The organism is Ruegeria sp. SATB045 (assembly GCF_059613525.1).
In genome coordinates, this window is record NZ_JBXWSR010000028.1 from 336,356 (window position 1) to 393,063 (window position 56,708).

The 56,708-nt window shown below is 59.0% G+C and carries 53 protein-coding genes and 1 tRNA gene (2 of these 54 running past the window's edge); 19 read left to right on the top strand and 35 right to left on the bottom strand.

Features of this window, described 5'->3' with window-relative positions; genetic code table 11:
- From AC2FNR_RS16890 to AC2FNR_RS16920, 7 genes are all read right to left on the bottom strand, one after another.
- Positions 1–165, bottom strand: partial view of a CE1 family esterase gene (locus tag AC2FNR_RS16890; protein ID WP_496850221.1) — the beginning only. Its footprint begins 639 nt before the window's first position; the window shows 165 of its 804 coding nt (coding positions 1–165); the start codon lies at positions 163–165; the stop codon falls past the left edge of the window.
- A gap of 280 nt (positions 166–445) precedes the next feature.
- Positions 446–784, bottom strand: a complete 339-nt coding sequence (locus AC2FNR_RS16895; RefSeq protein WP_496850223.1) for a DUF2513 domain-containing protein — start codon at positions 782–784, stop codon at positions 446–448.
- Complete coding sequence (gene pheS / locus AC2FNR_RS16900; RefSeq protein ID WP_496850225.1) at positions 781–1,854, bottom strand: phenylalanine--tRNA ligase subunit alpha; 1,074 nt, start codon at positions 1,852–1,854, stop codon at positions 781–783. The genes AC2FNR_RS16895 and pheS overlap by 4 nt, the downstream gene beginning before the upstream one ends.
- A gap of 70 nt (positions 1,855–1,924) precedes the next feature.
- Positions 1,925–3,295 (bottom strand): glutamate--cysteine ligase, encoded by a 1,371-nt coding sequence (locus tag AC2FNR_RS16905; protein ID WP_496850226.1) that lies wholly within the window; start codon positions 3,293–3,295, stop codon positions 1,925–1,927.
- Between the two features lie 64 nt (positions 3,296–3,359).
- Positions 3,360–3,887 carry a hypothetical protein gene (locus AC2FNR_RS16910; protein WP_496850228.1) on the bottom strand — a complete coding sequence of 176 codons (528 nt, stop codon included), beginning with the start codon at positions 3,885–3,887 and terminating at the stop codon, positions 3,360–3,362.
- Positions 3,884–4,732: a GNAT family N-acetyltransferase gene (locus tag AC2FNR_RS16915; RefSeq protein WP_480866753.1), complete on the bottom strand. Its 849-nt coding sequence runs from the start codon at positions 4,730–4,732 to the stop codon at positions 3,884–3,886. Before AC2FNR_RS16915 ends, AC2FNR_RS16910 begins: the two co-directional genes overlap by 4 nt.
- Complete coding sequence (locus AC2FNR_RS16920; RefSeq protein WP_480866751.1) at positions 4,729–5,454, bottom strand: 16S rRNA (uracil(1498)-N(3))-methyltransferase; 726 nt, start codon at positions 5,452–5,454, stop codon at positions 4,729–4,731. Before AC2FNR_RS16920 ends, AC2FNR_RS16915 begins: the two co-directional genes overlap by 4 nt.
- Positions 5,455–5,465: 11 nt before the next feature.
- On the opposite strand from AC2FNR_RS16920, the gene ubiA reads away from it, so the two are divergent.
- The 3 genes from ubiA to AC2FNR_RS16935 all read left to right on the top strand — a co-directional run bounded on the left by ubiA (position 5,466) and on the right by AC2FNR_RS16935 (position 8,726).
- Positions 5,466–6,428, top strand: a complete 963-nt coding sequence (ubiA, locus tag AC2FNR_RS16925) for a 4-hydroxybenzoate octaprenyltransferase (protein ID WP_480866749.1) — start codon at positions 5,466–5,468, stop codon at positions 6,426–6,428.
- 65 nt (positions 6,429–6,493) lie between these two features.
- Positions 6,494–8,404 (top strand): OmpA family protein, encoded by a 1,911-nt coding sequence (locus tag AC2FNR_RS16930; RefSeq protein ID WP_496850230.1) that lies wholly within the window; start codon positions 6,494–6,496, stop codon positions 8,402–8,404.
- 1 nt (position 8,405) lies between these two features.
- Positions 8,406–8,726, top strand: coding sequence for a hypothetical protein (locus AC2FNR_RS16935; protein ID WP_170353618.1), 321 nt, complete (start codon positions 8,406–8,408; stop codon positions 8,724–8,726).
- A 1-nt stretch (position 8,727) separates the two neighbouring features.
- Here AC2FNR_RS16935 and AC2FNR_RS16940 read toward each other — a convergent pair whose 3' ends face one another.
- The 3 genes from AC2FNR_RS16940 to pgsA are packed head-to-tail and all read right to left on the bottom strand — an operon-like array spanning position 8,728 to position 10,093.
- Entirely contained in the window at positions 8,728–9,174 is a 447-nt protein-coding gene (locus tag AC2FNR_RS16940) for a molybdenum cofactor biosynthesis protein MoaE (protein ID WP_480866745.1), read from the bottom strand.
- Between the two features lies 1 nt (position 9,175).
- Positions 9,176–9,421 carry a molybdopterin converting factor subunit 1 gene (gene moaD, locus AC2FNR_RS16945; RefSeq protein WP_170353620.1) on the bottom strand — a complete coding sequence of 82 codons (246 nt, stop codon included), beginning with the start codon at positions 9,419–9,421 and terminating at the stop codon, positions 9,176–9,178.
- A gap of 3 nt (positions 9,422–9,424) precedes the next feature.
- On the bottom strand, positions 9,425–10,093 hold the full coding sequence (gene pgsA, locus AC2FNR_RS16950; RefSeq protein ID WP_480866744.1) for a CDP-diacylglycerol--glycerol-3-phosphate 3-phosphatidyltransferase: 669 nt from the start codon (positions 10,091–10,093) through the stop codon (positions 9,425–9,427).
- A 171-nt stretch (positions 10,094–10,264) separates the two neighbouring features.
- On the opposite strand from pgsA, the gene AC2FNR_RS16955 reads away from it, so the two are divergent.
- Complete coding sequence (locus AC2FNR_RS16955) at positions 10,265–11,149, top strand: DMT family transporter (protein WP_496850234.1); 885 nt, start codon at positions 10,265–10,267, stop codon at positions 11,147–11,149.
- On the opposite strand, the gene uvrC is transcribed toward AC2FNR_RS16955, so the two are convergent.
- From uvrC to AC2FNR_RS16985, 6 genes are all read right to left on the bottom strand, one after another.
- Positions 11,146–13,020: an excinuclease ABC subunit UvrC gene (gene uvrC, locus AC2FNR_RS16960; protein WP_496850337.1), complete on the bottom strand. Its 1,875-nt coding sequence runs from the start codon at positions 13,018–13,020 to the stop codon at positions 11,146–11,148. The genes AC2FNR_RS16955 and uvrC overlap by 4 nt on opposite strands.
- A gap of 290 nt (positions 13,021–13,310) precedes the next feature.
- The gene (locus tag AC2FNR_RS16965; protein ID WP_496850235.1) at positions 13,311–14,090 is read right to left on the bottom strand and encodes an SDR family oxidoreductase; all 780 of its coding nucleotides are present in this window, start codon (positions 14,088–14,090) and stop codon (positions 13,311–13,313) included.
- An 18-nt stretch (positions 14,091–14,108) separates the two neighbouring features.
- Complete coding sequence (locus tag AC2FNR_RS16970; RefSeq protein ID WP_170751955.1) at positions 14,109–15,071, bottom strand: calcium/sodium antiporter; 963 nt, start codon at positions 15,069–15,071, stop codon at positions 14,109–14,111.
- Positions 15,072–15,239: 168 nt separating this feature from the next.
- Positions 15,240–16,037, bottom strand: coding sequence for a S49 family peptidase (locus AC2FNR_RS16975; RefSeq protein ID WP_170751957.1), 798 nt, complete (start codon positions 16,035–16,037; stop codon positions 15,240–15,242).
- 113 nt (positions 16,038–16,150) lie between these two features.
- Complete coding sequence (locus AC2FNR_RS16980; RefSeq protein ID WP_480866737.1) at positions 16,151–16,912, bottom strand: ABC transporter permease; 762 nt, start codon at positions 16,910–16,912, stop codon at positions 16,151–16,153.
- Positions 16,909–17,838, bottom strand: coding sequence for an ABC transporter ATP-binding protein (locus AC2FNR_RS16985; RefSeq protein ID WP_170353628.1), 930 nt, complete (start codon positions 17,836–17,838; stop codon positions 16,909–16,911). Before AC2FNR_RS16985 ends, AC2FNR_RS16980 begins: the two co-directional genes overlap by 4 nt.
- A 158-nt stretch (positions 17,839–17,996) precedes the next feature.
- Here AC2FNR_RS16985 and AC2FNR_RS16990 point away from each other — a divergent pair, with 158 nt between their 5' ends.
- Positions 17,997–19,085, top strand: coding sequence for a CaiB/BaiF CoA transferase family protein (locus AC2FNR_RS16990; protein WP_496850237.1), 1,089 nt, complete (start codon positions 17,997–17,999; stop codon positions 19,083–19,085).
- 82 nt (positions 19,086–19,167) lie between these two features.
- On the opposite strand, the gene hemE is transcribed toward AC2FNR_RS16990, so the two are convergent.
- The gene (hemE, locus tag AC2FNR_RS16995; protein WP_496850239.1) at positions 19,168–20,202 is read right to left on the bottom strand and encodes a uroporphyrinogen decarboxylase; all 1,035 of its coding nucleotides are present in this window, start codon (positions 20,200–20,202) and stop codon (positions 19,168–19,170) included.
- 106 nt (positions 20,203–20,308) lie between these two features.
- On the opposite strand from hemE, the gene hemC reads away from it, so the two are divergent.
- The gene (gene hemC, locus AC2FNR_RS17000; protein WP_496850241.1) at positions 20,309–21,268 is read left to right on the top strand and encodes a hydroxymethylbilane synthase; all 960 of its coding nucleotides are present in this window, start codon (positions 20,309–20,311) and stop codon (positions 21,266–21,268) included.
- A 229-nt stretch (positions 21,269–21,497) separates the two neighbouring features.
- On the opposite strand, the gene AC2FNR_RS17005 is transcribed toward hemC, so the two are convergent.
- The 7 genes from AC2FNR_RS17005 to AC2FNR_RS17035 all read right to left on the bottom strand — a co-directional run bounded on the left by AC2FNR_RS17005 (position 21,498) and on the right by AC2FNR_RS17035 (position 30,312).
- A complete protein-coding gene (locus AC2FNR_RS17005; RefSeq protein WP_496850242.1) occupies positions 21,498–22,775 on the bottom strand; it encodes an aspartate aminotransferase family protein in 1,278 nt (425 codons plus the stop codon).
- Position 22,776: 1 nt separating this feature from the next.
- Positions 22,777–23,880, bottom strand: coding sequence for a mandelate racemase/muconate lactonizing enzyme family protein (locus AC2FNR_RS17010; protein WP_496850244.1), 1,104 nt, complete (start codon positions 23,878–23,880; stop codon positions 22,777–22,779).
- 109 nt (positions 23,881–23,989) lie between these two features.
- A complete protein-coding gene (locus AC2FNR_RS17015) occupies positions 23,990–25,105 on the bottom strand; it encodes a mandelate racemase/muconate lactonizing enzyme family protein (protein WP_496850246.1) in 1,116 nt (371 codons plus the stop codon).
- The gene (locus AC2FNR_RS17020; RefSeq protein WP_496850248.1) at positions 25,102–26,208 is read right to left on the bottom strand and encodes a mandelate racemase/muconate lactonizing enzyme family protein; all 1,107 of its coding nucleotides are present in this window, start codon (positions 26,206–26,208) and stop codon (positions 25,102–25,104) included. The genes AC2FNR_RS17015 and AC2FNR_RS17020 overlap by 4 nt, the downstream gene beginning before the upstream one ends.
- Positions 26,205–26,780 carry a dimethylsulfonioproprionate lyase family protein gene (locus tag AC2FNR_RS17025; protein ID WP_496850250.1) on the bottom strand — a complete coding sequence of 192 codons (576 nt, stop codon included), beginning with the start codon at positions 26,778–26,780 and terminating at the stop codon, positions 26,205–26,207. Before AC2FNR_RS17025 ends, AC2FNR_RS17020 begins: the two co-directional genes overlap by 4 nt.
- Positions 26,777–27,859 carry an alcohol dehydrogenase family protein gene (locus AC2FNR_RS17030; RefSeq protein WP_496850252.1) on the bottom strand — a complete coding sequence of 361 codons (1,083 nt, stop codon included), beginning with the start codon at positions 27,857–27,859 and terminating at the stop codon, positions 26,777–26,779. The genes AC2FNR_RS17025 and AC2FNR_RS17030 overlap by 4 nt, the downstream gene beginning before the upstream one ends.
- Positions 27,856–30,312 (bottom strand): FAD-dependent oxidoreductase, encoded by a 2,457-nt coding sequence (locus tag AC2FNR_RS17035; RefSeq protein ID WP_496850253.1) that lies wholly within the window; start codon positions 30,310–30,312, stop codon positions 27,856–27,858. Before AC2FNR_RS17035 ends, AC2FNR_RS17030 begins: the two co-directional genes overlap by 4 nt.
- Before the next feature lie 68 nt (positions 30,313–30,380).
- Between AC2FNR_RS17035 and AC2FNR_RS17040 the strand changes: the two genes are divergently transcribed.
- The 3 genes from AC2FNR_RS17040 to AC2FNR_RS17050 all read left to right on the top strand — a co-directional run bounded on the left by AC2FNR_RS17040 (position 30,381) and on the right by AC2FNR_RS17050 (position 32,818).
- On the top strand, positions 30,381–31,268 hold the full coding sequence (locus AC2FNR_RS17040; protein ID WP_496850255.1) for a MurR/RpiR family transcriptional regulator: 888 nt from the start codon (positions 30,381–30,383) through the stop codon (positions 31,266–31,268).
- Positions 31,265–32,356, top strand: a complete 1,092-nt coding sequence (locus tag AC2FNR_RS17045) for an aromatic ring-hydroxylating oxygenase subunit alpha (protein WP_496850257.1) — start codon at positions 31,265–31,267, stop codon at positions 32,354–32,356. Before AC2FNR_RS17040 ends, AC2FNR_RS17045 begins: the two co-directional genes overlap by 4 nt.
- 78 nt (positions 32,357–32,434) lie before the next feature.
- Entirely contained in the window at positions 32,435–32,818 is a 384-nt protein-coding gene (locus AC2FNR_RS17050) for a carboxymuconolactone decarboxylase family protein (RefSeq protein ID WP_170353640.1), read from the top strand.
- Between the two features lie 232 nt (positions 32,819–33,050).
- Here the strand turns inward: AC2FNR_RS17050 and AC2FNR_RS17055 are convergent, their stop codons facing one another.
- Both AC2FNR_RS17055 and AC2FNR_RS17060 read right to left on the bottom strand, forming a co-directional pair.
- Positions 33,051–34,721 (bottom strand): pilus assembly protein TadG-related protein, encoded by a 1,671-nt coding sequence (locus AC2FNR_RS17055; protein ID WP_496850259.1) that lies wholly within the window; start codon positions 34,719–34,721, stop codon positions 33,051–33,053.
- Positions 34,722–35,724: 1,003 nt separating this feature from the next.
- The gene (locus AC2FNR_RS17060; RefSeq protein WP_496850261.1) at positions 35,725–36,756 is read right to left on the bottom strand and encodes a hypothetical protein; all 1,032 of its coding nucleotides are present in this window, start codon (positions 36,754–36,756) and stop codon (positions 35,725–35,727) included.
- A 187-nt stretch (positions 36,757–36,943) separates the two neighbouring features.
- Between AC2FNR_RS17060 and AC2FNR_RS17065 the strand changes: the two genes are divergently transcribed.
- Genes AC2FNR_RS17065 through AC2FNR_RS17075 form a run of 3 tightly spaced genes read left to right on the top strand, consistent with a single transcriptional unit; the run spans position 36,944 to position 39,710 of the window.
- The gene (locus AC2FNR_RS17065; RefSeq protein WP_496850263.1) at positions 36,944–37,663 is read left to right on the top strand and encodes a PepSY domain-containing protein; all 720 of its coding nucleotides are present in this window, start codon (positions 36,944–36,946) and stop codon (positions 37,661–37,663) included.
- 38 nt (positions 37,664–37,701) lie between these two features.
- Entirely contained in the window at positions 37,702–38,361 is a 660-nt protein-coding gene (locus AC2FNR_RS17070; RefSeq protein WP_170353643.1) for a response regulator transcription factor, read from the top strand.
- Positions 38,361–39,710 (top strand): sensor histidine kinase, encoded by a 1,350-nt coding sequence (locus AC2FNR_RS17075; RefSeq protein ID WP_496850265.1) that lies wholly within the window; start codon positions 38,361–38,363, stop codon positions 39,708–39,710. Before AC2FNR_RS17070 ends, AC2FNR_RS17075 begins: the two co-directional genes overlap by 1 nt.
- 28 nt (positions 39,711–39,738) lie before the next feature.
- Here AC2FNR_RS17075 and AC2FNR_RS17080 read toward each other — a convergent pair.
- Positions 39,739–39,828: transfer RNA gene (locus AC2FNR_RS17080), tRNA-Ser, on the bottom strand.
- A 468-nt stretch (positions 39,829–40,296) separates the two neighbouring features.
- Here AC2FNR_RS17080 and AC2FNR_RS17085 point away from each other — a divergent pair.
- Together AC2FNR_RS17085 and AC2FNR_RS17090 are read left to right on the top strand one after the other, a co-directional pair.
- On the top strand, positions 40,297–41,208 hold the full coding sequence (locus AC2FNR_RS17085) for a FecR family protein (protein ID WP_496850267.1): 912 nt from the start codon (positions 40,297–40,299) through the stop codon (positions 41,206–41,208).
- Positions 41,209–41,316: 108 nt separating this feature from the next.
- Complete coding sequence (locus AC2FNR_RS17090) at positions 41,317–43,545, top strand: CHASE2 domain-containing protein (protein ID WP_496850269.1); 2,229 nt, start codon at positions 41,317–41,319, stop codon at positions 43,543–43,545.
- A gap of 136 nt (positions 43,546–43,681) precedes the next feature.
- Here AC2FNR_RS17090 and AC2FNR_RS17095 read toward each other — a convergent pair whose 3' ends face one another.
- Positions 43,682–43,999, bottom strand: a complete 318-nt coding sequence (locus AC2FNR_RS17095) for a DUF3775 domain-containing protein (RefSeq protein WP_480868551.1) — start codon at positions 43,997–43,999, stop codon at positions 43,682–43,684.
- Positions 44,000–44,086: 87 nt separating this feature from the next.
- On the bottom strand, positions 44,087–44,860 hold the full coding sequence (locus AC2FNR_RS17100) for a DUF1365 domain-containing protein (protein WP_496850271.1): 774 nt from the start codon (positions 44,858–44,860) through the stop codon (positions 44,087–44,089).
- A gap of 147 nt (positions 44,861–45,007) precedes the next feature.
- On the opposite strand from AC2FNR_RS17100, the gene AC2FNR_RS17105 reads away from it, so the two are divergent.
- The 3 genes from AC2FNR_RS17105 to AC2FNR_RS17115 are packed head-to-tail and all read left to right on the top strand — an operon-like array spanning position 45,008 to position 46,780.
- Positions 45,008–45,664, top strand: a complete 657-nt coding sequence (locus tag AC2FNR_RS17105; protein ID WP_496850272.1) for a sigma-70 family RNA polymerase sigma factor — start codon at positions 45,008–45,010, stop codon at positions 45,662–45,664.
- 10 nt (positions 45,665–45,674) lie between these two features.
- Positions 45,675–46,325: a ChrR family anti-sigma-E factor gene (locus AC2FNR_RS17110; protein ID WP_170756004.1), complete on the top strand. Its 651-nt coding sequence runs from the start codon at positions 45,675–45,677 to the stop codon at positions 46,323–46,325.
- Positions 46,326–46,375: 50 nt separating this feature from the next.
- Positions 46,376–46,780, top strand: a complete 405-nt coding sequence (locus AC2FNR_RS17115) for a hypothetical protein (protein WP_496850274.1) — start codon at positions 46,376–46,378, stop codon at positions 46,778–46,780.
- A gap of 3 nt (positions 46,781–46,783) precedes the next feature.
- On the opposite strand, the gene AC2FNR_RS17120 is transcribed toward AC2FNR_RS17115, so the two are convergent.
- The 6 genes from AC2FNR_RS17120 to AC2FNR_RS17145 all read right to left on the bottom strand — a co-directional run bounded on the left by AC2FNR_RS17120 (position 46,784) and on the right by AC2FNR_RS17145 (position 54,061).
- Positions 46,784–48,013 (bottom strand): DNA recombination protein RmuC, encoded by a 1,230-nt coding sequence (locus tag AC2FNR_RS17120; RefSeq protein ID WP_496850276.1) that lies wholly within the window; start codon positions 48,011–48,013, stop codon positions 46,784–46,786.
- 52 nt (positions 48,014–48,065) lie between these two features.
- Entirely contained in the window at positions 48,066–49,916 is a 1,851-nt protein-coding gene (gene mutL, locus AC2FNR_RS17125; RefSeq protein ID WP_496850278.1) for a DNA mismatch repair endonuclease MutL, read from the bottom strand.
- Between the two features lie 236 nt (positions 49,917–50,152).
- The gene (locus AC2FNR_RS17130) at positions 50,153–51,094 is read right to left on the bottom strand and encodes a metal ABC transporter permease (RefSeq protein WP_496850280.1); all 942 of its coding nucleotides are present in this window, start codon (positions 51,092–51,094) and stop codon (positions 50,153–50,155) included.
- Positions 51,091–52,296, bottom strand: a complete 1,206-nt coding sequence (locus AC2FNR_RS17135) for a metal ABC transporter permease (RefSeq protein WP_496850282.1) — start codon at positions 52,294–52,296, stop codon at positions 51,091–51,093. The genes AC2FNR_RS17130 and AC2FNR_RS17135 overlap by 4 nt, the downstream gene beginning before the upstream one ends.
- A 3-nt stretch (positions 52,297–52,299) precedes the next feature.
- Entirely contained in the window at positions 52,300–53,106 is an 807-nt protein-coding gene (locus AC2FNR_RS17140; RefSeq protein WP_496850284.1) for a metal ABC transporter ATP-binding protein, read from the bottom strand.
- Position 53,107: 1 nt separating this feature from the next.
- Entirely contained in the window at positions 53,108–54,061 is a 954-nt protein-coding gene (locus tag AC2FNR_RS17145; protein ID WP_496850285.1) for a metal ABC transporter solute-binding protein, Zn/Mn family, read from the bottom strand.
- Between the two features lie 198 nt (positions 54,062–54,259).
- Here AC2FNR_RS17145 and deoC point away from each other — a divergent pair, with 198 nt between their 5' ends.
- Both deoC and AC2FNR_RS17155 read left to right on the top strand, forming a co-directional pair.
- Positions 54,260–55,258: a deoxyribose-phosphate aldolase gene (deoC, locus tag AC2FNR_RS17150; protein ID WP_496850287.1), complete on the top strand. Its 999-nt coding sequence runs from the start codon at positions 54,260–54,262 to the stop codon at positions 55,256–55,258.
- A gap of 11 nt (positions 55,259–55,269) precedes the next feature.
- Positions 55,270–56,708: the 5' portion of an aldehyde dehydrogenase family protein gene (locus AC2FNR_RS17155; RefSeq protein ID WP_496850289.1), read on the top strand. Its footprint extends 895 nt past the window's final position; the window shows 1,439 of its 2,334 coding nt (coding positions 1–1,439); the start codon lies at positions 55,270–55,272; its stop codon lies beyond the right edge, outside the window.

Sequence of the window (56,708 nt, forward strand, 5' to 3'; positions counted from 1 at the left end):
CAGAACGGGCAGAGGGGTCTCCCCGTCCCATTTCTCGGGCTCTAACACATGGTACGAGCGATCACCCAGATCACAGGCGGTGTCGCCATGGCAATCGGATTTCCAAGGCTCCATGGCGAGTGTCGGGGTTGCGGTTAGCAGCAGGAAAAGCAGTCTGTAAATCATAGGCCGGAGCCTAGCCGCCTGACGCGGACTGTCACGTCACAACCGTGTGGGAAACTGTAACACGCGCAGATTCCGGCCTTCCGGACAGAGCGCAAGCCGCGCTATCGCCAGACCGCGGGATGGCGATCTTTGGGCTGTGCTTAACACTTTATGCCTGCCATGTCCGTGTACTGTTCGAGCGGTGCGCGGACGGAGACAAATCGCCAGCCCGCGGTCTGGCGATAGCGCGGCGGCCTTTGGCCTTTGCTCCGCGCTTTACGTTTCTAGTTCTAGCAGTATTCTACAGTTTGATGCCCAGCTTTTCCGCTGCTTCTTGCTTAACATAGGCAAGCGCCAAATCTTTCATCATCCCCAGCGTCATGCCACCTACTTTCGAGGCTCCGGACTTTGTCTTTTTCCAGACAGTGTCGCTTCTGATTGCCTCGATGTAATCGTGTCCCAATGAGGTTAGCCGAAACCCATAGTCACTGACGTCGACGATTAGACCGTCATCTTTCATCAATTGGAGATGATAGTAGTCGCCTTCTGCACCTTCTTCGAAGTCATACCCAATCTGCCAGTCATCAGACGCTTCTGCTTCGAATAACAGTTTGCGAACGATGTCGGGGTCCCGTTTCACCGAGACAAACCACCATGCAGGTTCGGCATATCCAGCGCCGCGAACCCATAGTGGCGCAGCCAGCGCAGATCAGAATCAAAGAACGCCCGCAGATCCGGAATACCGTATTTCAGCATCGCCAGGCGGTCGATGCCGATCCCGAACGCAAAACCTTGATAGACCTCGGGATCAATTCCACCGGCGGCGATCACCTTCGGGTGGACCATGCCCGAGCCCAGAATCTCCATCCAGTCGTCGCCCTCGCCGATCTTCAGCTGGCCGTTGTCCCACGAACAGCGGATATCGACCTCGGCCGACGGTTCGGTGAAGGGGAAGTGCGAGGCGCGGAAGCGCAGCTCGACGTCGTCGACCTCGAAGAAGGCTTTCACGAACTCTTCCAGAACCCATTTCAGGTTCGCCATCGAGATGTCCTTGTCGATGGCCAGCCCTTCGACCTGATGGAACATCGGCGTGTGGGTCTGGTCATAGTCGGCGCGATACACACCGCCCGGACAGATCACGCGGATCGGCGCGCCCTGTTTCTCCATCGAGCGGATCTGTACCGGAGACGTATGGGTACGCAGCACATGCGGCGGACGGTCGTCACCTTCGGCGCGGTGCATGTAGAACGTGTCCATCTCGGCCCGCGCGGGGTGGTGGCCGGGGATGTTCAGGGCGTCGAAATTATACCAGTCGTCCTCGATCCGGGGCCCTTCAGCCACCGAGAAGCCCAGTTCGGCGAAGATCGCGGTCAGTTCCTCGGTCGCCTGGCTGATCGGGTGGATCGAGCCCTGACGGCGCGAACGGGTCGGCAAGGTAACGTCCAGCCATTCGGTGCGCAGACGTTCATCCAGCGCGGCATCGGCCAGCGCGGATTTTTTGGCGGCCAGCGCCGAGTTGATTTCATCCTTCAGAGCGTTCAGCGCGGGGCCTGCAACCTGGCGTTCCTCGGGCGTCATTTTGCCCAGCTCGCGCATCTTCAGCGCGACCTCGCCTTTTTTGCCCACGGCGGCGACGCGGATCGCCTCAAGCGCGTTCTCGTCGCCCGCTTCGGCGATTTGGCCCAGATATTTTGCCTTAAGATCGTCCATGACGCCCTCTGAATTTGGTCGCCAACCTGCTATCGGCCCCGCCCCGCGAATGCAAGCGGGACGGTGCTGATCAATAGCTGTATTCGGGATAAATCCGGGTCAGATCGCCATTCCAGTCGCCATTGTAGTGATCCAGCAACTCATCGGCGGGGACTTTCCCTGTGTCGATGCTTTCTTTTAGCGCGTTCAGGAAATGCGTCTCGTCCGGCACCAGACCGCCCGCACCGGGGAATGCGCGGGATTTCAGACCAGCCTCAGAGATCGCCACGACTTCGCGCGCCAAATCGTGCATGTTGATGCCGCCAACCTGCGCCTGAAGACCCTGAAAGGCAGCCTGAACGCGCAGTTCTTCGCGGGTGTCCGCGTCCCAGCCTTTGACCAGATCCCACGCCGCATCGAGCGCGCCCTGATCATAGGTAAGGCCCACCCAAAAGGCAGGCAGCGCGCACAGGCGGCGCCACGGGCCGCCATCGGCGCCGCGCATCTCCATATATTTCTTGATGCGGGCCTCGGGGAAAGCGGTGGTCAGGTGGTCGGCCCAATCAGACAGCGTCGGGGTTTCACCGGGCAGCGCGGGCAGTTTGCCCTGCAGGAAGTCGCGGAAGGACATGCCCAGCGCGTTGATATACTGCCCGTCGCGATAGACGAAATACATCGGCACATCGAGCGCGTATTGGACATAGCGTTCGAACCCAAAGCCCTCTTCGAACACAAACGGCAACATGCCCGTCCGCGCATCATCCAGATGCCGCCAGATATGGCTGCGCCAGCTTTTCTGGCCGTTGGGCTTGCCTTCGAAGAACGGCGAATTGGCAAACAGCGCCGTCGCCACCGGCTGCAGGGCCAGCGCGACACGTAGTTTCTGGACCATGTCGGCCTCGGACCCAAAGTCGATATTGACCTGAACAGTACAGGTACGCCGCATCATGGCGCGGCCCATGGTGCCGACCTTTTCCATGTAGTCGTTCATCAGCCGATAGCGGCCCTTGGGCATCAACGGCATCTCGTCATGGGTCCAGATCGGAGCCGCACCCAGACCGATGAAGCCCACGCCGATCTCATCGGCGATATCCTTCACCTCGCGCAGGTGGGTGTTCACCTCATCGCAGGTCTCGTGGATCGTCTCCAGCGGAGCACCCGATAGTTCCAGGGCACCGCCGGGTTCCAGGCTGACATTCGCGCCGTCCTTTTCCAGACCGATCAGGTTGTCGCCCTCGCGCACTTCGGCCCAGCAATGGCGGTCGCGCAGACCCTCAAGCACCGCAACAATGGAACGCGTGCCCTCGAACGGCAGCGGTTTCAGCGTGTCCTTGCAATAGCCGAACTTTTCATGCTCGGTCCCGATGCGCCAATCGGCTTTGGGCTTGCAGCCCGATTCCAGATATTCCGCTAGCTGTTCGTGGCGTTCGATCGGCCCGCCGCCGGACTGGGGGATGGACATGAACCGCTCTCCGATCCTGATGTGTCTGTCTTTGGGTCAGTCGTGGGGGGAAATGCCGCCAGTGTCAATGCAGCCGCAGATGCGCCGGGCGCATCGGGCGCTTCTCCCAGATCACCACGGGATGCACCGCGCCGCCATTCAATTCGGCCAGCATTTGCTCGGTTTTCAGCCCCGGCAGGTTCGAGAACACATCAAACAGCGCCTCTGCACCTTCGGCATTCACGGGAATGTGAAGCGTTGGCTGACCCGGCTGAGACAGCACCCAATGCGCCGGGTTCGAGGTCGGGTCCAGCGCCAGCCGTTCGATCTCGCGTGCGGCGACCATGCCGCCGTCCAGCGGACCGAGATAGGTAATCTGCCCTTCGTCGATGGTGACAACTCCGGGACCACCCGCGCCAGTGCGAAACCGCGCGCGTTGTACACCGATCACAGTCAAAGCCACAGAGACAACGACCAATACCCAGCCCATCCAGCCCAGCAATCCGCCGGGGCCGCTGATCCAGCTAAGGCCAACTAGCAGGACGGCCACGGCAACCAACACTTCGCGCCAGCGCCACAGGGCCAGTTTGGCTTCGGGTCGGATAAAGCTCATGCCGGGTCCTTTGGGTTTTTGAACAGGATCAGTGAAAACTGCCCTGCCGGTTTGAATCCAATAGCCATATAGGCACGCGCTGCGGAATCAGAAGCCGCAAACAGAACGGCACGGGACACACCACTGGCGTTTGCCTCAAGCAGATGCAACCCAACCGCCAAGCGGGCATACCCCCGCCCACGCAGTTCGGGCGGGGTATAGACCCCTCCGATCTGGACAACGTCAGGCAAGCGTGCGTTGAACCCGGTCATGGCCACGGGCTGCCCGTCGATCAGCAATATTCGATGTGAGTTACGCTGGGTATAAGCGACAAAGTCCTTACGCGCCTGTTTGCGTGCGCGGGCGGGATCGAAATCCATCGCCTCGATCAAATAGTCGGTCCGCCAGCCTTCGGCAATGTCCCCGTAAAACCCGCTTAAGGGTTCCAGCATAGCGCCCGTCGTGTCCGGCACGACAAGCTGTGTCAGGTCCAGCGTAAAGCCCGGTTCATCACTGTTGAGCGTCGCGGGTCTGCCGGCCCATCCCGCCATCTGCATGATACGCCGCGCCTGAGCCGCCTCGGCGGCGATGCCGAACAAGGGGCGCCCCCGGATCAGGTCAATCGCGGCCATAAGCTCGTCATCAGAACAGTCCGGGCACTGGGTCAGGACCATGCCCTCATTCGTGATCGCGAAGACCGCGCGCGGGCCGTCACCCAAAGTCCAGACGTTCAAAGCACGAGGGTCCGTGCCCCTCAAACCAAAATCCCGCAGATTGGCCAGAGGAAACATCGAGGTCTGAATGTGGTCGGACAAAAACCGGGTGATGCGCGGCACGTCCTCTTGTTGGGCCTGTTGCCAGCTCATGACCAATCCCCCAGTGCCAGCTGCCACATGGTCAGTGCCGCCACCGCTGCTGTATCCGCGCGCAGAATACGTGGCCCAAGGCTGACCACGTGTGCGTAGGGAAGACCAGACAAGCGGGCCCGTTCGCGATCCGAAAACCCACCCTCGGGCCCGATGAGAATGGCCCAGGGCTGGCCCGTTTCATTGGCTGCCAATCGCAGGGCCGACCCAACTTCTGCCTCGTCGCAGAACATCAGTTGTCGGTCTTCTGGCCACGCATCCAGCACGCGATCAAGCCGCTGCAGATCGGAAACCTCGGGCACGTAAGTTCCGCCGCATTGCTCAGCCGCCTCAACGGCATGCGCCTGAAGGCGGTCTTGGCGGATACGCTCGGAATTGGTGAATTCAGTCTGCACGGGCAGGATACGCGTAGCCCCCATCTCGGCTGCTTTTTCGACAATGAAATCGGTGCGCGCCTTTTTGATCGGCGCAAACAGGAACCACAGATCGGGCGGCATTTGCAGTGGTTTGGTCTGGCGGGCGCAGGACAGCACGCCGCCACGCTTGCCCGCCTCGGCCACGTCGGCAAGCCACTCGCCATCCTGGCCGTTAAACAGAGCCACCTGCCCGCCCACGGCCAGCCGCATGACGCCAAACAGGTAGTGGGCCTGATCACGCGTCAAAGGAACCGATTGCCCCGGACCCAAAGGGTGCTCTACATACAGTCTGATCTTTGCACTCATGAGACCTTAATATGCAAGGCAATGCCCCAACACCAGACGGTCAGGTCGCTGATGCCGTAAGCGGCAACTGGGTCGACACCCATGCGCCCGCCTTCACCCGCCCCTATCTGCGCCTAAGCCGCGCAGACCGGCCCATCGGTACATGGCTGTTGCTGATTCCCTGCTGGTGGGGTCTTGCGCTGGCCATCCTCAGCGATGGCACCCCGCGATGGGAAGACCTTTGGATCGCCGTTGGCTGCGCAATCGGCGCTTTTCTGATGCGCGGCGCGGGCTGCACGTGGAACGACATCACTGATCGCGAGTTCGATGCTAAGGTCGAGCGTACTCGGTCGCGTCCGATCCCATCAGGTCAGGTCACGGTACGACAAGCGGTTGTCTGGATGGGGCTGCAATGCCTGTTGGCGTTGGGTATTCTGCTGACCTTCAATCAAGCTGCGATCGCGATGGGCGTCCTCTCGCTGTTGCCTGTGACAATATATCCGTTCGCAAAACGCTTTACATGGTGGCCCCAGGTGTTTTTGGGACTGGCGTTCAACTGGGGCATTCTGCTGGCCTGGGCAGCGCATACCGGAACGGTCGGGGTGCCCGCGATCACGCTCTATCTGGCCGGAATCGCCTGGACGCTGTTCTACGACACGATCTATGCCCATCAGGACGCCGAAGATGACGAGTTGATCGGCATCAAATCCACTGCACGCCTGTTTGGTTCGGATACAGCCAGATGGCTGAAATACTTCCTCGTTGCGACCGTGTCGTTGATGGGGCTGGCGATCATCGACGCGGCAACGACTCAGGCCTCGATCATGGCGCTTTTTGTTGCGCTGGCCGGGCCTTGGGCGATGGGGTGGCACATGGCGTGGCAATTGCGCGGACTGGACACCGAGGACAACGCCAAACTGCTGCAGTTGTTCCGCGCAAATCGCGACACCGGCCTTATTCCGCTGATCTTCCTTTGCGTGGCCTTGCTGGTCTGATTGCACCTCGGGCCGGGCCTCTGTAAGAGTCCGGCTCAATCATCCGAGGAGTCTTCTGTCTGCACATGCGCCTGCCTTATCTCCTAGCTGTTGCCTTTATCTTCCTGGTTTCTGCCGGGCTGTCTCTGCTGGCCGCCAGTTACTCGGTCACCAAGGTCGAAGAGGCATCGGAATTCGCGGTGCGCCGCGCGCTTGATCTGAAAGGCCATGACTGGGCCGAGGTCGAATCTGACGGCTTGCGCGTCATACTGACTGGCACCGCTGCTGACGAAGCCGCGCGTTTCAGCGCCCTGACCGCTGCCGGCACCGAAGTCGACACCTCGCGCGTTATTGACGAGATGGAAGTCGCTCCAACAACCCAACTGGCACCACCCAAGTTTTCAGCCGAAATTCTGCGCAATGACAGCGGTATTTCGGTGATAGGTCTGGTCCCGCTCAGCCAGGACCGCGAGGCATTGATGGAGCGTTTGCATCGGCTGGACGGGGACAATGTATCGGACCTTCTTGAGACCGCCGACTATCCCAAGCCCAAAGGCTGGGATGAGGCACTAACCTACGCGATCGAAGCCCTTGTTCGGCTTCCACGCGCCAAGATTTCGGCCAGTCCGGGGTTGGTGAGGATTACCGCTATCGCCGACAGCCAGCAGGAAAAGGAACGGCTTGAACAGGATTTGACGCGTGCTGCGCCACCCAGCCTTAGGATCGGATTGTCGATCACGGCCCCGCGGCCGGTGATCACGCCGTTTACGCTGCGCTACATTGTCGATGCCGAAGGCGGTCATTTCGACGCGTGTTCGGCGCCTGATCAGGATTCCCGAAACGCCATCATTGCCACCGCCGAAGCGGCAGGGCTGACCGGACCCTACACCTGTACGATCGGGTTGGGCGTTCCATCACCCCGCTGGTCCGAGGCCGCAACGCTCAGCATCAAGGCGTTGGCTCAGATCGGTTTGGGATCTGTGACCATGTCTGACGCCGACATCACGCTGGTCGCCGAGATGGGTACGAACGCCGCCACGTTCGACCACGTGGTCGGCGAGCTTGAGAATGCGTTGCCCGAGGTCTTCGCCCTTCACGCCGTCCTGCCCGAGCCTGAAACCGACGAACCCACAGGCCCGTCCGAGTTTTCCGCCACGCGCAGCCCCGAAGGGCTGGTCCAAATGCGCGGACGCTTGGGTGATGAAACCCATAGGGACATGGTCGACAGCTATGCCCGCTCGGCGTTTGGCTCGGAACAGGTTTATACCGCAACTCGCGTTGTGCCTGACCTGCCCACCGACTGGGCCGTGCGCGTCCTGGCCGGGCTTGAGGCGCTGTCATTACTGCACAATGGTGCTTTGACTGTGACGCCGGACGATGTCATGCTGATCGGCGTCAGCCATGAACCCGACACCAAAGCGCGCATCGCTGGCCTTTTGTCCGACAAGCTAGGCGAAGCGCAGGAATACACACTTTCGATCACCTACCAGAAACCTCCGGAACCCGAAGACGCACTGCCAGACCCCGAGCAATGCGAAGACCGCATTGCCGAAGTTCAGACGTCCAGCAAGATCGCCTTCGAGCCTGGCTCGGCCACGGTGGCGGCGGATTCGCGTGATACTGTGAACCAGATCGCCGACATTCTGCGCGAATGCGGCCCAATCCGGATGGAGATCCAGGGCCACACCGACAGTCAGGGCCGGGAAGAGATGAATCAGCAACTCAGCCAGGCTCGGGCACAGTCCATCCTAAACGAGCTGCGCGGACGGCGCGTTCCCACCGCAAGCTACACTGCAGTGGGATACGGCGAAACGCAACCTATCGCCGACAATGGCTCCGAGGAAGGTCGCGAGGAAAACCGTCGGATTGAATTTCGCCTGATCCGCCCTGAACCCGTCGCCAATTCCGAGACGGGTCTGGAAGCGCTGGAACAGGACACACAGCCGTCAGAAGACGCACAAACAGACGCCGAAGAAACCGGCGCAGGGGACCAGTAAGTTGAACAGACTAGAATTCATCATCGCCACCGCCGTCATTTTGTTTGCAGCGTTTTGTATGGGGTGGTTCGCCAACTGGCTGGCCCATCGCCTGTCCCGCGTGCGCCAAAGCGACGTAGCCGATCTGGACCGCATGAGCCAGGAGTTGCATGAGGCCGAGGAAACCCGCGATCAGGCCATCACCTATCTGCAGCAGCGCGAGGCCGAACTTACCAACCAGCTGACGCAAACCGAGGCCGAGCTGTCCGCCGCAATGGATGGGTTGCGCGCCGCACGGCAAGAGGCCGAAGAGCTGCGCGGGCGCATCAACAACGCGGATTAAGTCACCAGCGCGTGAGCGCGTCCTCGTCCTCGTCCTTGGCGGCGACCCAGTCGGCGCCTGCTTTGGTGATCTCTTTCTTCCAGAATGGCGCGCGGGATTTCAGGTAATCCATCAGGTATTCTGCCGCCTCGAACGCATCTTTGCGGTGGCGCGAGGCTGTGGCCACCATCATAATCCGATCCCCCGGAGCCAGCCGCCCGTGGCGGTGAATCACCAGCACATCGCCCAGCGACCATCGCGACTGTGCTTCTTCGGCGATCTTGGTCAGGGCGCGCTCGGTCATGCCGGGATAGTGCTCGATCTCCATCACGTCCAGATCGCTTGTGGCCAAATCGCGCACAACACCAGTGAAGGTTACGATGGCCCCATTTGCGGCCTCATCCCCGGCAGCAAAGGCGTTGGCCTCGGCGCCCATGTCGAAAGGGGCTTCTTGTACGACGATCCGCATCTTAGCCACCTGTCATGGGCGGAAAGAACGCAACTTCGCGCACGCCCGACAGGGGGGCGTCAAAGTCCGACAGTTCCTGATCCAGCGCCACGCGCAGCGCCGACAGGTCGGCAAAAGCGGCGGCATAACGATCTTCGCGCGCGGTCAGTTCCGCGACCAGCTCGGATACGGTTGCGGCTTGTGTTTCGACCTTTTCCTTGGGCAGACCGATGCGTTCACGCACCCATGCGAAATACAGCACATCCATCGCTTAGCTCTCCTTCAGATGGGGCATGGCTTTACGTAGGTAGTCATAGCCGGTGATCAACGTCAGCGTCGCCGCGATCCACAGCAGCCACAGACCGACCCGGCCCGACCAGAACATACCTTCCAGATGCCAGCGGACGTGGTTTACGTCCTCAAGCTGTCCAATGAGAACCTGATCAATGGTCGCAGGGTCCATGCCAAACGTGGCCATGACAAAGTAGTGTTCAAAAATTCCCTGTGAAAACAAAACCGCAATGGCAAACATCTGTGCTGTGGTCTTCCATTTGGCCAGCTTGGTCACTTTCAAAGTTCCCGCCACATCGCCCAGATATTCCCGCAACCCCGAAACAAACACCTCGCGGAACAGAATCACGGTGGCGGGCAGCACCAGCCAAGGCGTCCAATGCTCGGTCGAATAGCCCACAAGGATCATCAACGCGATCACCACCATCGCCTTGTCAGCAATAGGGTCCAGCATCGCTCCGATCTTGGTTTCCTGTTTCCAAGCACGGGCCAGATACCCGTCGAACCAGTCGGTGATCGCCGCTGACATGAACAGGATCAGGGCAAACCAGTCGGCATAGGGCCGGGTGAAATACAAAAACATCACGGCCAGACCGGGGGCGGCCAGAAGGCGCAGCACGGTCAGGATATTGGGCAAGTTCCACTTCATGAAGAAAACTCTACATCGCCGGTTCAGGACATAAAAGATGGGCCATTGAAAATCTGACCCGTTCACAGGCAGTTGTGGCCTTCGGGGTCAAAGGGTCGCAACCCCGATCACACGGCTTGGCGCGCGCGGGCTTTGCGGTCAGATTGGCGGCTGGCCCAGACAGAGCGATACATGACCCGTCACATTCAAACCGACCCCCGATCGAACCTGATCGGCAGCGCATGGATGATCGCCGCAATGGCACTGTTCGCGCTTGAGGATGCGCTGATCAAAGCGGCCTCGGCGGCGATTCCGATCTGGCAGGTGCTGATTCTGTTCGGCGCAGGCGGCGCGGTGATCTATGCCGTGGTGGCCCTGCTGCGCGGCACACGGCTGTTTCAAGCCGATGTACTGTCGCGCCCGATGAAGGTGCGTGCGGTATTCGAAATCCTAGGGCGGTTGTTCTATGTGCTGGCCATCGCGCTTACTCCGCTGTCATCGGCCACGGTGATCCTGCAGGCTACGCCCTTGGTCGTCGTCGCCGGGGCCGCACTGGTTTTTGGCGAAACCGTCGGCTGGCGCCGGTGGAGCGCCATTCTGATCGGCCTTGTCGGCGTCGTGATCATCATCCAACCGACCGGGGACAGCTTCTCGGCCCTGTCCATCCTTGCGGTGCTGGGGATGCTGGGCTTTGCCGGGCGCGATCTGGCCAGCCGCGCCGCGCCCGCGTCACTGGGGACCGAGGTGCTGGGGTTCTACGGGTTCCTTTGCATCATAATCGCCGGTCTGGCCTATCGGTTCTGGGAGGGCACACCGATGCAGCCCCTAAGCCCGCAAGTCAGCCTGCATATGACCGGCGCAGTCATCATGGGCGTCATGGCCTATGCCGCGCTGATGAAGGCGATGCGCACGGGTGAGGTCTCATCCGTCACGCCTTTCCGCTATTCCCGGCTGCTGTTCGGGATCGGGTTGGGCGTGGTCATGTTTGGTGAGCGGCTGGACCAGACCATGTGGATCGGGTCGGCGCTGATCGTGGCCTCGGGGCTGTATATCCTGTGGCGCGGGCGGCGAGCCTAGCCCTTGTCGTGGAAGAAATCATAGACCTTCTGCGCCAACCCGGCTGAGATCCCGTCCACCGCCTTCAGGTCCGCAAGATTGGCTCGGCTGACCGCCTTGGCGCTGCCGAAATGGGTCAGCAGGGCGCGTTTGCGCGCCGCCCCCACGCCGGGGATTTCGTCCAGAGGTGTCGCCCCCACCGCTTTGGCCCGTTTGGCGCGATGGGTGCCGATGGCGAAGCGGTGCGCCTCATCCCGCAGGCGTTGAATGAAATACAGCACCGGATCGTTACGCTTCAGCGCAAAGGCGCGTTGGCCGATGCGGTGGAATTCCTCTTTGCCGTGATCGCGATCTACGCCCTTGGCGACACCGACCATCGGGATGTCTTCGACGCCATGTTCGACCATGATCTCATGCACCGCACTCACCTGCCCTGCGCCGCCGTCGATCAAAAGCAGGTCGGGCCAATGGCCCTTGTCCCGGTCTGGGTCTTCTTTCAACAGACGAGTGAAACGGCGGGTCAGGACCTCTTTCATCATGCCAAAGTCGTCGCCCGGCGTCAGGTCATCGCCCCGGATGTTGAACTTGCGATAGGCGTTTTTCATGAACCCCTCGGGGCCCGCTACGATCATCCCACCCACCGCGTTGGTGCCTTGGATATGGCTGTTATCGTAAACCTCAATCCGCTCGGGTGGCGTGTCCAGATCAAACGCCTCGGCCACGCCACGCAAAAGCTTGGCTTGCGTGGCGCTTTCCGACATGCGACGGGCCAGCGACTCACGCGCGTTGCGCAGGGCTCCGGCGACCAGTTCTTGTTTCTCACCGCGCTGCGGCACAAGGATTTCCACCTTGCGCCCGGCTTTTTCCGACAGCGCATCCTGCATCAGATCAGCGTTCTCGATCCCATCTGACAGGATCAACTGACGCGGCGGTTCCTTGTTGTCGTAGAACTGACCGAGAAACGCCTCCATCACCTCGGCAGGTGACACATCCGCCCCGACCCGAGGGTAAAAGTCCTTGTTGCCCCAGTTCTGGTTGGCCCGGATAAAGAACACCTGCACACAGGCCTGCCCACTATCCATATAGAGTCCGATCACATCCGCTTCGGCCACGCCGCGCGGGTTGATGCCTTGGCTTGTCTGCACCTGCGTCAGCGCGCGAATACGGTCGCGTAGGCTGGCGGCGCGTTCGAACTCCATCGCCTCGGACGCGGCCATCATCTGTTCGGCCAGTTCTTCTTGCACCTTGGTCGACCGGCCCGACAGGAAACGTTCTGCATCCTTGACGCTTTCGCCGTAGTCGCTTTCCGAGATCAACCCAACACACGGCCCAGAACAGCGCTTAATCTGATACAGCAGACAGGGCCGCGTCCGGCTGTCGAACATGGAATCCGAGCAGTTGCGCAGCAGGAACGCTTTTTGCAGCTGGTTCAGCGTCCGGTTAACGGCACCCGCACTGGCGAAGGGGCCAAAATAGGCGCCCTTTTCTTTCTTCGCCCCGCGATGTTTCTTGATCTGCGGAAACCCATGATCCTTGGCGACCAGAATGTTCGGAAAACTCTTATCGTCGCGCAACAGCACGTTGTACTTGGGCTTGAGCTGCTTGATCAGGTTCTGCTCCAGCAGCAGCGCTTCGGTCTCTGTCCGCGTGGTCAGAAACATCATCGAAGCCGTCGCGGCGATCATCTTCTCGATCCGCCCCGAATGTCCAGGCCGCGTATAGTTCGACACCCGCGCCTTCAGGTTTCGCGCCTTGCCGACATAAAGAACCCGACTGTCCGCATCCAACATCCGGTAAACGCCCGGAGAGCTGTCCAGCGTTTTCACATATCGCTGTATACATTCGTATCCAACGCTTTGGGTTTCGGAGTTCGATTCGTTCTGGACGGTCATGTGTCTGAAATATGATTCCCTGACCATGGCTGCAATCTTGAGCGCCTCAGATCAAGAGAAAACAAATCCACGGTTTCTGTGGATAAGTATGAAGATAAGTTTCCGGGTATCGCGATTTTCCCTTAATTCATTAAGGATTCCTTGGTTTGCACAAAAATTAGGCAATAACCTAACCAACTGTTTTTCAACGTTATTTTTTCTAAAACGAGACAAGTGCATGAAAAACAATACATTTTTGTAACGTGTTGGTAACGGAAATGAGAGCGGTGCAAAACTTATCTGAGAATTACCTATTCAACGCCCAAAACATCCGGAGTTTGCCAGCCAAGATGCTGCCCCCCATCCACACATAAAAGCTGCCCTGTGACCGCCTGTGCATCCAGAAAATACCCCAGCGCGGCAGTGATGTCCGAAGGGTTCGCGCCGCGCTCCAATACCGTGCTCCGCCGTTGCGCATTAAAGTGATCGACGCTTTGGCGGTGCCCCTGCATCGTGGGACCGGGACCGATTGCGTTGACGCGGATCGCCGGGGTCAACGCTTGCGCAGCAGTGCGGGTCAGCGCCCACAGGCCCATCTTGGCGATTGTGTAGGACATGAACTCGGGGGTCAGCTTGCGTACCCGCATGTCGACCATATTGACGATAAGACCGGTTGCGACCGGTTCGCCTGCCGCATCGGTGTCGGGCTGCAACCCTTGTTCAGCCATCGCCTGAGTCAGCACAAAAGGCGCGCGCAGGTTACTTTCGAGATGCCGGTCCCAGCTTTGCCGCGTGGCCGTTTGGATATTGTCGTATTCAAAGATCGAGGCGTTGTTGACCAGACAGGTGATCGACCCACCCAGTGCCTCGGCTGCGCGGGGCAACAGGGCGTTCACCTGCGCCTCGTCCAGCAGGTCGGTTTGTAGGGCAACAGCATTGCGACCCATTGATCGTATCTCGGCCACGACATCCGACGCCGGTTGTTCGGACGAAGCATAGTGGACAGCTACATCATATCCACGCTGCGCCAGATACAGGGCCATGGCCCGGCCAAGGCGAATACCTGCTCCGGTTACAAGGGCTCGGGTCATCGGGGACTCTCCGTCACATTACGCCAGCAATGTGACGATGTAGACCGCATAGAGCAGGGTCAACAGCAAGCCCCACACTCGCGTGATATCTTTCTTGAAAAACACGAACGGGATCAGCAGCAATGATGCGCCCAGCATGACCCACAGATCGAATTGCAGGAACTCGGGATCAACCGGAATTCGTCCGACCAATGTCGCGATACCGACAATGGCCAACAGGTTGAACATGTTTGACCCGATCACGTTACCTAGCGCAACGTCTGCCTGACGCCGCAACGCCGCCATAACAGTCGTGGCCAATTCGGGCAGAGACGTACCGACCGCCACCAAAGTCAGACCGATAATCGTTTCACTGATCCCATAGGTGCGCGCGATCACGGTTGCGTTTTCGACCAGCAGATGCGCGCCCATCGGCAATCCGATCAGACCCAGCAGCAGATAGATCGCGACCTTCCAGTACGGCATATCCGGGTCGGCCTCTTCGAGACCATCCAGTTCTTCGTCATCGTTGCAAGCCTCACCACAGGCTTTCCGATGGGCATGGGCCTCGCGGAAGGCATTCCAAAGGACCAGAGCCAGTGCAGCCAGCAGGATACCTCCGCTGACCAGATTGAATTCGCCCAAGAAAGCCAACCCAATAAACAACACTGTGGCCATGATCATGAAGACATAGTTCTTGCGGCTGTCGCACTCGCTTGTGTGCAAAGTGGCAAGCAACGCTGGAAGGCCCAGTACCAGCAGGATGTTGGCCGTGTTCGACCCGACCACGTTCCCGAGCGCAATACCCGGCGCGTTTTCCTTGATCGCACTGATAGCGATCAACAATTCAGGCGCCGAAGTGCCAAAGGCCACAATCGTCAGACTGACAATCAACGCAGGTACGCCCAGACGCAGGCTCAGGTTTACCGCACCACGCACAAGCGCATCCCCTGCCAGCAACAGGATCAGCAATCCGAGGCCGGATAACAGCCATGCCGTCATGTACGGCCTCCTTTTTTGCAGGCGCAGGGGCCTTTACCGATCCTGAACCGCCCGCAGCGCGGACACCGTGCCGATTGCAACCTTTTCTGTCCGGGAAAACGCAGCTTACCAAACATGGCCAACACGCCCATGGCGATCAGGAAGAGGGTGACAATCTTGATAATCACGTCACAACCCAAAACGCGCATAGGCCGCGCGTTCCTCAAGCCCTGCAATCGCATCTTGTGCCAAAGAAGCACCGAACCGGGACCACAAAGGTTTCCGCAACCCATAGCGACGGAATTTTACCTTGTCGCCGAACCGCTCTTGCATCTTGGGTTTCAGATGAGCAATCCCGTCGATCAATCCCAATTCCTGCGCGCGACGCGCCAGCCAAATCTCGCCGGTGAACAGGTCCTGACTCTCATCCAGTTTTCCATCACGCCGGGTTTTGACATGGGCGATGAAATTTTCGTGAATATCACCCAAAAGGCGCTCTAGCCGGGCAACGTCCTCTTTCTTTTCGGGCGAGAACGGGTCGAGCATGGATTTCGACTCTCCGGCCGTATGCACGCGCCGCTCGATCCCCTGACGTTTCAAAAGTACATGCGCACCAAAGCCGGATGAGATCACTCCGATGGACCCCAGAACCGAACTGTCGTCGGCATAAATCTCATCAGCTGCAGCTGCCAGCCAATACCCGCCCGAGGCGGCGACGTCTTCGACAAATGCTATGACAGGAACGTTTAATTCCTCAGATAACCGCCGAATACGCGCACCGATCAAAGAACTTTGCACCGGTGAGCCACCGGGCGAGTTGACCTCGAGCGCGACGGCGGCGGGTTTGCCTTTGCGAAAGGCTTTCTCAAGAACCGGGGCCAGCGACGTGTCGGACATCGACCCTCGGCCGGCCATTCCGATGGCTCCGGACAGACGCACAATGGCCACGCATGGCTGCTTTTTGACAAAGGGCAGGCTGAGTTTCATGGGAGCCGATGTAGAGTGCGCCATTGTGCTAAACAAGGGACCGTTTGAACGTTAGATGCAGCCGGATCACATTTCCCGGAGTTGATGGGCAAAAATGCAACGCCAAACGCACCCTAGCTGCGAATGCGCCAGCCGGTTTTGAAAATCCACCAGATGATGCCAAGGCAAATGCCTGTAAAGACCACGATTGCCAGCAGGCTGAAGCCTATCGGCACATCAGCCAACCCATAAAACGACCATCTGAAACCTGAAATCAGATAGACTACCGGATTGAACAATGTGATCGTTTGCCAAACCGGCGGCAGCATCGAGATCGAATAGAATGTGCCCCCCAAAAAGATCAACGGCGTTACCACCAGTTGCGGCACCAGCGACATCTGCTCGAAGTTGCCTGCCCAGATGCCAATTATGAATCCAAGCAGTGAGAAACTGAGGCAAGTCAGCACCAGAAACGCCACCATTGCCAGCGGATGTTCGATCCGTAAATCCACAAAAAACGTCGCCGTGATCAGGATCACCACCCCTACAAAAAGCGCCTTGGTCGCCGCCGCCCCCACATAGCCGACCACGATCTCGATAAAGTTCACAGGGGCCGAGAGCAGCTCGTAGATCGTGCCAAGGAATTTGGGGAAATAAATCCCGAAAGACGCGTTCGATATCGACAACGTCACCACCGACAGCATGATCAAACCCGGCACGATGAACGCGCCATAGGATACGCCCTCAACTTCTTGGATACGACTGCCGATCGCAGTACCGAAGACGACGAAATACAAAGAGGTCGACAGAACCGGAGACAAAAAGCTCTGTGCCAGCGTCCGGAAGAACCGGGCCATTTCGAACCGGTAAATAGCAGCGATTGCGGACCAGTTCATGCGGGCTCTCCCGACACCAGATTGACAAATATTTCTTCCAGGCTCGACTGGCGGGTCTGCACGTCGCGCAGAATGAGCCCGGCTTGCGCCACATCGTTCAGCAACGTGGTGATGCCGGTGCGGTCGGCATGGGTATCGTAGGTATAGATCAGGGCATCGCCATTGCCATTCAGCGTCAGGTTATGCGCTGCAAGACTGTCGGGGATCGACGCGATGGGATCGGTCAACATGACTTCGATCTGCTTCTTGCCCATTTGCGCCATCAGAGTGTTCTTGTCCTGAACCAGCAGCAATTCGCCTTTGTCGATGACACCAACGCGGTCGGCAATTGCTTCGGCCTCTTCGATGTAATGAGTGGTCAGAATGATCGTGACGCCGGCCTGTTTCAGTTCGGCCACGATCTCCCACATATCCTTGCGCAATTCGACATCAACACCGGCGGTGGGTTCATCCAGAAACAGCACGCGCGGCTCATGCGCCAACGCTTTTGCGATCAGCACCCTGCGCTTCATCCCGCCCGACAGCTCTTTGATGGCGTTGCGGCGCTTGTCCCACAGGGAAAGCTTGCGCAGGATCTCTTCGATCCGCGCGTCATCTCGACCCAAGCCAAACAGCCCACGCGACAAACGTACCGTGTTCCAGACTTTTTCGAATGGCTCCAGCGCGATCTCCTGCGGGACAAGGCCGATCATCCGGCGCGCAGCGCGAAAGTCGGACTGGATGTCATGCCCTCCGACCGTAACTGTACCCGAGCTCGGCGTGGTAATTCCGCAGATGGTTGAAATCAGAGTTGTTTTGCCCGCGCCATTCGGACCCAGCAAGGCCAGAATCTCACCCTGCCGAATGTCCAAAGTCACGCCCTTAAGCGCTTCAAACCCGTCAGCATAGGATTTTCGCAAATCCCTGATCGAAAGAATGGTGGTCATGCTGTTTCCCTGTCCTGACGGCGACCCTACCCCGGTGGGCGAGCGCAGAACAGACCCATTCCGCACCGGCCGTTACGCGGATTTTGCCGAACCCTGCTCGGGCTTGCAATTCGCCGGCATTCCCGAAACCCTGCGGCGATACTTATAGGAGCGGCAAAATGCTGAACGGTTTTCGGATCATCGAATTCGAAGGGCTGGGCCCCGCGCCCTTCGCCGCCATGTTGCTGGCAGATATGGGCGCAGATGTGATCACCATCCACCGCAAGGGAGGGGCAGGAACACCCGGAATGCCCGAGCAATCGGTGCTGGATCGCGGCAAACGGTCGATTGCGTTGGATCTGAAAGACTCGGACGATCTGGACATCACCCAACGCCTGATCGCTTCTGGAGACGCACTTATCGAAGGATTCCGCCCAGGTGTCATGGAAAAGCTGGGCCTCGGCCCGGCTCCTTGCCACACCCTGAACCCCAAACTGGTCTATGGCCGCATGACTGGTTGGGGCCAGAACAGCCCGCTGGCCAACACCGCGGGGCATGACCTGAACTATATCGCGCTGTCCGGCGCGCTCTGGTACGCGTCGCAAGCAGGTCAGCCACCACAAACTCCCGCGACTCTGGTGGGCGACATCGGCGGTGGTGCCATGTATCTGGTGGCGGGCCTCCTGGCCGGCCTGCTACATGCTCAAAAGACAGGGGAAGGCACCGTCGTCGATGCCGCCATCTACGACGGCTCGGCCCATATGATGAACCTGCTGATGAGCCTGCGGCAAACCGAAAATCTTGATGAAATCAGAGGTCAAAGCCTTCTCGACGGCCCCCATTGGAGCCGCACCTACAGCTGCGCCGACGGCGGCTTCATCACGGTGCAATGCCTGGAACCCAAATTCTACGCCACATTCCTGCAGCTACTCGGCCTGTCAGAAGACCCGGACTTTGAACAGCAGTATGACATCACGCGCTGGCCCACGCTCACCAAACGCCTTATAGCGATTTTCGCCAAACAACCGCGCGACCACTGGGCACACCTGTTCCACGGCTCAGACGCCTGCGTCGCGCCGGTCCTCAGCCCCGAACAGGCACTTGACCACCCAATGAACCAAAGCCGCCAAACTTGGACAACTCAGAACGGCACCCTGCAAGCCCACGCCGCCCCACGATTCTCTACCCATGACTGGCAACCAAAACCCAGCCCAAATCGCGATGAACACCGGGCCGAGATTCTCGCCGACCTCGACACCAAAGACTGATCCGCCCTTCATCTGGCCAAAAATATCTCGGGGGATGAATTGGCCGCAGGCCAAGAAGGGGGCTGGCCCCCTTCCACCCAGCTTAACGCGCGCGCACCGTGTCAATCATCAGCTGCACATTCTCAGGATCCGCATCCGGCGTGATCCCATGCCCCAGATTGAAAATATGCGGCCCCTTGGAAAACGCCTCAACAATCTTCCGCGTCTCATCCACCAAAGCCTGACCACCCGTCACCATATGGGACGAGGCCAAATTGCCCTGCACACAACCATCCACCTGCACATGGGCCGCCGCCCAATCCGGCGCGACCGAATTGTCCAGCGCCACACAATCCACACTAGTCGCCCTGGCAAACCCAACATAGCCCTCTCCGGCCTCGCGCGGGAAACCGATGACCGGAATTCCGGGATGACGTTCTTTGATGGCCTGAGTGATCACACGGCACGGCTCGACCGCATATTTCTGGAATGCCTCGCCCTTCAGGGACCCGGCCCAGCTGTCAAAGATCTTGACCACCTCGGCTCCGGCCTTGATCTGGGCCGACAGATATTCGATCGTCGCCAGCGTAATCCGATCCAGCAGGGCCTCGAACAACGCCACATTGCCCTCGCGCAGCGCATGGGCCGGGCCCTGATCCGGCGTGCCGCGCCCGGCGATCATATAGGTGGCCACCGTCCAGGGCGCGCCCGCGAAACCGATCAGAGTCGTCTCGGACGGCAATTCCCGCGATAGGATTCGCACGGTTTCATAGACCGGCGATAAAGTCTCGTGAATCGCATCCACGGGCTTCAGCGCGTCAAACTCGGCCTGTTGGGTTATGGTCGACAGGCGCGGGCCTTCACCGGTGACAAACCACAAATCCGCACCCAGCGCCTGCGGCACCAACAAGATATCGGCAAACAGGATCGCCGCGTCGAACCCATAGCGACGGATCGGCTGCAATGTGACTTCGGCCGCCAGCTCGGGGTTATAGCACAACGACAGGAAATCCCCCGCCTGCGCCCGCGTCGCGCGATATTCGGGCAGATACCGCCCGGCCTGGCGCATCATCCAGATCGGCGGCACATCCTGCACTTCACCTGCCAATGCGCGCAGTATCTTCTTTGTCTCGGCCATCTTTGCCCCCAATCATCTGGTTTGCGCCACGGGTCGGCCCTCAGTGGCAATTTGTCAAGCTCTGCCCCCATTGTCAGGGCAATGTGACGCGATTAAAGCTGAGGCCATGACATTGACCCTGCCCTCCCCCGCCCAACCTTTAAAGATCGGCACCCGAGGATCGCCTCTGGCGCTGGCGCAAGCCTATGAAACCCGGCAGCGGCTGGCAGCGGCGTTCGATCTGCCCGAAGAGGCGTTCGAGATCGTGGTCATCAAGACCACCGGCGACAACCGCGCCATGATCGACGCAGACCGCCCTCTGAAAGAAATCGGCAACAAGGGCCTGTTCACCAAGGAGATCGAAGAGGCGATGCTGCGCGGCGATATAGACATCGCGGTGCATTCCACCAAAGATATGCCGGTGGAGCAGCCCGCAGGTCTGGTGCTGGACACCTTCCTGCCGCGTGAAGATGTGCGCGACGCGTTCATCTCGCCCAGCCTGAAATCAATTCACGACCTGCCGCGGGGTGCCACCGTCGGCACCTCATCCCTGCGCCGCCGGGCGCAGCTGTTGAATCGTCGGCCTGACCTGAACGTAGTGGAATTCCGAGGCAACGTGCAGACGCGGCTGAAGAAACTGGCGGACGGCGTGGCCGATTGTACCTTTCTGGCCATGGCCGGCATCCGCCGCCTGAACATGGAAGACGTCCCCGCCACCGCCATTGCACCCGAGGACATGCTGCCCGCCATCGCACAGGGCACCATTGGCATCGAACGCCGTAGCGACGATTCCCGTGCTGCGGGTATGCTGGAAGCGATTCACCACATTGAAACAGGGCAGCGTTTGGCCGCCGAACGCGCATTGCTGGCCGCGTTGGACGGCTCCTGCGAAACGCCAATCGCGGGTCTGGCTGAGATCAATAGGGGTCAGCTTCACCTGAAGGGCGAGGTATTGCGCCCGGATGGGTCTGAGGCGATCACCGAAGACGTTGTAGGATCGATTGAAGACGGCGTCGACATGGGCCGCACAGTTGCTAAAACCCTGCTTACACAGGCGGGCGTCGGATTCTTCGATTGGCGAAACTAAAAAAATTCACGCAATGTGAACTACTTCACTGCCGTCGCCTGATGAGTCAGGCATAACGCTTGCATACCGGTTGTGAAGTCGGCTCGGTCTCAAATAAGTCGAAAGTTTTGTAAGTCTGTACCGTTTTAAGTGGTGTTCGAGGGGGTGAGACCCGATCCTGAGATCCGATCAGTTAGGGCCGTTGTCATTGATTTGACAGCGGCCCGTCCCTTTTTTGCGCAGCGTGCGGTCATCTATTGGCAATCAACTCGACCGCCGTATTGACCGCTTCCCTTGTCATTTCAATATCCGTGTCAGTTACCGCAAGGGAAGGGTAGAGCTTTCCGGGCGATTTAAAGATGCCACTCGCCCGTAAGCTGTTGTTGTAATCCACGTTGCGTCGGGGGTCATCGTGCCGAGAGCTGCGATAATCGCGACACTGGGCATCGGTGAAATAGATATCAAACAGAGTTTCATCGCCACAAACCTGATGCGGGATACCGGCCGCTGTCAGCGCATCAACCTGCATCTGTTGCAACGCGGACCCTGTGGCCCTCAGACGCTCATAGGTACCTTCACGGCGTAGGATTTCCATCGTTTTCAACCCTGCGGCAGAGGCAACCGGATTGCCCGACAATGTGCCCAGTTGCATCAGCCAGCCGTCTTCGCCGACCTGCGCCTTGTCGAAATGCTTCATGATCTCGGTGCTTGCGCCCAGCGCGGCCAGAGGGAAGCCACCACCGGTAATCTTGCCCAGCGTGCAGATATCGGGCGTCACGCCGTATTTCTCTTGCGCGCCGCCATAAGCGAGGCGGAAACCGGTCACGATCTCGTCAAAGATCAGCAGGACATTGTGTTTGTCGCACAGGTCGCGCAGCCCTTGCAGATATCCGGGCATTGGCGGAATGATCCGTTGCAGCGGCTCGACCATGATCGCGGCGATATCGTCATGTTCGCTCAGCAACGCCGCGACAGCGTCCAGATCGTTGAACGGTGCGATCAGCATCTGCTCGGCCACGCCCGCCGGGATGCCGGCGCTGTCGGGCACCGCCTGTGGGAAGTTCACATGGCGGCTGGGGGCGAGGCTCATCTGCGCCTCGGCGCTCATGCCGTGATAGCCGCCCTCGAACTTCAGGATCTTGTCGCGCCCGGTATAGGCGCGGGCCAAGCGGATGGCGTACATGTCGGCCTCGCCACCCGAGGCGACAAAGCGCACCTGTTCGCAACACGGCACAGCGTCGACGATCGCTTCGGCCAGCTCGATGCCCTTGGCGTTGTTGGCGAAAAAAGTCATGCCCTTGGGCAGTTGTTCCAGCACCGCCTCCATCACCTCGGGGTGGCCGTGGCCCAACAACATCGGTCCGGAGCCGATCAGATAGTCTATATATTCGGTCCCGTCCTCATCCCAGACGCGACTGCCTTCGCCACGGGCAATGATGATGCCGGGGTCGAAATTGCCAAATCCCCCGGCGGGCAATGCGGCGTTGGCGCGGGCGATCCATTCGGATTGAGTGTTGATCTTGAGCATCTCAGGCAATCTCCAATATCGGGGAACCAAGGGTTTCCAGGTCAGGCGTCACGCCCAGACCGGGGCCTTCGGGCGGGGCGATGCGACCGTCTTTGCGGCTGGGGGCATCCGGGCAGAGGCGCGGGCCAACGTATGAGGACAGATCGCAGGTGTTCATCAACGAGCCATGCGGAGTCGAAGCCGCGAAATGCAACGCGGCGGCGGTGACGATATCGGATCCCCATGTGCATTCGGCGCAGATCTCGGCCCCCAGATGCACTGTCAGATCACGGGCGCGGCGCATGGCTGACAGACCGCCGAACTTGGACAATTTCAACGCCACCGCATCCATGCAGCCCAATTCATGTGCACGCAGCAGCGAGGCGAGATCATGTGCGTTTTCGTCAATCTTCATCGGCAAGCCGGTGGCTTGCCGGACAGCGGCGCAATCCTCCAGCGTTTTGCAGGGCTGTTCCAGCATCACATCCAAATGCGCCACGGCGCGGCCCGTGCGTGTGGCCTGCAGGCGCGATGCGCCGCAGTTCCAGTCTCCGTAGACGATTGGCCCCGGCCCCACAGCTTCGCGCACTTTGGTCAGGCGTTCGGCATCGGCCTGCCAGTCGGCTTCAACCCCCAGCTTGACCTGAAACTGGCGAATACCGGTCTGATAGGCGGTCTGCGCGATGCCGGCCATCTCATCGGGGTCTATGCAGGTGATCGAGTGATAGAGCGGCATGTCCTTGCGCGTGCGCCCGCCCAGCAACGCATAGACCGGCTGGCCTGTGGCCTGGCCGAACAGGTCCCATAGGGCAAGATCGACGGCGGATTTTGCGTAGCGGTGGCCCTGTAGAAACCCGTCGAGCTTGCGCATCGGGGCATCGGCCCCGAAGGGCGACATTCCGAGGATTTCCGGGGCCATTTCGGTGATCGCCGCTGGGATGCCATCGGCATAGGCGGGCAGATAGTGGGGAATCGGGCAGATCTCGCCCCATCCTTTAAGGCCAGTATCGGTTTCAAGGCAAAGCACATGGGTTTTGACGGTGGCGCAGGTTTTGCCCTCGGCCATGTGGTAGGTTTCGTGGCTGGTGAGGTCGACGGACCAGAGGGTGATGGCGGTGATTTTCATTCAGGCCGTCCTTGGGGTGTTGATGTTGTGCAGTCAGAGGGGCCAGCCCCTCTCTTGGCCTTCGGCCAATTCACACCCCGAGATATTTCTAGCCAGATGAAGGGGCGGATCATCGCGGGGACTCGTAGGTTGCGATTGGGGGACCGAGGGTATCTTCGTCGGGGTGGGCGCCAAGGCCCGGGGTTTCCGGCAGGTGGAGGTGTCCGTTATTGTTACGGGGACCGCGACCGTTGGCGATGTCGACGGTGATCATATCCTGGCAGGCCCAGACGGCATGGCAGTTCTGATCGGGGATGGTGGCGGCCAGATGCAGGGCTTCGGTATCGGCAAGAACGGTGCCTCCGGTGGCCATGACGAACATGTCGATCCCGTGGGCCAGCGCGATATCGCGCATTCGGGCTGCCTTAGTAAGGCCGCCGACACGGTTTAGCTTGATGCCAAAGACCTCGGCCAGACCATGGCGCGCGATGCGGGTGGCGTCTTGCAGGGTGACGAGGCTTTCGTCCACTGAGACGGGTGAGGCGTGGCGACCCGAGATGGCGGCGATGTCGTCGAGGGATTCGCAGGGTTGTTCGAAGATCACCTGCAAAGGCTCGCAGGCTTTCATCACGCGCAGCGCCTGTTGGCGAGTCCAGCCCCGGTTCACGTCATAAAGAACAATCTCGCCGGGGCGGCGGAAGCTTTCAACATCTTGAACGCGGGCTATGTCGCGTTCGACGTCTCCGCCGATTTTGACCGAATGGGCGATGTAACCACGGTCGCGGTAGCGGGTCATCACCTCGCGCGTTTCTTCAGCGGTTTTGGCACCGACGGACGAGGCAATCGGGCGTGGGGTGCGGGAACCGCCGCCCATCAGATCAGCAATTGGCAGGCCCGCTGCTTGCCCGGCGATGTCCCAACAGGCCATGTCGATCGGACTTTTGGCATAGAGGTGGCCGGGCAGCGCCGTATCCATGGCGCGTTCCACATCAAGCACGCGGCGCGGATCCAGGCCCAGAATAAACATGGCCATGGTCTCGATTCCCGAACGGATACCCGGACCGTGGGCCGGCACATAGGTATGGCCCCAGGGCGTGCCCTCGCCCCAGCCGATCAAGCCAGTATCGGTTTCGATCTTAACCAGCGTTGCGTCCAGCGTTTCGAATTTCAGACGCCCGCCAGACAGCCAATAGGGATGTTCGAGCGGCAGGTCGATTTGGTAGACGGTGATGGTTTTGATCTTCATAGCGCGTACTCTGCCACGGGCGCACCGAGGCTTTTGAAATCCGGGGTGACACCCAAACCTGGCGCATCTGGCGTGTAGAGCTTGCCGTTTCGCGACACAGCCCCGCCGCATCCGGTCGAGCGGGTGTTGTAGTTCATCAGGTCTGTGGTGTTTTGCAGGTATTCCTCGGGCGTAGAGGCGGCAAAATGGGCGACGGTGGCAGTGGAGATTTCGCCGCCCCATGTATCCTCGGCCACCACGGGAATACGGTTTTCAATCAGATAGTCACGCACCCGTCGCGCCTTGCTAAGCCCGCCAAGATTGGAAAGCTTCAGGCAGCAGATCTCGGCCCCCCGATCCGCGACGATACGCTGCGCCATGTGCATTCCGGTCAGGCATTCGTCCAGCTTCATCGGCTGTTCGGCCACGCGGCGAACCTGCTGGCATTCCTCGTACGTTCTGCAGGGTTGTTCGAGGATAAAGTCCAGGTCGCGCGTCGCCCGAGCCACCCGGATCGCGTTATCCACGCGCCAGCCCTGATTGGCGTCGGCCATGGCGGTCTCACCCGGTTGCAGCAAAGGGACCGTGGCCCTGATGCGGTCGACGTCCGTGGCCCAATCTGCGCCCACCTTGATCTGGAACTGGCGGTAACCCTGATCGCGATAGGTGTTCATCTCGGCCACGGTCTCATCCACTGCCTTTTGCGGCGCCACCCGATACATCGGGGCACCATCCGTAAGCTTGCCGCCCAGCAACATCCAGATGGGCTGCGCGCAGGCTTGCCCCAGAATATCCCAACAGGCTGCATCAAACGGTGCTTTGGCATAGCCGTGCCCCTGCACCAGATGGTCCATCAGCTGTTCGATCCGCCCAACCTGCCGGGGGTCCTCACCCAGCAGAAATGGGGCCACCAGACGCGCCAGCGCTGGCACGCCTTGGGAATGCGCGACCATGTAGTTTTCGCCGCAGGGTGTGAACTCACCACAGCCCTGCAACCCAGCATCGGCGTCGATCACCACAACCGAGGCGATGGCCGACTCAATCGCATTGCCCGCACCCCAAACGTAGGCCCCGCCGACATAGGGCAGCCCGGTCTGATAGATGCGGATGCGGGTGATTTTCATGCGGCGTCCATTCGGGGCAAGGCATCCAACCCTTCGCCGCGCCACAGCACGTAGGTCAGGATGGGGCTGTCGGTGGTTGTCATGGCGTGGCTTTGCCAACTGGTGTGCAGACGAGTTTGGTTGGGTGTTAGTTCGGCGTCATTGCCAGCGACGTGAAACCTCGCACGGCCGGCGGCGATGAGGTACAGTTCTTCGGCCTGATGGCTGTGCCAATCATAGGCTAATCCCTCACCCCAAAAAGCCACGTAGCCCCGCAGCTTTGTCGAGTGGAAATGGCCCGTGGGACCAAACAGTTCATAATAGCCAAAACGGTTCAGGAAGTCGGCACCGACTTCGTCTTCGGTGTAAGTCAGCTTCCAATCGGCGAGATGCGCGGTTGCGCAGATCGCCTTCGTAAGGGATTGGGTCGGTCCCGCATCGGACTGGATCGCCTGCACGAGAGGAACCGCCGGGATCGCGTTTGGCGACACGTCAACGGCGCACAGATCATCTGGCCAATCGCCGAACGCAGCCAGATCAGGATGCGTTTGGTGCAGCTGTCGCGCGGCGTTCAGCACATCATCCAAAGTCATGGGATCACCACGATATTGCCCGTGTGCTGCTTGGCGATGAAAGCTGCTTGCGCCTCGCGCAGCTCCTCCAGAGGATAAGTCGCGGCAAGAGCCGGTTTGATCTCACCCGCCTCGATATATTTCACGAGATTCTGCATTACCTGCGGGTCGATGACGGTCGAGCCGGTGAAGGTCAGGTCGCGCAAATAGAAGGTGCGCAAGTCGAACTCAACCATCGGGCCCGCGATGGCTCCGGAGCAGGTGTACCGTCCGCCTCGCTCGAGGATGTCGATCAGGGTCGGCCAGTACGGGCCGCCAACCACATCGGCAACAACTGTGATCTTTTCGCCGCCCAGCGCGGCACGCAGGTTTTCTGGTGCGCGCGGCAGGATCATGTCAGGACCAAGCTCGGCGACGTCGGCATGTTTCGCATCGGACGCCATTGCGATAACGCGCGCGCCACGCCGTTTGGCCAGTTGCACCAAGGCGCCGCCGACACCGCCCGAGGCTCCGGGCACCAGAACCGTGTCTTTCTCGGTGACATTGGCGCGGGTCAGCATCCCTTCGGCGGTTGAGAAGGAGCAAGAAAACGTCGCCAGTTCCGCATCCGACAAATCAGAGGTAATCGGCACTGCATTCACGGCCAGAGTGGTGGCATATTCGGCAAACCCTCCGTCCCGTTCCGAGCCGTAATAGCCGGTTTTGTCCATGTTTGCCGGGTCATCCGGATCACGCAGCCAGCCGTCGGTGATTACGCGCTGACCGATACGGGCGGGGTCGACACCTGCACCCACGGCCACGATATAGCCACAGATATCCGCCCCCTGGATGCGCGGGAAGGTGATCGGGTTGCCGCCCCAGGTGGGGTCTTCCTCACCCACCTCATCAAACGCGCCGCCGGTTGTCGCGTCAGTGACTGTCTTGGAATACCAACCCGACCGCGTGTTGACGTCCGTGTTGTTCAGACCGCAGGCGGCGACCTTGATCAACACTTCCTGAGCCGCAGGTTCGGGGCGAGGCCAGTCTGGGTGCAGGACCATCTGCTCCAGCCCGCCATGACCCATCGTGACCATGGCTTTCATTGTATCAGGCAGGGTCATTGCGCGGCCTCCAGTACAGCGTCGGTTCGTGGCAGCAGGCTTTGCGGGTCATAGGCCGGTTCGCCCAGCACCCGCGCTGCACGGGATTGACCGTGGATCACGACCTGCAGGGCCGTGCCGGGCGTGGCGGCCTCGGGCTTGATGTAGGCAAAGGCGAGGATCTTGCCGACGGTATGCCCGTAGACCACCGAGGCGGTCGAGCCGACCACGCGACCATTCAGCATCACTGCCTCGCCACCATGGCCGTCAATCTCGCCATCCTGTTCGATTTCCAGATAAGCGCAAATCCACGGAAGGTCGGTGTTCAGGGTTTTGTCCTTGCCCAGATACTCCTTGTCGGCGCGCGCAAAGCGCAGCACATCCGCCTCGGCCAATGTCACTTCATTGGTTAACTCGCCCGCACCTTTGAAGCCTTTCTCCATCCGCATCACGTTCATGGCAAAGCTGCCGTAGTCGGTGATGCCATGCGGCTCACCTGCCGTCCAAAGTGCGTTGTAAACGTCGAGGCAGGCGGCGTTGGGCATATGCAATTCCCAACCCAACTCACCGGCATAGGACATGCGGAACGCCCAGACCTTGTGGCCTGCGATTGTGATTTCCTGCGCGGACAACCAGCGGAACCCCGCATTGGTCAAATCGGCATCGGTGCAGCGCGCCATTACGTCCCGCGATAGGGGGCCGTTCAGCGACAAGGCTGACCAATCGGACGAGAGGGCAGTAATCTGAACATCCTCATCCGCCCGCTGTTGCGTCAGGTGATCCAGCAAGCGCTGTTCGAAGAACGCGGCGCAAACCAGATAGAAGCGGTTTTCGGCCATGCGGACGATGGTTGTCTCCAACTCGATCCGGCCCCGGCGGTTCAGCATATGGGTCAGTGTGATCGAACCCACTTTTTGCGGCATCCGGTTGGCCGTCAGCCGATCCAGCAGGGCGTAGGCATCCGGCCCCGAAACCTCGACCTTGGTAAAGGCCGTAACGTCCATGATACCGACGCGTTCGCGGACCGCTTTGACCTCGGCCGCGACCATGTCATCGGCAGGGGTACGGCGGAAGGAATAGTGGTCGCGCTGTTCCACCCCATCGCGGGCGAACCAGCGGGGGCGCTCGAACCCATAGACTTCCTCATGCACCGCGCCCTTGGATTTCAGCAGCTCATAGAGCGGCGATGGCTTGATCGGACGCCCTTCGAGACGGTTGAAATGCGGAAAGGGGATTTCGTGGCGCAGGCAGTAATCTTCCTCGGCCTTGATCACCTGCCAGTCCTTCGTGGCATAGCTGCCGAACCGGCGCGGGTCGAATTCGCGCATCGAGATATCGGCCGCCCCATGCACCATCCAGCGTGCCAGTTCGCGGGTCAGACCCGGCCCCCAGCCAATGCCGATCTGCGTACCGCAGCAGCACCAGTAGTTCTGCACACCCGGCGCAGGCCCGATCAACGGGTTGCCGTCCGGCGGGTGCGAGATCGCGCCGTGCACGTCACGCTGAATGCCCAGTTCGGCAAAGATCGGCATACGGTTCAGGCTTTCCTCAAGCCACGGCATCACACGGTCGTAATCCGCGTCGAACAGCCAGTTTTCGTATTCCCACGGGCAGTGATCATGCCAGACCGAGTTCGGGTTCTCCTTCTCGTAAATCCCGATCAGCCCGCGCTGTTGCTCCATCCGGATATAACCCGAGACCTTGCGGTCGTCGCGGATCACCGGCAATTCCGTGTCCAGATTCTGGAACTCGGGCACCGGCTCGGTCACGAAATAATGGTGGGTCATCGAGGTCATCGGCAGTTGTAGACCGGACCATTCGCCCATCTGGCGGGCATAGGTGCCGCCTGCGTTCACCACATGCTCGCAGATGATGGTACCCATCTCAGTTTCAACCACCCACTCGCCATTCTCGGCCTGCGTGATGTTCGTCGCGCGGCAGTTGCGGAAGATTTGCACGCCCTTTTGGCGCGCGCCCGTCGCCATCGCCATGGTCACATTTGTCGGGTCCACATGCCCGTCATCCGGCGTGTGCAGCGCACCCAACACACCGTCGAGATTGTAGAACGGATGCAGTTCGGCCACCTTCTCAGGGCCCACGAGTTCGATGTTGAACCCCAGCGAGCGGCCCACCGACAAGGTGTGGCGCAGCCAGTCCATCTCATCCTCGGTATAAGCCAAGCGGAACGAGCCGCAGCCGTGCCATGTGACCGGCTGGCCGGTTTCAGCCTCCAACGCGCCGGAATAGAGACCGATATTGTAGTCCACGCATTTGCCCAGACCAAAGCTTGAGGTCGAATGCGTGATCTGGCCCGCCGCGTGCCACGTGCTGCCGCTGGTCAGCTCGGCCTTTTCCAGCAGGACGGTATCCTCGCCCCAACCTTCATGCGCCAGATGATAGGCCAGACCGACCCCCATGACGCCGCCTCCGACAATGACCACGCGAGCGTGGGTGGGCAATTTCTTCTCGGACATGACATTTCCTCTTCCCGAGTCGCTTTTCTGCTCGACAGGCTAATTCCACATTTGTACCATCGTCAATCATGAATGACACAAATGTATCATCAATCGTTCTCGACCGCCTTACGGAAGAATGGGACGCCCTGACGCCCGAGGCGCAAAAGGCCGCACGCTACGTGTTGGAAAACCCAACAGATGTTGGGGTTTCGACCGTGCGCGAGATCGCCGAGGCGGCAAAAGTAAAGCCTAACACTTTTGTCCGAATGGCGCGGCAGGTGGGGTTCGAAGGGTACGAGGATTTCCGCGCCCCGTTCCGCGATGCGATTCGGCGCGGCACCGCGTCGTTTCCGGACCGCGCGCGCTGGTTGCAGGACATTGGCAAGTCTGGCGAATTGGGCGGGCTCTATGCTGACATGATTGGCGCCGCGATCCGAAATATCGAAGACACCTTCGCCGGGATCGACGCCGAGCGCCTGCAAGCGGCGGCTGAAGATATATGGAATTGCCGCCAGATTTTCACGCTGGGCGTGGGCGTCAACAACTCGAACGCGCGCAATTTCACCTATCTGGCCTCGACGGGGATGAAGCAATTCCACGCCATCCCCCGTCCCGGATCAACTCCGGTAGACGATCTGGCCTGGGCTGATGAACAGGACGTGCTGATCGCCATCACCTGCCACCCCTACCGGACCGAGGTGATCGACGCGATCAAGCTGGCCCGGCAACAGGGCCTGACCGTCGTGGGTATCTCGGACAGCCCGGCCAGCCCGGTCATTCTGAACGCGCAGCACGGCTTTGTCGTGGCAGCCGATACACCGCAGTTCTTTCCCTCCTCCGTCTCGACCATCGCTCTGCTGGAAACGCTGCTGTCCTTTGTGGTGGCCGTCTCCAGCGACGAAATCGTCGAGCGGGTGGAGCGGTTTCATCAACGCAGACACCAACTTGGCCTCTACGCGGAGGAGCCCGAATGAACGCACCCCTGACCCATTCACTCGACGCGCGATACTATACCGACCCCGCGATTTTCGCGCAGGAGATGCAGGGGCTGCTGGCCCGAACCTGGCAATTCGCGGGCCACGTGGCGCAGGTGCGCGAACCGGGAGATTACTTCGCGTTCGAAATCGCAGGCCAGAACCTGTTCTGCATTCGGGGTCGCGACGGGGAAATCCGCACATTCTACAATGTGTGCCAACACCGCGCGCATGAGATGGTCAGTGGCGCGGGCAATACCCGCGTTGTCGTCTGCCCCTATCACTCTTGGACCTATGAACTGACGGGCCAATTGCGCGCCGGCCCGAATATCAAGTCGGTTCCCGGTTTCGACCGCAGCGCGATCTGCCTGACCTCGGTCCGGACCGAAGTTTTCAACGGTTTCATCTTCGTCAACCTCGACGATGATGCAGCCCCCATGGACGATTGGTATCCCGGCGTGCGCGAGGAAATCCGTGCGTTTGTGCCGCATATCGACGACCTGGAACCGCTGGAATGGGTGGAAATCCCGGAAAACTGCAACTGGAAGGTCAGTATCGAGAATTACTCGGAATGCTATCACTGCCCGACCAACCACCCGACTTTTGCCGAAGGCGTCGTCAAGCCCGAGACCTATGACATTCAGCCCGACGCCAGCGGCGGCTATGTCCTACGTCATACGACCGAGTGTCAGAGCCTCGACAAGATGACCTACCCCATCGACATGTCCGTGCCTCACGCGGGCGACTACCAGTCGTGGTTCCTGTGGCCGATGTTCTCGTTCCAGTGCTATCCGGGTAACGTACTGAACACTTATCACTGGCGCGCGAATGACGCCGATCACTGCACCGTCTGGCGCGGCTGGTACACCGAGGGCGGATCGGAAAGCGCCGTCATCCGCCAACTGGCCGTGCAAGACCGCGAGACAACGGTCGAAGAGGATATCCGTCTGGTCGAATCCGTCCACCGCGGCCTGAAATCCCGCGGCTATCGCCCCGGACCGCTGGTGCTGGATCCCGGCTGTGGGGTTATGTCCGAACATTCAATCGCACGGTTGCAACAATGGATGCGCGACGCCATTGATGGCTGACCTGCCTAAAGGCTAGGAAAATAGGTCGAATTTTCTTGGCCCGACGCTTAGCGTACAAACAAAACTTCAGAGGTGAAAATGTCAGACCTGTTCAACGAAGACCTGTTTCTGAAAGGCCTGGAACAACGCAAAAACACTCTTGGCGCAGAATATGTCGAAAAGAACCTCGCGGCGGCTGACGACTTCACCCGCCCATTCCAAGAAGCAATGACAGCATGGTGCTGGGGCTTTGGGTGGGGTGATGATGTCATCGACGCCAAAACACGGTCGATGATGAACTTGTCGATGATCGGCGCCCTGGGCAAAATGCATGAGTGGGAAATTCACTGCAAAGGCGCGATCAACAACGGTGTTTCACCGGAAGAGATCCGCGCCATCATCCATGTCATCGGTATCTATTGCGGCGTTCCACAGGCTCTGGAATGCTTCCGCGTTGCCCGTAAAGTTTTGGGCTATTCCTGAACGACCCCAGCCAACGCCTGACACTTCGAAATTCAGCACCGTTCGCACGTATTGGATGTCCCGAATTTTGGTTTGCCTTGCGCCAGCGTTGAGCGCGCAGTGATTTGGGACTTCGACAGATCCTCAACCGCCACACTGCTGGGCTAAAGCAAAAAAATCGCCCGGCCCTTTCGGAACCGAGCGGTAGAGGGAAAACGAAAAGGAGCACATCACGTGTGCTCCTTTAGCATGGTTACTGAATCAGCCGCAGCTTCTGGATGGAACCGGCAATCGACACGAACGAGTCGATGATCTCTTCGCCGGTAACCTCGTAGTAGTGCGAAGGCGACGAGGCGCATGCCTTAACCTCGGCCGCCGCCTGATCTGAAGTTTCAAACGCAACCGCATAGATGATCACGTTGTTCGCCTTGGCCAGTTCACACTGCTGCTTGAAAAGCTGCAGGTTGGTCAACTGCGAGGACGTGATGGTCGTGTCTTCGGACGGGCGGGAAACCAGTTCCAACAGGCCGTTTTCCTCTTCCATCTCATCGGTTGGGCGTACCTGCGGGCTGGTGCGGCCGTCGGTCATGATCACGATGTATTTCGACGTATCCTCATGATCCCAGTTCAAGGGACGGTTTGCGAATTCAGCAGGAACTTCTCCCATAGTGCTGAGATAGGCAAACGCATCACGCGAGGACGGATCAAGCAGGGCCAAAGCGTATTTCAGGCTGTAATTGGTGCCGGTCCCATCGAACAGACGCAGGTTGTCGATAAAGCTGTGCAGGGTGGCCTCGTCGTTTTGCGCGTATTTGATGCTCATTTCGTCATCGGGGCACCAACCCCAGTTCTGGGTTGTTTCGTCATAATCCCAGTTCACGAAATAAGGCACCTGCTCGGTCGACGCTGTCGGCAGCTGCGAGGTCATGAAATCAGAGTATTCCATCTCCAGGCAGGACGACTCGTGATTGGGAATTGTCTGGTAGTAGTCGTGGAAATCACTGAACTGCAGTTCCGCATCGACATTGTTGAACTGTGTCTCGCTCGTTACTAGGTCGCCTGTGACACTATAATACCACGTCTCTTGTTTACCGCCTTTGATCGAAGCACCCACCAATTCCGCATCTTTATCGAGAACCGAGTTCTCAATGGCGAAACCCTTGACGTAATAGTAGTACGTGTCGACATCGTCCTTGTCGAAACCTTCCACATCATTGTCCGGGAAACTGTCGATCTTTACAGAATAATCCGGCAAACCATCGTCACCTGTGTCAAACCAGAACACGACGTTCGAGATATCCTGTTTCCAGGTGGGAAAGTAACCTTCCTCGATGGTGGTGCCAAAACGTTCACCACCCAGATATTCGAACATGGTCGAACCCGGGTTCGTTTGACCCGCAAACGGAATGACGTTGATCGAAGTCTGCTTGTCCGCCTTGGTCCCCGTTGTGGGGTCTTCATTTCGGCTGAGGCTTTTGGTGATGAACGCCTTGGCGGCAGCTTGCATCAAGTCGACACGGTTGTTGCTGCCCATACTGCCCGAAATATCCAGCACCAATGAGATCTCGGTATGGGGCGCAGCTTCGTTGGCCGCGGCTCCGATACCCAAAGGAATAGAGTCGATACCACTCAGGCGCATGAATTTTGTATCGTATTCTGCCCCGATCGCTGCGGCGACCGTCCGGTCCTGAAACGCCTCTTGAACAGCTACTGAGCTTTGGTACTCCGACAGCCCCTGCGCCGCCAGATGCGCATTAACCACTTCCTCTGGTGGCAGTGTCTGCTCGAGGTTGGCGGCGGCAAGCACCGCATTGTCAAGAACCCACTGTAGCTTAACGCGGTCGCGCTCATAGTTGGCGACATCAACTGCGATTCCCGTCGCGGCCAACAACATGAGAAAGACGAAAAGCGCAAAAATCGTCAAAGCGCCTTCTTCGCCAGTGGCGAAACGTCCCTTTTTAGAAGGACCACTTAAAATTGAGTTCAGTTGTCTTCGAGTCCGAATTCTGGGCATTTGAATCTCCGGGGCAACGTAAATTTTTTTCACCATTGCCTGAGATTTTGTCCCCAATTTGCCACAAATCGGGTGTTTAGATTACAATAAATGAATGTGAAATGAACTGAAAATTAACGAAGATTTTCTACAGAAAAAGGCTCTAAATAGTCGTTCAATAACAAGAAGTTAAATAAATTCATACTGCGTTGAGAATCCCCCTGATCGGTTCATTTTCAATTAATACTCTGAAAAAATAGTTCGAAAATTGCGATTTTTGGGGCGGACTGGAACAATTGGAAAACTCCCGAAAACCAAAGCCTATTTGCCTACGCTGGGAACGGCTACGTCGATTCGGCGAATTAAAGTGGCGTTGTTCTCATTTTCGCAACAACTTTAACGGAAGTTGAATAATGTATTCGCACTTCATTCAATCAAGATTTGGCACAATTCGTATTAATTGAATCTGAACACCTTAATCGTCCCGAGATTCTGCAAAGGGAATAACATGACAAAGTCTGCCATATTGATTGCAACACCGTGGTCTTCGGTGGAGCGATACACATTTACGTCGGTCAGGTGCAGCAGCAGCCCTGCGGTGGGAATGCGGGGTCGTGAACGTTTTCCTCCGATCAACATTACGCTTGCGGGCATCGTCAGAGAAATGCGGTTTCAGGAAGAAAATAAACCCGCCGCGCCCAAGTGATTTCGGACCAACATTCTGGCGCTGCTCGCCCCAAAAAAGGGAAAAGCCCGCTCATAATAAGAGCGGGCTTTAATTCGCGCCTAGAGTGAGTACGGGTGCGCGATCCTTTTCGTCTTCAGTTCACATCCATTAGTCGATTACCGGGCCAGCCAATGTTTTGTAGGTGGATGATAAAGGCTGGCCCGGCTCTCGTTGCCTCCGTGAGATTCAGGGCAATGAGATCATGTCTTATTCGAGCCCGAGCATGGCTCGCACCGTCGCCTCCACTTCGTCGGTTACAGGTTTGTTCGCCGCATCTTCAAGCGCCTCACGCTCCAGGTCTGGCTGCTGTTCAACCTGCTCAGTTAGATCTTCAACTTCTGCAACCGCATTGTTGTAGTCGACAGCATCCTGCAGCTCATCCGCAATTTCCTGCTCCTCCTTTACGGCTTCCGCAAGCTCTGCTTCTGCAATGCCCAACGCCTCTTCGATTGCTTCATCCTCACCACCGGCATCCGCCAGGTCTTGTTCCAGACCGTCGACAACCTCTTGTTTCTCGTCGACATTTTGCTGCGCTTCATCAAGCGCATCTTCGATCTCATCGGTTGTACGATCGGGCTGTTCCAGGCCCGCAAGCGTTTCGATCGCTTCTTCCAGATCCTCTTCGAGGGCAAAACCTGCCAGCACGGTATCACGATAGATTGCGATCCGGCCGACACGGGAATTCGGAGAGGCATTCAACAACGCTGTCGGGCTGGCATTGGCCGCATTCAAGGCACCAAGTTCAGAAGGATGGGCCTGAAGAAGCTCGGACGCTTTGACCTTTTTGCTCCGGCCCTGTGGCCGAACAGATGTTGTCACTTCGGTCACGGCATCTTTCTGCTGAGAGCCAGAGGATACGGAACGGCTGGACTTGGACGATTTCTTGGACGACTTATTGCCTTGGAAAAAATCCTTCAAAGAGAAGCCTTTTCCCCCAAGCGACTTACTTCCCGACCCCGCGGTTTTCTTACCGCTACGGTTGAGTCCCCCTTTACCCTTTGCGCCATCATTTTTGCCTGCGCCTTGGCCGCCATTCCCTTTGCCGCTGTTACCTTTTTCTCCACCGTTACCGCCGCCATTGCCTTTACCGCCACCGTTGCCCCCGCCATTGCCTTGCCCCCCTTTGGCAAAGGCGGGTTCAGGCACCGCGACCGTCATAACAACAGCAGCAGAGCCAACTAAGGCCACGGCAACAGCAGAAGCTTTCAGGAGGTTTGTCGTCTTGATCTTCATGTTCATTTACTTTGGCCCTCGCGGATCGAAATATTCCGAACGACAGCCCCCACTTAGTCGCCAGAGGCAGAATCACCCCTTTGACTGCATTTGACATGATGCACACTGAACACACGAAAAACTGTTTGTTCATCACTAGTTCACATAGAATTAATTAATCTTTAGGGTGATCTACGCAAAGACAGTGACCGTGATGTTAAAGCTTGTAGCAGTAACGCTTTTTGCCACCCTTCTCATGACTGGTGAGGGGTTTGCTGACGCGCGCGAACTTAAGCAATCCGAGTTACGCCAGGCGACAAAGACTGGCAGTGCAATTCGGTTGAAAAGAGTTATTCGTGGCGTTGAAAAAGTGTTTGGCGGCACTCCTGTGGACGCACGCGCGTTTCAGACGGACAGGGTCTACTACCGGATTCTGGTCAAAAAACCCAACGGCAGCATTATAAGTGTTATTGTTGATGCCCAGACCGGCGTTGTCGTGTCGAATCGATCTAGTGTTGGTCGGCAAATACGAGAAGCGGCTCAGGCAAATAACGGCAAATCGGCCAATTCCAAAAGCCAAGCTGGAAACCGGGCCAACAGCGGAAACAACAATGCCGGTGGCAATGGTAATGGCAATTCCGGCGGCAACGGCAACTCCGGCGGTGGCAATTCCGGTGGTAATGGCAATTCCGGCGGTAACGGTAATGGCAATTCCGGCGGCGGTAACTCCGGCGGCGGTAACTCCGGTGGTGGCAACAGCGGCGGCGGTAACTCCGGTGGTGGCAACAGCGGTGGCGGCAACTCTGGCGGTGGCAACAGCGGTGGTGGTAACTCCGGCAGTGGCAACAGCGGTGGTGGTAACTCCGGCGGTGGCAACAGCGGCGGTGGCAACTCCGGCGGCAACGGCAACGGAAATGGCGGACGCGGAAGATAACCGATGAACATTTCGCCGAAGCATTGTAGTTTTCACCTATGAGAGTATTGCTTGCAGAGGATGAGCCGCATCTTTGCGCTCAGATCAAAAAACTTCTGAACGCCGAAGGCCGGGTTGTGGACGTAGCCCACAATGGGCTTGAGGCGCTTCATCTTGGATCAACTGAACCGTACGACGTGATCGTTTTGGACGTCGGTCTGCCGGAACGGGACGGTATCTCGGTTTTGCGGGAATGGCGCGCGAACGGCGTCAAGACCCCAGTGCTGATCCTTACTGCACGGGATGGCTGGAGCGAACGGGTCGACGGTCTGGATGCTGGCGCCGACGACTACATGACCAAACCCTTCCATATGCCCGAGCTGGCAGCCAGAGTGCGCGCGATCCTACGGCGACAAAGCGGACAGCTTAATCCCCTGATCGAGATGGGGGGTGTGTCACTGGATACCAAAAACGGACGAGTAACAGCGAAAGACGTTCCGGTTGATCTGACTGCACAGGAAATTGCTGTGCTGACCTATCTGGCGCATAACCGGGGCCGTCTGATCTCGCGCACCGAGCTTTCCGAGCATATTTACGAATATGATGGTGATCGGGATTCGAACACGATCGCTGTCTTCATCACACGTCTTCGAAAAAAGCTGGGTCCCGAACTGATCAAAACCGTACGCGGGCGCGGCTATATGATCGACAGCGCCTGATGCTGTCACTAAGGGAACGAGCCCTGCTGGGCGGCGTTGCCACGGGTGCCATCTCGGTTGCGGTGGGCACTTTGGCAGTTCTATCCTACATCAACTCAAGGGTCTCGGATCAATTTGACTCCAATCTGCGTGACCGCCACACGCAGCTCGTTGTCGGGCTAAGTGTCACGACAGACAACCCGGATGCATTGCAGGATCTGATGTTCGATCCGGCCTATGGCACACCTTATTCAGGGCGGTATTGGCAGGTAACCAACGGAAGGGATGAGGTTTTCACCTCGGCTTCTCTGTTCGATGAAACCATCGCGGAACCTGTCGTTGCCACGGCGTCCGCAACCTTCTGGAACACAACCGGCCCTGAAGGTGAGGCCCTGCGCAGTATCTATCAGGAAATCTCGTACGAGGACGGAACCGTATGGGGCGTCAGTGTAGCCGAGAGTCGCGACGAGCTCATTGCCGAGCGCCGGGCCGCGCAGCGCAGCCTGCTGCCGGTGTTTACTCTGGTGGGCCTGATTGGGGTCGCCGGATCTTTGCTTTTGATGTCTGCGATCATGGGCCCTCTTCGCAAACTTCGCACGGATGTTGCGCATCGCTGGGACACGGATGAGGGGCTCAAGCCTGACGACTATCCTGATGAGGTGTCGCCATTGGTCGACGACCTCAACAAACTTTCAAGGCGTAATCGGGATATTGTATCAGGGTCGCGTCGACAAACTGCCGACCTCGCGCATGCGCTCAAGACGCCGACAGCGATCCTTCGCAATGAATTGAGCAGCCTTGCTGAACATGGCGCCACGATCGACACCGCGCAGGAAGCACTGGACAGGATAGACGCTCAACTCAGTCGTTCATTGGCACGAATGAGGGCTATGAACACAGCCGAACTTAGCCATTCGCGCGCAGATCTGTCCAATTCGGTGGACCGGTTGTCGCGCCTGTTTTCTCGCATGGCCGAACGTGACGGCAAAGAGCTCGAAGTCATCCGACAAAAAAACCTTTGGGTACGGATGGATCCCCAGGACATCGAGGAAGTCCTGGGTAATTTGATGGACAACGCTGTCAAATGGTGTCGTCAAACTGTGCGTGTTTCGGCGATGGCCAAAAGGAACAGTATTGAAATTCATATCGAGGACGACGGACCGGGTATCCCCGAGGATGACCGGCGCGAAGCTCTTCGATCAGGCGGGCGACTAGACACCTCTGTCGCTGGAACGGGACTAGGTTTGGCGATTGCGGTCGATTTGCTCAACGCATACGGAGCCAAGCTGGATCTGGGCAGATCAAAGGTGCTGGGCGGGTTGGAATGTCGTGTTGTGATCAACTCGATCCACAAGAAACCATCAAAATAGGCGGAAGAGCACACAAATTCTGTGTTGATGGCGGAGACGAAGGGATTCGAACCCTCGAGACGGTTTCCCGCCTACTCCCTTAGCAGGGGAGCGCCTTCGACCACTCGGCCACGTCTCCGTTGGCCGGTATATCCCTGCCCGGCGACCAGTTACAAGGCGATTTTCCCAGCTGTTGTTATTTTTCTAACTTACGGCCCAAAGGTGGCATCAGAATTCGTAAAAGACACACCTAGTTAGCGTAAGTGCGCGCCGAGAAACCGTTCCAACGCATGACGCCGAGTTGGGTGTGGAAGCAGGGCGAGTCAGAAAACTTGCCAACAGGACATGGTTTAAGGCATATTTGCTTATACATATTTAAGAAACCGATAAGATTAAATTTAATGGGGGCAAAACCGGGCAGTGGGCGTTCAGCCCATTTCTAAGCTATTGGGGGTACATAAGCTTGGCCTGGTTAAAAGTATTTTGCGTTGTGTTGTCTATATTGCTTGTACCTGTGCAAGTCTGGGCCAACATAGGAAAAGTCGTCGGTGTCAAACAAGGCGCACAAATCGTCAGAAGCGGAGAATCACAGCCCTTACGGTCCGGTATGGAGGTCGAGTCTGGCGACGCCATAACAACCGACCAAAATGGATTGGTTCAATTGATATTTGTCGATGAAACCAAAATAGCGATCGGACCGAACGCCAGCATGGTGCTTGATGTGACTATGTTGCGCGGCAAGCAAAAAGCAAAGTCCTTTGCGGTTCAGGCATTGGGCGGTAGTTTTCGCTTCATCTCGGGGAAAAGTAAGAAAAGGGCATATTCCATCCAAACCCCGACAGCCACCATGGCCGTTCGGGGCACAACGTTCGACATGTGGGTTGTTCCCGGAACGCAAAGCGCAATGCTGGTTTTGGATGGCACTGTTCGAATGTGTGGCCTCGGCGGTACATGCCGCTCCACTGGGCGACAGTGCAGTCTGTTCGCGACCACTCAGCGCGGCAATGTTGGTCGACCTATAGATCAGGAACAATACGAGTTGGCGCTGAAGACCGGCTTTCCCTTCGTCCAGTCTCAAGACGAACTACTAAGCCCGCTTAAAGTCGGGATTGGTGGCTGCGCAGCTGAATCCGTTCCATTGCCACCTATTAAGTCCGACGCACCGACACCGCGACGCATCCGGCAGCAAGCAAAAATCACTGCTGCCCCCCGTGCAGACCCACCGGCAGCTGACCCCCCCGCCGCCCCTGAGCCACCTGCGCCGGAACCACCGGCACCCGAACCGCCGGCACCCGAACCGCCGGCACCGGAGCCGCCTGCACCCGAACCGCCTGCACCGGAGCCGCCAGCACCGGAGCCTTCGGACCCAAAAAGCAGGTCGGGTCAGGCTGATGGTTCTAACCCAGCGGGTCGGGGCGGGCCATCTGGTGGGGTTAACAACCCCGGACAGGGCAAGGGGCCAGGGCACGGGAAAGGTCATGGTCGCGGGAAAGGTAAGCGAGACAGGGGCGACGCTTGAGTACATGCGCCCTTTCTACGGCACAGTGACGTGCCCGCGCACGCAGACGCGTCAGCGAGCTGATAACCCAAACCGGGCAACCCTCGCCCGATGTTATCGGAGGCACAATTGACCGGGAAATCCAGAGAAAAAACGGGACGGCGGCGCGGTTTTCGCCTGGTCGGGCTGGGTTTGATACTGATCGGTTGCTTTATCAGGGTCATTGACCCTTATCCCATTCGCATGAGCCGTTTGATTTACTTCGACCTGCTGCAACGTGTTTCACCGCGCGAATACAACCCGGACTTGCCGATCCGCGTTCTGGACATTGACGAAGAAACCCTGGCGGTCTGGGGCCAATGGCCATGGCCCCGAACGCTATTGGCCCAGATGGTGCAAAACCTTGGCGAAAGCGGCGCTGCGGCAATCGCTTTTGATATGTTGTTTGTCGAGCCCGACAGGTACTCGCCTGCACGGTTGCTGAACGACCCTGCCTTGGCGGGCGTTCTGACGGTCGAACACCATGCACAGAAGATGGACTACGACGTTCTGTTCGGTCTGGAAGTAGCGAATTGGCCCGTTGTCTTGGGAACTGCTGCCCGGGTCTCGCAGGAAGGTGCCAAAATTACACCCAAGGCAGGCATTATTGAAGTCGGTGAACAACCGGCATCCGGGCTGGTCTCTGTCCCGTTCTGGACGCCAATTGCGCCGCCTCTGGGGCGCAGCGCTGCTGGCATTGGCGGTGTGAATGTCTCACCCCTTGGGGGAACGGGCGTTGTAAGGCGCGTTCCGGTTCTTTGGAACGGCCCCAGCGGTCCACTTCCCGGCCTTGGCATCGAAGCACTCAGGGTGGCAATCGGCGCACCCTTTGTGCTGGCCGAGGGATCATCCGATGAAGAGGGCATCATGCTTGCGGTGGAGCTTGGTGATTTTCGGTTGCCGACCACTGAAAACGGCGAGGTCTGGATCAGATACAGGCGCGACCAACCCGAGCTCTACCTGTCGGCCAATGACGTAATGACAAGTCCTGATGACCCAGCGCTGCAAGCTGAAATCGAAGGCCGGATCATTTTGATTGGCACATCTGCAGCAGGTTTGTTCGACATGCACCAGACACCACTTGGCGAGTCCGTCCCCGGCGTTTCCATCCACGCACAACTGCTGGAACAGATCCTGACCGGCGAAATGCTGAGCCGGTCAGATGTAACCGCTGCGCTGGAGCTGCTGTCTTTCGTGTTGCTCGGCCTGATCGTGATCGCTGTCATGTCCAGCTTTGGGGCAGTTGCATCATTTGTTGCTGGGGGTTTAGCCGCTGCTGTGGTCATCGGCACAAGTTGGCTTGCTTTTCAAAATCAGCTGATCTTGTTTGATGTGACGTTCCCTCTGGCTGGGGGAATGGCCAATTTCGGTTTGTTAGCCGGGTATCTCTTTGTCTCAACCGAGCGTGAGAAGCACGAAATCCGCAAGGTTTTTTCACATTACGTAGCACCGGAAATCCTCGACGAAATGGAGCAGTCCGGCCACCGTTTGAAACTAGGCGGCGAGACGCAGGAGATCACGGTCATGTTCTCGGACATACGGGGATTTACTCCACTCTCTGAATCTGTGTCCGCAACCGAACTGGTGACTTTGCTGAACGAGCTTTTCTCGCAGGTGGGCGACCAGATCTTGCATGAAAGAGGTACAATCGACAAATTCATAGGCGATGCAGTTATGGCGTTTTGGAATGCGCCTTTGCCGGTAGAAGACCACCCCTGTCGCGCTGCGCACGCGGCATTGTTGATGCGCAAAGCTCTGATTGCATTCAACGCGTCGAAGGTGATGCAGGACCGACCACCGATTGCCCTTGCCACGGGATGCGCCACGGGACACGCCTGCGTCGGCAATATCGGATCACGCAGCCGGTTCAACTATACGGTCATCGGTGATGTAGTGAATGTGGCGGCCCGCATTGAACAAAGCTGTCGCCATGTCGATTACGACATCGTTGTTTCGCACTCAGTCTACAACGCAGCGCATCAGGATATGGCAATGCTTGAAGCCGGATTTGTCGATCTGAAAGGCAAAACGGATCTCGAAGCGGTGTTCGTTCTTATCGGAGACAACACCGTGCTGGACAGTGCGTCGTTTGAACGGCTTTCAGAGGCACATAACGAACTTATTTCCGCAATCCGAGACCGGCAGCCGTACGATAGGATCGAGCAGTTGTGCGGGCATTGTTTGGCCATCGCGGTCGAAATCGAGCCTGGCCTGCGTCAGTTCTATCGCTCGCTTCCCGGTCGAGTGGCGGATTTCCGGACAGACGTTCAATCAGGTCAGGCAATGTTCAGTCATCGTGCCCGTGAGGTCAGGGCCTGAACGTTCTTCGATTGGCGACCTAGGCGTACTGGCTCGGCAAGTACTGTCGACCACTAAAAGAATAGGCCAAGCCATATTTCTGGACGTGCGTCGGGTCTTTCGACCCCGCTGCGGATCGCCTACGGAGCGCACGACCTTACATCAGATCGTTTTCGACGTCTTCAACCGAAATGCCCAAGGCGTCCAAACCGTTTTCTAAATGGTCAGACAGGTGCGGTGTTCCAATCAAGTAGTCCGCGCAAGGAGTCGACGCCTCGGACTTGGCGGTCGCGATAGCTTCAGCCAGATCATCCGCGAAAAAGCTTTCACGTCCGATCCACATGACGGCAACCAGCTCGGCCTGTTCGTCTTCACTCATCCGGCCAATAAAAGCGCGCAATTCGCCCTCGGCCCGGTCCAGTTCACGCCCCATCATGGCGACCTGAGCTATTTTTCTTGCCGAGATTTCCAACATGTCCCAACTCCTCGTGTTCGCGACTTACTTACTACCAGAACCATTCTCAAAGGATTGAGTCTTTGATCTTACGCAAACAGCGGCGGGTTATGACTTGCGTATCCGAGAAATCGGATGATCCGGAACGGGTGCGGTACGGAAAGGACGGAACTGGGCCTTTTTTAATTTAAGTTTCAGCGCCTGCCACACGATCAAAGTGAAGGCACGCCGCGCCCCAAACGGACGTCGTATCAAAGACCAGAGGATCGCGCGATCGGTCAAAGGTGCCCTTGGGCCGGTAAGAGTGGCAATCAGCCCCCCTGACTTGCGCCCATAATCAATCCAAACACCGACCCGGTCGGCGCGGTAGTCAAATCGAAACGTGTAAGAGCCTTCGATCTTTTGAAATGGCGATACATGCATCAGCTTGTCTGCCACTATGCGATCAGTGGGTTGGATGGGCGCGAAATTGGCATTGTGGCACAGGTAGCTGTGCCGCGTGCCATAAGTGTTCGTTACCTCAGCCACCACTGAGTAAAGGTTGTCGCAATCGTCAAAACAGAACCAGAAGCTGACCGGATTAAACACATGGCCCAGAACACGGGGTTGCGTCAGCAGCATGATGTGCGCCGGTTGCACAACGCCCAGCGCATCGAACTGTTCGCGCAACCAAGCCGCGCCGCGCCCCTTACCTGGCGCACCACCGTGGTCCCTATCTCTCCAGTTCGTAATGTTTGCGCCGTTCAAGGAAAACAGACGCGGCGTTGCGGCCTTTTTCTCGGGGTCAAACAGGATGTAGTCGACCGAATAGCGAAATGCGTTTTCGATGGCCCCTTTACGCCCATGATAGGTTTGCCCTGCAATATGGTCTATCCGGTTCATTCCACATTTTCCATTCTGCCCGCGATTTGATCAAACAGCGCTTATTTTTTGCGGCCAATTCATAGGGATACTACGACAAGACAGCTCGTTTGGATTAAAATTTTCGTGCTTAGTGATCCAAGTTGGGACAGTCCGCGTAAAAAGAGTATGTTTACCGAGATCGATACCGCGAGCTTGGGTGAACCGGTGGCTGAAAAGCCCGTTGTTATGCCCTCGCGCGGGAAACAACGAGTAAACGGACGACCGGTGAACCACGCAGACGGCAATTGCGAGACCAGAACGGAATGGGTTAACCATGTTGCCCGTATCCGCGACGCGCAGGATCAGGCGGCATTTGCCGAGCTGTTCCAGCATTTTGCGCCTCGGGTCAAAGCGTTCCTGATAAAGTCGGGGTCGGACGTGACCCTGGCCGAGGAATGTGCGCAAGAGGTGATGGCCACCTTGTGGCACAAGGCGCATCTATTCGATCCGGCCCGCGCAACGGTGGCCACTTGGGTGTTCACGATTGCTCGGAACAAGCGCATTGACGTGCTGCGCAAGCAACGCCGCCCCGAGCCCGAAGATCTGGGATGGGGACCCGAGGCCGAGCCGGACCAGCACGACATTATGGCGCTGCAACAGGAAACCGCGCAGCTGCGGGACGCGATGACCGCGTTGCCAGAGGCGCAAAGAGAATTGATCGAAAAGGCCTATTTCGGTGACCTGAGCCACCGAGAAATTGCCTCGCAAACCGGATTACCACTGGGCACGATCAAATCGCGAATTAGATTGGCGTTGGACCGCTTGCGCCATTCGATGAATTGAGACAACGACGATGAGCAAAAACATAAAACATCACCTGACGGATGACCTGCTGATGGCTTACGCCGCAGGCAATCTGCCCGAAGCGTTCGACCTCATGGTCGCTACGCATCTGTCTCTGTGCGACCACTGCCGCGCGCGGGCCGAAAGCTTTGATGCCGTCGGGGGCTGTGTTCTGGAAGATCAGGAAAGCGCCGCTCGGATGAGCGACGGATCGCTTGCGGCAACTATGGCGTTGATTGCGCAAGGTGCACCGATTGCAAAACCAGCCCAACCGGGATGTTCGGTCCTGCCTGCTCCGTTGCAGGATTACGTGGGCGGAAATGTTGAAGCGATCAAGTGGCGCTCAATCGGCATGGGTGTGAAACAGGCTATCCTGCCGACTACTAGTGAAGCAACCGCGCGATTGCTGTTTATCCCCGCTGGGGCCGCCGTACCGGACCACAGCCACAACGGGATGGAGCTGACAATGGTCTTGCAAGGGGCGTTTTCGGATGAGGTCGACCATTTCGCTCGCGGCGATGTCGAGATCGCGGATGAGGACCTGCATCACACGCCCACGGCCGATATGTCCGAGGATTGCATCTGTCTGGCCGTGACCGACGCACCGTTGAAGTTCAACAAGCTGATGCCGCGCCTGTTCCAGCCCTTTCTACGAATCTGACGGCAGAGACACGTTGTGCTAAGCTGCCGTCATTCGTCGGAGGATAGCGCATGATGAAACGCCTGATCTTTATCGCAGCAATCCTGGGTCTGGCTACTTCGGCCTCGGCCCAACGCTTAGCCGAGGTCAAATTCCAACCCGGCAATTACGGCACGATGGTCAACGGCACCATCACCGGGGACGAGTATTTCGACTACAAGCTGGGCGCTCAGGCCGGTCAAGAGCTTTTCGCCGATCTGCAGGTCAGCGATACCAATGGCAACGGCGTGATCTATTTCAACATCCTGCCACCGGGCAGCGAGGGTGAGGCGATCTATATCGGCTCGATCGACGGCAACACCGCGCGTATCGCCCTGCCCCAAAGCGGAGATTACACGATCCGCGTTTACCTGATGGGCAATGACCGCGACACCGGCAAGACTGTTGGCTACAATCTGGACCTGTCAATCCAGTAGCGGCTAGCCTTCGGTCTTGCCCAGCGGCACCACGTTGGAGTGATCGTCAGGGGCCAGTTCCTCGAAATCGAAGTTATCCAGCCGCTGCGCCCGGCGGCCAGCCTTTTCGGCGCTGATCTTGATTTCCGAGATATCCTTAGCCGCCTGTCCAAAGTGGCGGTCCAGATTGGACACCCGGTCGCCAAGGCGCTCCACATCCTTGTGTAGCATCCCCAATTCCTTGCGAATAGCGCCCGCCTGTTCCCGCATTCGCGCGTCTTTCAGTATCGCGCGCATGGTGTTCAGCGTCGCCATGCAAGTGGTGGGCGAGACGATCCAGACGCGCTTGCTGAAACTCTCCTGCACCAATTCCGGGAACTTGGCGTGCAGTTCGGCATAGACCGCCTCGGACGGCAGGAACATCAGCGCGCCATCGGCGGTTTCGCCATCCAGAATGTATTTCTCGGCAATGTCGTTGATATGCTTGCGAACTGTGCTGCGGAACATCTGCACCGCTGCTTTCAGCTCGGCATCGCTGGTCGATCCGATCAGCGCCTCATAGGCCTCCAGCGGGAATTTGCTGTCGATCACGATAGGGCCCGGTGGGTTCGGCAGGTTTATCAGGCAATCGGCGCGCCGCCCGTTCGACAAGGTCGCCTGCAGTCGGAAACTGTCCGAGGGCAGCGCCTTGGACACGATATCATTCAGCTGAATTTCCCCAAACGCGCCGCGCGTCTGCTTGTTCGACAGGATATCCTGCAGCGACAGCACATCGCCCGACAGTTTGGTGATATTGTCCTGAGCCTTGTCGATGGCGGCGAGGCGCTCCTGCAGCTGGGTCAGCGAGGTCGCGGTCTGTTTCGACGAGCCATGCAGCGATTCCTTCATCCTCTCCTGCATCTCGGCCAAAGCACGCGCGGATTTCATCGCATTATCCGCCAGCCGGTCATTCATCTGCTGCTGCACCGAGGACAGGCGCGATTCGACCGTCTGGATCACCTGTACCTGCGCATTGGCCTGCGTGTCTGAAACATGCTGCAACCCGCCACGGAGTTGCTCCTGCCCCTGTCCCAATTGCTGCACGTGCTGGCCCAGATGCGCCATCTGCCGCGCCAGAGGTTCAGCCATGCGGGCGGACTGCTGCGCCGCACGCAGCGACAGAAACAGCAGTAAAAGGATCAGCGCCACCAACCCGCCGCCGATCAGAATCACGGGGTCGTTTAGGGCGATTTGGGTGCCAGAAATCTCGATCATGTCGCCTCGGATGTTCTTGTTTTATTCCTCATACCGCACGCAGGTGGAGGGATCAACTGCGCCCGAACAGCCGTTCAATATCGGACAGTTTGAGTTCCACATAAGTTGGCCGCCCGTGGTTGCATTGGCCGGAATGGGGCGTCGCCTCCATCTCGCGCAGCAGGGCGTTCATTTCCTCGGCCCGCATCCGGCGGCCCGACCGGACCGAGCCATGACAGGCCACCCGGCTGAGGATCGCCTCAATCCGCGCCTGAACCGTCTGGCTTTCGCCCTGATCGGCCAGTTCATCAAGGATATCCAGGATCATCGCGCGGGCATCGACTTCGCCCAGAATGGCTGGGGTTTCGCGCACGGCAATAGCTCCGCCACCAAAGGGCTCCAGCGTCAGGCCAAGGCGGGTCAGGTCGTCAGCCAAGGCCATCAGGCGGGCACAATCGCTGTCAGACAGTTCCACGATCTCGGGGATCAGCAGCGCCTGCGCAGCGACGCCGTTTTCCGCCATCTGGCGTTTGAGTTTCTCATAGACCAGCCGCTCATGCGCTGCGTGCTGATCGACGATCACCATGCCATCGGCGGTTTGGGCGACGATGTAGTTCTCATGCACCTGCCCGCGCGCCGCGCCCAGCGGCAGATCCTGCGCCGGGGGTCCTTCTGCGACAACGGGTGCGGGCTCCACAATTCTACCGCTGTAATCCTGCGACAGTTCCGCAAAGCCCGGCGCCTGCGCCTGGTAGGATGCCTGCCGGGCTGCCAGCGACGGCTGGTCCATCTGATAGACCCGCGCGGGCGCAGGCTGTGCCGGTTCAGGCCGCATCGCGCCCAAAGTCGCATTGGCCACGGTCGAAGAGGCCCGATGTCCCGCCTCGGCCAGCGCGTGCCGCAGGGCAGACACGATCAGCCCCCGCGCCACGCCGGGATCGCGGAACCGGACCTCGGATTTTGCCGGATGCACATTCACGTCGACCAGCGTCGGATCACAGTCGATGAACAGCGCGGCTGCCGGATGGCGATCCCGGCTGAGGAAATCGAAATACGCCGCCCGCAGCGCTCCTGTCAGCATTTTGTCACGCACCGGGCGGCCATTGACGAACAGGTACTGCGCCACCGCCGCACCCCGCGAATAGGTCGGTAGGGCGGCGTAACCGTACAGCCTGATCCCCTCACGCGTGGCGTCGATCTGCAGGGCGTTCTCGGCAAACTCGCGACCGATCACGCGGGCCAGACGGGCGTGCAACGCATCGAACAGATCGCCATTCTCGCGGTCGGCGCGGAAGGTCACGCGCCCCTCGCCCCCGCCCGACACATCGCGCAAGGTAAAGGTGATCGCGGGCTCGGCCATGGCCAGACGTTTGACCGTGTCGCTGATCGCCTGCGCCTCGGCCCGGTCGGTGCGCATGAACTTCAGCCGGGCGGGCGTGGCGAAGAACAGATCGCGCAGCTCGACTACCGTGCCCGTGCGCAGGGCAGCGGGTTTGACCGCCCCCATCCTGCCGCCCGAGACGTTGATCTGCGCCGCCTCATCCCCGGCCACGCGACTTGTTATGGTCAGTCGACCCACCGCGCCCAGCGAGGGCAGCGCCTCGCCCCGGAAGCCGAAGGTATGAATGTTCAGCAGGTCTGACCCATCGATCTTGGAGGTCGCATGGCGCGACAGCGCCAGTGGCAGATCATCGGCCGCGATCCCGCAACCATCATCGGTGACGCGAATCAGCGTCTTACCCCCATCGGCAATGTCGATGGCGATCCGGCTGGCCCCCGCATCAATGGCGTTTTCCACCAGCTCTTTGACTGCCGAGGCCGGACGTTCGACCACTTCGCCTGCCGCGATACGGTTGATCGCAGCATCGTCCAACTGTCGTATTACGGGACGGGTATCGCTGATATTGGGGTTTGCCTGCGCCATACCCCTAGACCTAGCACATGCGTGCGCGATTCTACCACTGATTTACGCTGAACTGTTTAAGGAATGAGGGGGGCGTTCGGACAATCGTCGTGTCAGCCGTCGTGGCAACACAGAGGCAACGATTGCCCGAACGGTCCAAAGTGAGTGGTGGTCGTTCGCCTTATGTGAACATTCCGTAACACGAAACCCACATTGAGGCTTGCTAACTGTGACCATCGCGTAAATCTGGGCGGAGTTCAGCCGATACCGGGCTGTTGCCCCGGCGCTCCGGCGCGGGTCCGGCACGGCCCCCATATCGCAGCTGCGGCCAGGATCAAACCAGCGACTGCAGCAATCATACCGGCCGCACTGACTGCATCAGCCATACCCAACCAAAGCGGCCCGTAGCCTGCCAGAACATAGCCCGCAACGGCCGAAACCACTGCAAAGGCAACCGACCAAGCGATCTGACTCTCTAACCGGTTGGTCATCATCCGCGCGGCGGCGGGGGGGCAGATGAACATGGCGATCACGATGATCGACCCCACCGCGTCAAAGGCCGCCACCGCCGCAATCGCCGCAACCACCACCAGCGCCAGGCCCAGCGCCCCTGTGCGGATGCCGATAGTGCGGGCGAACCCTTCGTCGAAGGTGGAAATCTTCAACGGTCGCCAGAACAACCAGATGAATAGCGTTACACCCAGCAAAGTCGCGGCAATGCGCGGCAGTTCAGGTGGCAGCCCAGCCAACGCGGTCAGATCCAGCAATGAAGACCACCCTACCGCATCCAGCCAGATCAGGCTTTCCAGATTGCCATAGAGGGCATGTTCTACGTCCAGATGCACGGTCGAAGTATCGGTCTGTTCCAGCAACAGCACCCCGGCGGCGAACATGGTGGTAAAGACCACACCCATCGCGGCACCGGGTTCGATCTGGCCCAGCCGCCGGATCGCTTCGATCATCACAACGGCGACCACTGCGGCCCCCGCCGCACCCAGCATCATGGGCCATGTGGATATTGCTCCGGTCAGGATAAAGGCCACGACGATCCCCGGTAGCACCACATGGCTGATCGCATCGCCGATCAACGCCTGTTTACGCAGCACCAGAAAGTTGCCCGGCAGCGCGCAGGCAATGGCCGCAAAGGTGCCAATCAGCAAGGGCGTCAGGGACAGGGGGACAAATTCTTCACCGCTCATGCCATCACTCCCTGCGGGCCGCCGATCTGGCGGTCGATCTCAGCTATCTGGTCGCGGGTCAGGACGGTATCGATATCGCGCAAGCCATCATACAGCGCCGCTGTTGCCTCATGCGCCTGATCCGCGCGGACAATTTCCCAACGTTTTTCATCCCGCAGAGCCTTGGCGGCGCGGGCTTTTCCGGCCTCGGTCGCGACGCCATCAGCGCGGGCCAGACCGGCGCGCTTCAACAGACGCAGGGTCAGGGGTTCATAGATCTTTTGCCCCTGCGCCAGCGCCAGCAGGCCCTGACGGATATGCACCCGGCGCTGAAACCGCAGATGGCGCAGCACGGCGGCCAGAACGCCGCGCACCGGGGCCAGCAGCAGCGACAAGGCAAACAGGGCAAAGCTTACCAGCACGATGATCGGACCCGTCGGCAGGTTCGGGGCCGAGGCCGACAGCGCCGCGCCCACATAGCCCGAGACCCCTCCGGCAATCCCGGCCAGCAGCACCACGCGGTCGGACCGTTCGGTCCAGAACCGCGCCGTGACGGCGGGGATGATCAGCAGGGCCACGATCAGGATGAGCCCGACGATTTTCAGCCCCACCACCGTGACGGCCATCACCAGCCCCATCATCGCGAGGTCGATACGATGCACCGGCAACCCGCGCGCAGCGGCATATTCGGGGTCAAAGGCCACCATCGTCATCGGTCGGCGCAGGATCATCACCAGTACCAGCGTGGCCGCCCCGCCCAGCGCGATGACCAGTGCATCGGCCCACAGCATCCCGGCGGTCGAGCCCAGCAGGAACCCTTCAAGCCCCGCCTGACGACCCACGCCCATGGTCTGGATGACGGTCAGCAGCACTATGCCAAAGCCAAAGAACACCGACAGAACCGCACCGATCGCGGCATCCTCGGCCAGTCGCGTGTGGCGAGTCAGCCAGTTCATGCATAGCAAGCCGACCCAAGCCGACAGGGCCGAACCAGCCAGCAGTCCCAGAAGATTACGTCCGTCGCCGCCAAAGGCGACCAGCAACATGAAGGCCAGACACACACCGGGCAGCGTTGCATGGCTGATCGCGTCGCTGACCAGCGCCCGTTTGCGCAGAAACAGGAACGTGCCCGTCACCCCCGCCGACACGCCCAGCAGCGCAGCCCCGATGGCGACCAGCGAGGCGTTATAGCCCAGCTGAAGGGTCAAGGCGTCCCAAAACATGGATTATCCCAGCGCGCGCGAGATCTGGTCGATCTGGGCAGTCGCCAGACGGCCCCCATAGGCGGCTTGCAGTGTCTCGGCGGTGAAAGCCTGCTCTACCGGGCCCTCGGCCACTTTGCTGGTGTTGATCAGGAAGACATGGTCGAAATAGTCAGTGACGGTGGCCAGATCGTGATGCACGACAACCACGGTCTTCCCGGCCTCTTTCAGCGCTTTCAGCACCGCGATAATGGCCTTTTCGGTGGCCGCATCGACCCCGGCAAAAGGTTCGTCCAGCAGATACAGATCAGCCCCTTGCGCCAAAGCGCGGGCCAGAAAGACACGTTGTTGCTGACCGCCCGAAAGCTGACCGATCTGACGGTCCACGAAATCACGCATACCGACACGGTTCAGGCAATCCATCGCGCGCGCGCGATGACGACCCCGAATGCGGCCCAGCAGACCCAACTCGCGCGAGAGGCCCATCAGCACCACGTCGATCACGCGGGTCGGGAAATCCCAATCCACGCTGGCGCGCTGCGGGACATAGGCGATGCGGGCGCGCTGTTTCTCAAGCGCGTCTCCGTAAACCGTCACCTGGCCCGACAGCGCGGGCACAATCCCCAGTGCTGCCTTGAGCAACGTTGATTTGCCCGCACCATTCGGCCCGATAATGGCGGTCATCGCGCCCGGCTGAACGGTCATGTCCACCGAGAACACCGCCGGTTTCTGGCCGTAGGACACGGTCAGCCCGCGAATGGCCAGAGGGCTGCTTTCCACCCCGTTTTCCTGAACCGAAATTCCGTGATCTGCGGCCAGCTCAAGTGTCATCTCAGAACCCCGCCGACAATTTGCCGTTCATGCCACGTGCGGGCACATCCGCCCCCAGCGCACCTGCGATGACGGTGATATTGTGATCCAACATCCCGATATAGGTGCCCTCGTAAGTGCCCGGTTCGCCCATGGCGTCGGAATACAGCTCTCCGCCGACACCCACTTCATGACCTTTGGCCGCAGCGCCCTCGATCAGTGCGCGCATGGACCGGTCCGAGACCGAGCTTTCCACAAACACCGCCGTCAATTTCTGATCAACCAGCGTATCGACCAGTTCACCGATCCGGTTCAATCCGGCCTCGGATTGGGTCGAAATACCTTGAACACCCAACACCTGATAGCCGTATTCCGCTCCAAAATAGCCAAAGGCGTCATGGGCAGTTACCAGAATACGGTTACCTTCTGGGACAGCAGCCAGCATTTGCTGGCTATAGATTTCCAACTGGTCGATCTCGGCCAGATGGGCTTGCGCGTTGGTGGCAAAAGTTTCGGCCGCCTCGGGGCGTGCTTTGGCCAGCGCCTCTTGCACTTCGATCACCACATCGCGCCACAGGGCCGGGCTCATCCACACATGCGGGTCGTATTTGTCGGCGTAATCGTCATGGGCGCGCAGTTTCGCGGGGTCCAACCCTTCGGCCACCGCCACCACCGCCCGTTTGCGGCCAAGATCGTGTAAGAAATCCTCCATCTGCGCCTCAAGGTACAGACCGTGCCACAGGATCAGATCGGCCCGCGTCATGGCGACGATGTCGCTGCGGGTCTGGCGATAGGCGTGCGGATCTACGCCGGGGCCCATCAGGCCCTTGACCTCGACCTGATCGCCACCGACCTGGCGCACGGCGTCGGCAATCATACCGGTCGTCGCAACCACTTTCAGTGGCGTTTCGGCATGGGCCGAAATTGGCAAAGCGACAGCCAAAGCCAACGCAGCAAGAAAGTTACGACGAATCATGTCAGACCCCGATCTGATATCCCCACGACCATTAATATGAGAACCATTCGCAAGTTAGTCAATGCTATTGCGAATTATTCGCAACAAAGCATTTATTTTTGACCAAATGGACAAAAAGTTGTCTTTGAATTGCCGGTTTGCCTTTCATTTGGGCGCAACCCGTGCGATTTTGGCGCAAACCTCCCAAAGGATGTGAGAATGGAAACGCAGAGCCCTGACAGCGCCGTGCGCACCGCGCATCTGCCGCAAGTGACCGAACCCCGCAATCCGGGCATGGATCTGGATCTGGACTGGGTGCGCGCCGTGCAGGCCAACACCTCGGCCATTGAACGCCGTGCCGCCACCCTGCCCGGTCGTCGTTCGGTAAAGAAAGACTATCAGGCCGCTTGGCTGCTGAAGGCGATCACGATGATCGACCTGACCACGTTGTCGGGCGATGACACGGTGGGCCGCGTGCGCCGCCTGTGCGCCAAGGCGCGCCAGCCCGTTGCGCCCGCGCTGCTGCAGGCAATGGATATGCCGCCGATCACCACTGGCGCGGTCTGTGTTTATCACGACATGATCGAACCCGCTGTTGCGGCGTTGAAAGGCACGGGCATTCCGGTGGCTGCTGTCTCGACCGGGTTCCCGGCGGGCTTGTCGCCTTTCCATCTGCGCGTAGCCGAGATTGAAGAAAGCGTGAAGGCCGGGGCCGAGGAAATCGATATCGTGATCTCGCGCCGCCACGTGCTGTCGGGTGACTGGCAGGCGTTGTATGACGAGATGAAGGCCTTCCGCGCCGCCTGTGGCGATGCCCATGTCAAAGCCATTCTGGCCACCGGTGAGCTGGGCAGCCTTCGCAATGTAGCCCGCGCCTCGGTCGTGTGCATGATGGCGGGGGCGGATTTCATCAAGACCTCGACCGGCAAGGAAAGCGTCAACGCCACCCTGCCCGTGTCGCTGGTGATGATCCGCGCGATCCGGGATTACTATGACCGCACAGGATACCGCGTCGGCTACAAGCCTGCGGGCGGGATTTCCAAGGCCAAGGATGCGCTGGTCTATCTGTCGCTGATCAAGGACGAGTTGGGCGATCGCTGGCTGGAGCCGGACCTGTTTCGGTTCGGCGCCTCGTCACTGCTGGGCGATATCGAGCGGCAGTTGGAACATTATGTCACCGGGGCGTACTCGGCTGGCTACCGTCACTCCATGGGCTGAGGACAAGAACAATGACAGTCAAAGAAATTTTCGAAACCATGGATTACGGCCCCGCCCCCGAAAGCGCAGCCGAGGCGCTGGCTTGGCTGGTCGATCAGGGTGACAAATTCGGCCACTATATCGACGGGGCCTTTACCAAACCCGGCAAAGGCTTTGACAGCCGCAACCCTGCGACCGGAGAGGTGTTGGCAAAGCTGACCCAAGCCAAACAGGCCGATGTGGACGCCGCCGTGGCGGCCGCCCGCAAAGCACAACCCAAGTGGGAGAAACTGGGCGGCGCGGGACGTGCGCGGTATCTCTATGCCATTGCGCGCCTCCTGCAGAAACATTCGCGTTTGTTTGCGGTGCTGGAAAGCCTCGACAACGGCAAACCGATCCGTGAATCGCGCGACATCGACATCCCTCTCGCCCAGCGGCATTTCTATTACCACGCTGGCATGGCGCAGTTGATGGAGAGTGAGTTGCCCGATGCGCAGGCTTTGGGCGTTTGCGGGCAGATCATCCCGTGGAACTTCCCGCTGCTGATGCTGGCGTGGAAGATCGCGCCCGCGCTGGCGATGGGGAACACGGTGGTTCTGAAACCTGCCGAGTACACTTCGCTGACTGCGCTGCTGTTTGCTGACATCTGCACGCAAGCCGGTTTGCCCAAGGGCGTAGTCAATATCGTCACCGGCGACGGCGCGGTGGGTGAGATGATCGTCAACGCCGACGTGGACAAGATTGCCTTCACCGGCTCAACCACCGTTGGGCGACGCATCCGCGAGGCGACTGCTGGATCCCGCAAGGAACTGACGTTGGAGCTGGGCGGTAAATCCGCCTATATCGTGTTCGACGATGCCGATATCGACAGCGCCATCGAAGGGCTCGTCGATGCGATCTGGTTCAATCAGGGTCAGGTCTGCTGTGCGGGCTCGCGCCTGTTAGTGCAGGAAGGCATTGCCGACCGTTTCCACGCCAAGCTGCGCGCGCGGATGGACGGCTTGCGCATCGGTGATCCTCTGGACAAGTGCATCGACGTGGGCGCGGTTGTGGACCCGATCCAGTTGCAGACGATCAAAGGCATGGTCGACAGCAACACCGCAGGTGAGGTTTATCAGGCGGCCTGCGCGCTGCCCGAGAACGGCTGCTATTATCCGCCCACGCTGATCTCGGGTCTGGAGACATCCGATCCGCTGATGCAAGAGGAGATTTTTGGCCCGGTTCTGGTCTCCTCGACCTTCCGCACGCCCACTGAGGCGGTCGAACTGGCCAATAACACCCGTTACGGGCTGGCCGCGACCGTGTGGACCGAGAATGTGAACCTCGCGCTGGATATCGCGCCCAAACTGGTTGCGGGCGTGGTCTGGGTAAATGCCACCAACCTGTTTGACGCCGCTGCCGGGTTCGGCGGAGTGCGCGAAAGCGGCTTTGGCCGTGAAGGCGGCTGGGAAGGGCTGGCCGCCTATACCAA

Excerpts from the sequence above, each read along its gene's own strand:
- AC2FNR_RS17135 (WP_496850282.1), bottom strand. The coding sequence starts at position 52,296 with ATGTTTTGGGACGCCTTGACCCTTCAGCTGGGCTATAACGCCTCGCTG.
- AC2FNR_RS17030 (WP_496850252.1), bottom strand. The coding sequence starts at position 27,859 with ATGACCCTGCCTGATACAATGAAAGCCATGGTCACGATGGGTCATGGC.
- AC2FNR_RS17050 (WP_170353640.1), top strand. The coding sequence starts at position 32,435 with ATGTCAGACCTGTTCAACGAAGACCTGTTTCTGAAAGGCCTGGAACAA.
- AC2FNR_RS17105 (WP_496850272.1), top strand. The coding sequence starts at position 45,008 with ATGTTTACCGAGATCGATACCGCGAGCTTGGGTGAACCGGTGGCTGAA.
- deoC (WP_496850287.1), top strand. The coding sequence starts at position 54,260 with ATGGAAACGCAGAGCCCTGACAGCGCCGTGCGCACCGCGCATCTGCCG.
- AC2FNR_RS17130 (WP_496850280.1), bottom strand. The coding sequence starts at position 51,094 with ATGAGCGGTGAAGAATTTGTCCCCCTGTCCCTGACGCCCTTGCTGATT.
- moaD (WP_170353620.1), bottom strand. The coding sequence starts at position 9,421 with ATGGATGTGCTGTATTTCGCATGGGTGCGTGAACGCATCGGTCTGCCC.
- AC2FNR_RS17060 (WP_496850261.1), bottom strand. The coding sequence starts at position 36,756 with ATGAACATGAAGATCAAGACGACAAACCTCCTGAAAGCTTCTGCTGTT.
- AC2FNR_RS17120 (WP_496850276.1), bottom strand. The coding sequence starts at position 48,013 with ATGATCGAGATTTCTGGCACCCAAATCGCCCTAAACGACCCCGTGATT.
- AC2FNR_RS17085 (WP_496850267.1), top strand. The coding sequence starts at position 40,297 with ATGGAGGTCGAGTCTGGCGACGCCATAACAACCGACCAAAATGGATTG.
- AC2FNR_RS16990 (WP_496850237.1), top strand. The coding sequence starts at position 17,997 with ATGCTGAACGGTTTTCGGATCATCGAATTCGAAGGGCTGGGCCCCGCG.
- AC2FNR_RS17040 (WP_496850255.1), top strand. The coding sequence starts at position 30,381 with ATGAATGACACAAATGTATCATCAATCGTTCTCGACCGCCTTACGGAA.
- AC2FNR_RS16975 (WP_170751957.1), bottom strand. The coding sequence starts at position 16,037 with ATGAAACTCAGCCTGCCCTTTGTCAAAAAGCAGCCATGCGTGGCCATT.
- AC2FNR_RS17015 (WP_496850246.1), bottom strand. The coding sequence starts at position 25,105 with ATGAAGATCAAAACCATCACCGTCTACCAAATCGACCTGCCGCTCGAA.
- AC2FNR_RS16905 (WP_496850226.1), bottom strand. The coding sequence starts at position 3,295 with ATGTCCATCCCCCAGTCCGGCGGCGGGCCGATCGAACGCCACGAACAG.
- AC2FNR_RS16955 (WP_496850234.1), top strand. The coding sequence starts at position 10,265 with ATGACCCGTCACATTCAAACCGACCCCCGATCGAACCTGATCGGCAGC.
- AC2FNR_RS17110 (WP_170756004.1), top strand. The coding sequence starts at position 45,675 with ATGAGCAAAAACATAAAACATCACCTGACGGATGACCTGCTGATGGCT.
- AC2FNR_RS16985 (WP_170353628.1), bottom strand. The coding sequence starts at position 17,838 with ATGACCACCATTCTTTCGATCAGGGATTTGCGAAAATCCTATGCTGAC.
- AC2FNR_RS16965 (WP_496850235.1), bottom strand. The coding sequence starts at position 14,090 with ATGACCCGAGCCCTTGTAACCGGAGCAGGTATTCGCCTTGGCCGGGCC.
- AC2FNR_RS17005 (WP_496850242.1), bottom strand. The coding sequence starts at position 22,775 with ATGCTCAAGATCAACACTCAATCCGAATGGATCGCCCGCGCCAACGCC.
- AC2FNR_RS17095 (WP_480868551.1), bottom strand. The coding sequence starts at position 43,999 with ATGTTGGAAATCTCGGCAAGAAAAATAGCTCAGGTCGCCATGATGGGG.
- ubiA (WP_480866749.1), top strand. The coding sequence starts at position 5,466 with ATGCAAGGCAATGCCCCAACACCAGACGGTCAGGTCGCTGATGCCGTA.
- AC2FNR_RS17020 (WP_496850248.1), bottom strand. The coding sequence starts at position 26,208 with ATGAAAATCACCCGCATCCGCATCTATCAGACCGGGCTGCCCTATGTC.
- AC2FNR_RS17145 (WP_496850285.1), bottom strand. The coding sequence starts at position 54,061 with ATGATTCGTCGTAACTTTCTTGCTGCGTTGGCTTTGGCTGTCGCTTTG.
- AC2FNR_RS16915 (WP_480866753.1), bottom strand. The coding sequence starts at position 4,732 with ATGAGCTGGCAACAGGCCCAACAAGAGGACGTGCCGCGCATCACCCGG.
- uvrC (WP_496850337.1), bottom strand. The coding sequence starts at position 13,020 with ATGACCGTCCAGAACGAATCGAACTCCGAAACCCAAAGCGTTGGATAC.
- pheS (WP_496850225.1), bottom strand. The coding sequence starts at position 1,854 with ATGGACGATCTTAAGGCAAAATATCTGGGCCAAATCGCCGAAGCGGGC.
- AC2FNR_RS17025 (WP_496850250.1), bottom strand. The coding sequence starts at position 26,780 with ATGACTTTGGATGATGTGCTGAACGCCGCGCGACAGCTGCACCAAACG.
- mutL (WP_496850278.1), bottom strand. The coding sequence starts at position 49,916 with ATGGCGCAGGCAAACCCCAATATCAGCGATACCCGTCCCGTAATACGA.
- AC2FNR_RS17035 (WP_496850253.1), bottom strand. The coding sequence starts at position 30,312 with ATGTCCGAGAAGAAATTGCCCACCCACGCTCGCGTGGTCATTGTCGGA.
- hemC (WP_496850241.1), top strand. The coding sequence starts at position 20,309 with ATGACATTGACCCTGCCCTCCCCCGCCCAACCTTTAAAGATCGGCACC.
- AC2FNR_RS17140 (WP_496850284.1), bottom strand. The coding sequence starts at position 53,106 with ATGACACTTGAGCTGGCCGCAGATCACGGAATTTCGGTTCAGGAAAAC.
- pgsA (WP_480866744.1), bottom strand. The coding sequence starts at position 10,093 with ATGAAGTGGAACTTGCCCAATATCCTGACCGTGCTGCGCCTTCTGGCC.
- hemE (WP_496850239.1), bottom strand. The coding sequence starts at position 20,202 with ATGGCCGAGACAAAGAAGATACTGCGCGCATTGGCAGGTGAAGTGCAG.
- AC2FNR_RS17045 (WP_496850257.1), top strand. The coding sequence starts at position 31,265 with ATGAACGCACCCCTGACCCATTCACTCGACGCGCGATACTATACCGAC.
- AC2FNR_RS17115 (WP_496850274.1), top strand. The coding sequence starts at position 46,376 with ATGATGAAACGCCTGATCTTTATCGCAGCAATCCTGGGTCTGGCTACT.
- AC2FNR_RS17065 (WP_496850263.1), top strand. The coding sequence starts at position 36,944 with ATGTTAAAGCTTGTAGCAGTAACGCTTTTTGCCACCCTTCTCATGACT.
- AC2FNR_RS16920 (WP_480866751.1), bottom strand. The coding sequence starts at position 5,454 with ATGAGTGCAAAGATCAGACTGTATGTAGAGCACCCTTTGGGTCCGGGG.
- AC2FNR_RS16980 (WP_480866737.1), bottom strand. The coding sequence starts at position 16,912 with ATGAACTGGTCCGCAATCGCTGCTATTTACCGGTTCGAAATGGCCCGG.
- AC2FNR_RS17100 (WP_496850271.1), bottom strand. The coding sequence starts at position 44,860 with ATGAACCGGATAGACCATATTGCAGGGCAAACCTATCATGGGCGTAAA.
- AC2FNR_RS16930 (WP_496850230.1), top strand. The coding sequence starts at position 6,494 with ATGCGCCTGCCTTATCTCCTAGCTGTTGCCTTTATCTTCCTGGTTTCT.
- AC2FNR_RS17010 (WP_496850244.1), bottom strand. The coding sequence starts at position 23,880 with ATGAAAATCACCGCCATCACCCTCTGGTCCGTCGACCTCACCAGCCAC.
- AC2FNR_RS16940 (WP_480866745.1), bottom strand. The coding sequence starts at position 9,174 with ATGCGGATCGTCGTACAAGAAGCCCCTTTCGACATGGGCGCCGAGGCC.
- AC2FNR_RS16970 (WP_170751955.1), bottom strand. The coding sequence starts at position 15,071 with ATGACGGCATGGCTGTTATCCGGCCTCGGATTGCTGATCCTGTTGCTG.
- AC2FNR_RS17075 (WP_496850265.1), top strand. The coding sequence starts at position 38,361 with ATGCTGTCACTAAGGGAACGAGCCCTGCTGGGCGGCGTTGCCACGGGT.
- AC2FNR_RS17070 (WP_170353643.1), top strand. The coding sequence starts at position 37,702 with ATGAGAGTATTGCTTGCAGAGGATGAGCCGCATCTTTGCGCTCAGATC.
- AC2FNR_RS16910 (WP_496850228.1), bottom strand. The coding sequence starts at position 3,887 with ATGAGCTTTATCCGACCCGAAGCCAAACTGGCCCTGTGGCGCTGGCGC.